The organism is Inquilinus limosus DSM 16000, from assembly GCF_000423185.1.
GTDB classification, from domain to species: domain Bacteria; phylum Pseudomonadota; class Alphaproteobacteria; order DSM-16000; family Inquilinaceae; genus Inquilinus; species Inquilinus limosus.
This window is the reverse complement of record NZ_AUHM01000002.1, coordinates 243320-300477: the sequence shown is the minus strand read 5'-3', so window position 1 is coordinate 300477 and position 57158 is coordinate 243320. Positions and strand designations below refer to the sequence as shown.

Annotated in this window: 46 protein-coding genes and 1 tRNA gene (1 of these 47 cut by a window edge); 26 read left to right on the top strand and 21 right to left on the bottom strand. The window is 69.8% G+C overall.

The window, feature by feature from the left end; genetic code table 11:
• From G537_RS0105325 to G537_RS0105310, 4 genes are all read right to left on the bottom strand, one after another.
• Positions 1 to 1811: the 5' portion of a bifunctional acetate--CoA ligase family protein/GNAT family N-acetyltransferase gene (locus G537_RS0105325; protein ID WP_026869219.1), read on the bottom strand. The gene continues 682 nt to the left of window position 1, outside the view; only the first 1811 of its 2493 coding nucleotides appear in the window; it begins with the start codon at positions 1809 to 1811; the stop codon falls past the left edge of the window.
• A 263-nt stretch (positions 1812 to 2074) separates the two neighbouring features.
• The gene (locus G537_RS0105320; RefSeq protein ID WP_026869218.1) at positions 2075 to 2584 is read right to left on the bottom strand and encodes an O-acetyl-ADP-ribose deacetylase; all 510 of its coding nucleotides are present in this window, start codon (positions 2582 to 2584) and stop codon (positions 2075 to 2077) included.
• 17 nt (positions 2585 to 2601) lie between these two features.
• Entirely contained in the window at positions 2602 to 3150 is a 549-nt protein-coding gene (gene ppa, locus G537_RS0105315) for an inorganic diphosphatase (protein WP_026869217.1), read from the bottom strand.
• 138 nt (positions 3151 to 3288) lie between these two features.
• The gene (locus tag G537_RS0105310) at positions 3289 to 5574 is read right to left on the bottom strand and encodes an NADP-dependent malic enzyme (protein ID WP_026869216.1); all 2286 of its coding nucleotides are present in this window, start codon (positions 5572 to 5574) and stop codon (positions 3289 to 3291) included.
• 492 nt (positions 5575 to 6066) lie between these two features.
• Here G537_RS0105310 and G537_RS43525 point away from each other — a divergent pair, with 492 nt between their 5' ends.
• The 6 genes from G537_RS43525 (at position 6067) to G537_RS0105280 (ending at position 15707) form a co-directional block, all read left to right on the top strand.
• The gene (locus tag G537_RS43525) at positions 6067 to 6228 is read left to right on the top strand and encodes a hypothetical protein (protein ID WP_155888511.1); all 162 of its coding nucleotides are present in this window, start codon (positions 6067 to 6069) and stop codon (positions 6226 to 6228) included.
• A gap of 145 nt (positions 6229 to 6373) precedes the next feature.
• Positions 6374 to 6874: a GNAT family N-acetyltransferase gene (locus tag G537_RS0105300; RefSeq protein WP_034850832.1), complete on the top strand. Its 501-nt coding sequence runs from the start codon at positions 6374 to 6376 to the stop codon at positions 6872 to 6874.
• Positions 6875 to 7338: 464 nt separating this feature from the next.
• The gene (gene mutS, locus G537_RS0105295) at positions 7339 to 9966 is read left to right on the top strand and encodes a DNA mismatch repair protein MutS (RefSeq protein WP_051248081.1); all 2628 of its coding nucleotides are present in this window, start codon (positions 7339 to 7341) and stop codon (positions 9964 to 9966) included.
• Positions 9967 to 10243: 277 nt separating this feature from the next.
• On the top strand, positions 10244 to 13162 hold the full coding sequence (locus G537_RS36570; RefSeq protein ID WP_081688597.1) for a [protein-PII] uridylyltransferase: 2919 nt from the start codon (positions 10244 to 10246) through the stop codon (positions 13160 to 13162).
• A 229-nt stretch (positions 13163 to 13391) separates the two neighbouring features.
• Positions 13392 to 14675 carry a nucleotide sugar dehydrogenase gene (locus G537_RS0105285; protein WP_026869213.1) on the top strand — a complete coding sequence of 428 codons (1284 nt, stop codon included), beginning with the start codon at positions 13392 to 13394 and terminating at the stop codon, positions 14673 to 14675.
• Positions 14676 to 15707 carry an NAD-dependent epimerase gene (locus tag G537_RS0105280; RefSeq protein ID WP_026869212.1) on the top strand — a complete coding sequence of 344 codons (1032 nt, stop codon included), beginning with the start codon at positions 14676 to 14678 and terminating at the stop codon, positions 15705 to 15707.
• On the opposite strand, the gene G537_RS44215 is transcribed toward G537_RS0105280, so the two are convergent.
• Together G537_RS44215 and G537_RS0105270 are read right to left on the bottom strand one after the other, a co-directional pair.
• Positions 15708 to 17216, bottom strand: a complete 1509-nt coding sequence (locus G537_RS44215; protein ID WP_026869211.1) for a hypothetical protein — start codon at positions 17214 to 17216, stop codon at positions 15708 to 15710.
• A 59-nt stretch (positions 17217 to 17275) separates the two neighbouring features.
• On the bottom strand, positions 17276 to 18187 hold the full coding sequence (locus G537_RS0105270) for a helix-turn-helix domain-containing protein (RefSeq protein ID WP_051247925.1): 912 nt from the start codon (positions 18185 to 18187) through the stop codon (positions 17276 to 17278).
• A gap of 130 nt (positions 18188 to 18317) precedes the next feature.
• Here G537_RS0105270 and G537_RS0105265 point away from each other — a divergent pair, with 130 nt between their 5' ends.
• Positions 18318 to 19214, top strand: a complete 897-nt coding sequence (locus G537_RS0105265; protein ID WP_026869209.1) for a DMT family transporter — start codon at positions 18318 to 18320, stop codon at positions 19212 to 19214.
• Positions 19215 to 19217: 3 nt separating this feature from the next.
• Here G537_RS0105265 and G537_RS0105260 read toward each other — a convergent pair whose 3' ends face one another.
• On the bottom strand, positions 19218 to 19643 hold the full coding sequence (locus G537_RS0105260) for a GFA family protein (protein WP_026869208.1): 426 nt from the start codon (positions 19641 to 19643) through the stop codon (positions 19218 to 19220).
• Entirely contained in the window at positions 19640 to 19810 is a 171-nt protein-coding gene (locus tag G537_RS43515) for a hypothetical protein (protein ID WP_155888509.1), read from the bottom strand. Before G537_RS43515 ends, G537_RS0105260 begins: the two co-directional genes overlap by 4 nt.
• A gap of 99 nt (positions 19811 to 19909) precedes the next feature.
• Between G537_RS43515 and gcvA the strand changes: the two genes are divergently transcribed.
• Together gcvA and G537_RS0105245 are read left to right on the top strand one after the other, a co-directional pair.
• Positions 19910 to 20791: a transcriptional regulator GcvA gene (gcvA, locus tag G537_RS0105250; RefSeq protein ID WP_026869207.1), complete on the top strand. Its 882-nt coding sequence runs from the start codon at positions 19910 to 19912 to the stop codon at positions 20789 to 20791.
• A 178-nt stretch (positions 20792 to 20969) separates the two neighbouring features.
• Positions 20970 to 21764: a DUF899 domain-containing protein gene (locus G537_RS0105245; protein WP_034850670.1), complete on the top strand. Its 795-nt coding sequence runs from the start codon at positions 20970 to 20972 to the stop codon at positions 21762 to 21764.
• Between the two features lie 80 nt (positions 21765 to 21844).
• Here the strand turns inward: G537_RS0105245 and G537_RS0105240 are convergent, their stop codons facing one another.
• The 4 genes from G537_RS0105240 to G537_RS0105225 form a co-directional block, all read right to left on the bottom strand.
• Positions 21845 to 23857, bottom strand: a complete 2013-nt coding sequence (locus G537_RS0105240) for a class I tRNA ligase family protein (RefSeq protein WP_026869205.1) — start codon at positions 23855 to 23857, stop codon at positions 21845 to 21847.
• A gap of 270 nt (positions 23858 to 24127) precedes the next feature.
• Positions 24128 to 25078 (bottom strand): DMT family transporter, encoded by a 951-nt coding sequence (locus G537_RS36565; protein ID WP_064742085.1) that lies wholly within the window; start codon positions 25076 to 25078, stop codon positions 24128 to 24130.
• Positions 25079 to 25342: 264 nt separating this feature from the next.
• Positions 25343 to 26467, bottom strand: coding sequence for a murein transglycosylase A (gene mltA, locus G537_RS36560; protein WP_034850668.1), 1125 nt, complete (start codon positions 26465 to 26467; stop codon positions 25343 to 25345).
• Complete coding sequence (locus G537_RS0105225; protein ID WP_026869204.1) at positions 26468 to 26671, bottom strand: DUF4169 family protein; 204 nt, start codon at positions 26669 to 26671, stop codon at positions 26468 to 26470.
• 134 nt (positions 26672 to 26805) lie between these two features.
• Between G537_RS0105225 and G537_RS41920 the strand changes: the two genes are divergently transcribed.
• On the top strand, positions 26806 to 29997 hold the full coding sequence (locus G537_RS41920) for an AsmA family protein (protein WP_081688596.1): 3192 nt from the start codon (positions 26806 to 26808) through the stop codon (positions 29995 to 29997).
• Between the two features lie 63 nt (positions 29998 to 30060).
• On the opposite strand, the gene G537_RS45370 is transcribed toward G537_RS41920, so the two are convergent.
• A complete protein-coding gene (locus tag G537_RS45370) occupies positions 30061 to 33747 on the bottom strand; it encodes a beta strand repeat-containing protein (protein WP_026869202.1) in 3687 nt (1228 codons plus the stop codon).
• A gap of 305 nt (positions 33748 to 34052) precedes the next feature.
• Here G537_RS45370 and G537_RS0105210 point away from each other — a divergent pair, with 305 nt between their 5' ends.
• Positions 34053 to 34928: a hypothetical protein gene (locus G537_RS0105210; RefSeq protein ID WP_026869201.1), complete on the top strand. Its 876-nt coding sequence runs from the start codon at positions 34053 to 34055 to the stop codon at positions 34926 to 34928.
• A 132-nt stretch (positions 34929 to 35060) separates the two neighbouring features.
• Here G537_RS0105210 and G537_RS0105205 read toward each other — a convergent pair whose 3' ends face one another.
• Positions 35061 to 35624, bottom strand: coding sequence for a cupin domain-containing protein (locus G537_RS0105205; protein WP_081688595.1), 564 nt, complete (start codon positions 35622 to 35624; stop codon positions 35061 to 35063).
• Between the two features lie 139 nt (positions 35625 to 35763).
• Here G537_RS0105205 and G537_RS0105200 point away from each other — a divergent pair, with 139 nt between their 5' ends.
• From G537_RS0105200 to G537_RS0105185, 4 genes are read left to right on the top strand one after another with little or no spacing between them, the layout of a single operon-like run.
• Complete coding sequence (locus G537_RS0105200; RefSeq protein ID WP_155888507.1) at positions 35764 to 36531, top strand: ABC transporter substrate-binding protein; 768 nt, start codon at positions 35764 to 35766, stop codon at positions 36529 to 36531.
• 8 nt (positions 36532 to 36539) lie between these two features.
• Positions 36540 to 37193, top strand: coding sequence for an amino acid ABC transporter permease (locus G537_RS0105195; protein ID WP_026869198.1), 654 nt, complete (start codon positions 36540 to 36542; stop codon positions 37191 to 37193).
• On the top strand, positions 37190 to 37921 hold the full coding sequence (locus tag G537_RS0105190; RefSeq protein ID WP_026869197.1) for an amino acid ABC transporter ATP-binding protein: 732 nt from the start codon (positions 37190 to 37192) through the stop codon (positions 37919 to 37921). Before G537_RS0105195 ends, G537_RS0105190 begins: the two co-directional genes overlap by 4 nt.
• Before the next feature lie 14 nt (positions 37922 to 37935).
• Positions 37936 to 39222 (top strand): NAD(P)/FAD-dependent oxidoreductase, encoded by a 1287-nt coding sequence (locus G537_RS0105185; protein WP_026869196.1) that lies wholly within the window; start codon positions 37936 to 37938, stop codon positions 39220 to 39222.
• Positions 39223 to 39366: 144 nt separating this feature from the next.
• On the opposite strand, the gene G537_RS0105180 is transcribed toward G537_RS0105185, so the two are convergent.
• Positions 39367 to 40242 (bottom strand): SMP-30/gluconolactonase/LRE family protein, encoded by an 876-nt coding sequence (locus tag G537_RS0105180; RefSeq protein WP_051247921.1) that lies wholly within the window; start codon positions 40240 to 40242, stop codon positions 39367 to 39369.
• Between the two features lie 62 nt (positions 40243 to 40304).
• Complete coding sequence (locus G537_RS41915) at positions 40305 to 42728, bottom strand: SEL1-like repeat protein (protein ID WP_026869194.1); 2424 nt, start codon at positions 42726 to 42728, stop codon at positions 40305 to 40307.
• A gap of 132 nt (positions 42729 to 42860) precedes the next feature.
• Here G537_RS41915 and G537_RS0105170 point away from each other — a divergent pair.
• The 5 genes from G537_RS0105170 to G537_RS36535 all read left to right on the top strand — a co-directional run bounded on the left by G537_RS0105170 (position 42861) and on the right by G537_RS36535 (position 46602).
• Positions 42861 to 42935 (top strand) — tRNA-Gln (locus G537_RS0105170).
• Between the two features lie 759 nt (positions 42936 to 43694).
• Complete coding sequence (locus tag G537_RS0105165; protein WP_155888506.1) at positions 43695 to 44057, top strand: helix-turn-helix domain-containing protein; 363 nt, start codon at positions 43695 to 43697, stop codon at positions 44055 to 44057.
• Positions 44058 to 44147: 90 nt separating this feature from the next.
• Complete coding sequence (locus G537_RS0105160; RefSeq protein WP_026869192.1) at positions 44148 to 44408, top strand: hypothetical protein; 261 nt, start codon at positions 44148 to 44150, stop codon at positions 44406 to 44408.
• 86 nt (positions 44409 to 44494) lie between these two features.
• Positions 44495 to 44998 carry a thermonuclease family protein gene (locus G537_RS36540; protein WP_051247919.1) on the top strand — a complete coding sequence of 168 codons (504 nt, stop codon included), beginning with the start codon at positions 44495 to 44497 and terminating at the stop codon, positions 44996 to 44998.
• Positions 44999 to 45111: 113 nt separating this feature from the next.
• Positions 45112 to 46602, top strand: coding sequence for a serine protease (locus tag G537_RS36535; protein WP_081688594.1), 1491 nt, complete (start codon positions 45112 to 45114; stop codon positions 46600 to 46602).
• Positions 46603 to 47557: 955 nt separating this feature from the next.
• On the opposite strand, the gene G537_RS0105140 is transcribed toward G537_RS36535, so the two are convergent.
• Entirely contained in the window at positions 47558 to 48010 is a 453-nt protein-coding gene (locus G537_RS0105140; protein ID WP_026869190.1) for a hypothetical protein, read from the bottom strand.
• 209 nt (positions 48011 to 48219) lie between these two features.
• On the opposite strand from G537_RS0105140, the gene G537_RS0105135 reads away from it, so the two are divergent.
• The 4 genes from G537_RS0105135 to G537_RS0105110 all read left to right on the top strand — a co-directional run bounded on the left by G537_RS0105135 (position 48220) and on the right by G537_RS0105110 (position 52284).
• On the top strand, positions 48220 to 48771 hold the full coding sequence (locus tag G537_RS0105135; RefSeq protein WP_026869189.1) for a recombinase family protein: 552 nt from the start codon (positions 48220 to 48222) through the stop codon (positions 48769 to 48771).
• 64 nt (positions 48772 to 48835) lie between these two features.
• Positions 48836 to 49495, top strand: a complete 660-nt coding sequence (locus G537_RS36530) for a hypothetical protein (RefSeq protein ID WP_155888505.1) — start codon at positions 48836 to 48838, stop codon at positions 49493 to 49495.
• Positions 49492 to 50817 (top strand): hypothetical protein, encoded by a 1326-nt coding sequence (locus G537_RS36525; protein WP_051247915.1) that lies wholly within the window; start codon positions 49492 to 49494, stop codon positions 50815 to 50817. The genes G537_RS36530 and G537_RS36525 overlap by 4 nt, the downstream gene beginning before the upstream one ends.
• A gap of 1242 nt (positions 50818 to 52059) precedes the next feature.
• Positions 52060 to 52284 (top strand): hypothetical protein, encoded by a 225-nt coding sequence (locus tag G537_RS0105110; RefSeq protein ID WP_026869187.1) that lies wholly within the window; start codon positions 52060 to 52062, stop codon positions 52282 to 52284.
• Positions 52285 to 52586: 302 nt separating this feature from the next.
• Here G537_RS0105110 and G537_RS43510 read toward each other — a convergent pair whose 3' ends face one another.
• Entirely contained in the window at positions 52587 to 52892 is a 306-nt protein-coding gene (locus G537_RS43510) for a hypothetical protein (RefSeq protein ID WP_155888504.1), read from the bottom strand.
• A gap of 75 nt (positions 52893 to 52967) precedes the next feature.
• Between G537_RS43510 and G537_RS45585 the strand changes: the two genes are divergently transcribed.
• Together G537_RS45585 and G537_RS43505 are read left to right on the top strand one after the other, a co-directional pair.
• Positions 52968 to 53783 (top strand): excalibur calcium-binding domain-containing protein, encoded by an 816-nt coding sequence (locus tag G537_RS45585; RefSeq protein ID WP_425402274.1) that lies wholly within the window; start codon positions 52968 to 52970, stop codon positions 53781 to 53783.
• A gap of 11 nt (positions 53784 to 53794) precedes the next feature.
• Entirely contained in the window at positions 53795 to 54115 is a 321-nt protein-coding gene (locus tag G537_RS43505; protein ID WP_155888503.1) for a hypothetical protein, read from the top strand.
• A gap of 120 nt (positions 54116 to 54235) precedes the next feature.
• Here G537_RS43505 and G537_RS0105090 read toward each other — a convergent pair whose 3' ends face one another.
• The 3 genes from G537_RS0105090 to G537_RS0105080 all read right to left on the bottom strand — a co-directional run bounded on the left by G537_RS0105090 (position 54236) and on the right by G537_RS0105080 (position 56945).
• Positions 54236 to 54571, bottom strand: coding sequence for an NTF2 fold immunity protein (locus tag G537_RS0105090; RefSeq protein ID WP_162146082.1), 336 nt, complete (start codon positions 54569 to 54571; stop codon positions 54236 to 54238).
• A gap of 62 nt (positions 54572 to 54633) precedes the next feature.
• Positions 54634 to 55203 (bottom strand): hypothetical protein, encoded by a 570-nt coding sequence (locus G537_RS0105085; RefSeq protein ID WP_026869183.1) that lies wholly within the window; start codon positions 55201 to 55203, stop codon positions 54634 to 54636.
• A 194-nt stretch (positions 55204 to 55397) separates the two neighbouring features.
• Positions 55398 to 56945: a DUF6538 domain-containing protein gene (locus G537_RS0105080; protein WP_026869182.1), complete on the bottom strand. Its 1548-nt coding sequence runs from the start codon at positions 56943 to 56945 to the stop codon at positions 55398 to 55400.
• Positions 56946 to 57158 lie beyond the last annotated feature (213 nt).

The window sequence follows — 57158 nt, the reverse complement described above, 5'->3', positions numbered from 1 at the left end:
TCGGCGGCGAGCTGCGACAGCTTCACCAGGGTCAGGGCGACGGCGTCCAGATCGGCCTTCGGCCGGCCGCGATAGCCCTGCAGCAGCCGCCAGACCCGGGCGCGCATCATCAGCTCGCGCGCCAGCGGGGCGTTGAGCGGCGGCAGGGCGACGACGCCGTCGCGCAGCACCTCGGCCGCGGCGCCGCCCTGGCCGAACAGCAGCACCGGGCCGAACACGGGATCCTCGTCGATGCCCAGCACCAGCGGGTGCGCCTCGGCCGGGGCGGCGGCCCCCTCCGGTTCCAGCGGGATCCGGTAGGCGTCCAGCACCGACCGCGACTCGGCCCCGGTCAGCTCGGCCCGGCCCTCCGCCAGCGCCGCCGCGATCACCGCCCGGGCGGCGTCGACGTCCGGCTGAAACTCCTCCGGCAGGGCCGGTGGCGTCTGCATCAGCATCGTCTGGTTGCGCCGGTGCCGGGCCAGATGCATGAAGGCGCGCGCCGCCTGGCCGGGCGTGGCATAGGCGGGGATGCGGGCCTCGGCGAACAGGCGCCGGGCCTCGCCGGCGGCGCCCAGCCAGCTCGCCAGCACCGGCGGGCGCCGCCCGTCGCGCCGCGCCGCCTCGGCCACCGTGCAGGCCACCGCCCGGGCCGCCTCGACCGGGTCGGCGATCGCGCTCGGGCCGTTCACCACCAGCACCGCATCCTTGCCGGGGTCGGGCAGCAGCGCCTCGAGCGCGTGGGCGTAGCGATCGCCCGGCGCCGCGTCGCCGAGATCGACCAGGCCGGCGGCGCCGGCATCGGCGCGCCCGGCGCCCGGCGGCAGCATCGTCCGCAGCCGCGCCTGCGTCGGCGGCGCCGGCTCGGCCACGGCGCCGCCGACATCGGTCAGCGCCTCGGCGGCCAGCAGGCCGAGCCCGGCGCCGTTGGTCAGGATCGCCAGCCGCTCGCCCTCGACCCTGAGGCCGCTGGCCAGGGTCTCGACCGCGTCGAACAGCTCGATCAGATCGAACACCCGCAGCATGCCGGCGCGGCGGAAGGCGGCGTCGTAGACCGCGTCCGGGCCGGCCAAGCCGTCGACATCGCCCGCCGGGCTCTCGTCGAGGCCGGGCCGGATCACCACCACCGGCTTGGTGCGGGCGGCGATGCGGGCCGCCGACATGAACTTGCGGGCGTGGCTGATCGTCTCGATGTGCAGCAGCACGGCGCGGGTGCGGCCGTCCGCGGCCAGCCAGTCCAGCATGTCGCCGAAATCGACATCCGCCATGCCGCCCAGCGACACCACATGGCTGAAGCCGATGCCGTGCTGGGTGGCCCAGTCCAGCACCGCGGCGGCGACGGTGCCGGACTGGCTGACGAAGGCCAGGTCGCCGGGCCGGGGCGCGACATGGCCCAGGCTGGCATTGACGCCGTGATGCGGCGCCAGCAGGCCGAAGCCGTCGGGGCCGAGGATGCGCAGGAGGTGCGGCCGGGCCGCGTCCAGCATCGCCTGGCGCAGCCGGGCGCCGTCCGGCCCGTCCGCCGCCGCCGGCCGGTCGGTGCCGACGATCGCGGCGGCGCGGGTGCCGCGGCGGCCCAGCTCGGCGATCAGGCCGGGCAGGGCCTCGGGCGGCGCCGCGATCACCGCCAGGTCCGGCGCCATCGGCAGGGCCGCGACCGAGGGGTAGGCGAGGGCGCTGCCGACCGACCGCGCCCCGGGGGCGACCGGCATCACCGGGCCGTCGAAGCCGCCGGCGAACAGGTTGCGGCCCAGCACGGCGCCGATCGGGCCGGCGGCGATCAGGGCGATCGAGGCCGGGCGGAACAGGGCGTCCAGGTTGCGGACCGACATGTGAGGCTCCCGCCGGAAACCGTCGCCCCAGGGTGGCCGAGCGGGGCTCCGGGCTCAAGCGGGGATGTTCGTCAATCGATGGCCGGGAGAGGTCGCGGGCAGAGAGGCGCGCAGCCTCTTCCCAACACCGTCATTGCGAGCGCAGCGAAGCAATCCATGCAGCAGCTCGTGCGGGACGATGGATTGCTTCGTCGGCTTCGCCTCCTCGCAATGACGGAGAGGGGTGGGCGGTGTGAGGCAGGAACCGGATCAGTCCTGGCGCTCTACGCTCCCAGCACCGCCCGATACCGCTCGGCCGTCGCCTCGTCGAAGCAGCAGAAGATCACGCGTCGCACCGCAGGCGTGTCCGGCAGCGTGGCGCGCACCGTGGCGACGGCGATGCCGGCGGCGCGGTCGGGCGGGAAGCGGTAGACGCCGGTGCTGATGGCGGGAAAGGCGATGCTGGCGCAGCCGTTCTCCTGCGCCAGCCGAAGCGCGGCGCGGTAGCAGCCGGCCAGCAGGTCGTCCTCGCCCCGGCCGCCGCCGTGCCAGACCGGGCCGACGCAGTGGATCACGTGCCGCGCCGGCAGCCGATAGCCTTTGGTGATGCGGGCCTCGCCGGTCGGGCAGCCGCCCAGGGTGCGGCATTCGGCGAGAAGCTCGGGACCGGCGGCGCGGTGGATGGCGCCGTCGACGCCGCCACCGCCCAGTAAACTCTCATTCGCCGCGTTGACGATCGCGTCGACCTCGAGCCGGGTGATGTCCCCGACCGTGATCTCCAGCGATGCCGTCATGGCGCGGCCTCCATGGGTTACTCGGCGGCGCTCTTCTTGTCGGTCTTGGCGCGCTCGATGCCGTCGACGATCATCTCGGCCGCCCGCTGCGGGCCTTCCCAGCCGAGGATGCGGACCCACTTGCCCTTCTCCAGATCCTTGTAGTGGGCGAAGAAATGGGCGATCTGGTCGCGCAGGATCTCCTGCAGGTCCTCGTAGCTCTGCACCTTGTTGTAGTAGGGGTGCAGCTTCGACACCGGCACCGCCAGGATCTTCTCGTCCTGGCCGGCCTCGTCCTCCATCAGCAGCACGCCGACCGGGCGGGCGCGCAGCACGGCGCCGGGCATCACCGGCTCGCGGCCGACGACGATGACGTCGACCGGGTCGCCGTCGCCCGACAGGGTGTGCGGGATGAAGCCGTAATTGCCCGGATAGGCCATCGCGGTGTGCAGGAAGCGGTCGACGAACATCGCCCCCGACTCCTTGTCGAGCTCGTACTTCACCGGAACGCCGCCCATCGGGTTCTCGATGATGACGTTGACGTCGAAGGGCGGGTTCACCCCGACCGCGATCTTGCTGATATCCATGACGGCCCTTGGTCAGTTCCTGAGGGTTCCGGGCGCGGACCATAATGCGGACCGCGCCCGACGGCTAGTGCCGAGCCATTCCCTCCCCGCGGGTCGCCCTGGCTTTTTTGTGCGGCGCAGCGAACCGGCCGGGCCGGGTCAGCGCCGCTGCGCCAGGGCGTCGTAGGCGGCCAGCGCCGCCGCGGTCACGATCTCGTTCACCGTCGCGCCCATCTGCACCACCTGCGCCGGCTTCTCCAGGCCGCACATCAGGGGGCCGATCAGCGAGGCGCCCGCCAGCTTCTGCAGCATCTTGGCGCCGATATTGGCCGCGTTCAACGCCGGCATGATCAGCAGGTTGGCCGGGCCGGACAGGCGGGCGAAGGGGTAGAGGCGCTTCATCAGCGCGTAGTCCAGCGCCACCTCGGCGGTCATCTCGCCGTCATACTCGAAATCGACCCCGCCGGCCTTGGCGCGGGCGTCCATGATCGTCACCGCGTCGCGGATGCGCTGGGTGAACTCGCGCATCGGCTGGCCGAAATTGGAGGAGGAGACGAAGGCCAGGCGCGGCTCGTGCCCCAGCGCCCGGGCCTTGGCCGCGGCCTGCAGGGCGATGTCGACCAGCAGCTCCGGATCCGGCCGCTCATGCACCGTGGTGTCGGCGATCAGCACGGTGCCGCCGCGCACGGTCAGCATCGACAGGCCGAAGGGCACATGGTCCGGCGCCGGATCGATCACCCGGGTGATCTCCTCGAAGCAGGTGGTGAAGTTGCGGGTCAGGCCGGTGACCATGGCGTCGGCGTCGCCATGCGCGACCATGCAGGCGGCGAAGATGTTGCGGCCCTGGTTGACCATGCGGGCCACGTCCCGCTGCAGCAGGCCCTGGCGCTGCAGCCGGCCGTAGACGAAGTCGATGTAGCGCTCGTTGTGCTTCGACAGCCGGGCGTTGTGGATCTCGAGCTCGGCGGCGGTCGCCTCCGGGAGGCCGATCCGGGCCATGGTCTCGCGCACCCGCTCCTCGCGGCCGATCAGGATCGGCGTGCCGTATCCCTGGGCGCGGAAGGCGATGGCGGCGCGGATCGTGCGCTCCTCCTCGCCCTCGGCGAAGACCACGCGGGTGCCGTTCTCCGCCACCTTGTCGAAGATCAGCTGCAGCTTGTCCGCGGTCGGGTCCAGGCGGCGGCGCAGGCTCTGGCGGTAGGCGGCGATGTCGGTGATCGGCTTGCGGGCGACGCCCGACTCCATCGCCGCCTGGGCGACGGCCAGCGGCACCTCCTCGATCAGGCGCGGGTCGAAGGGCACCGGGATGATGTAGTCGGGGCCGTAGCGCAGCCGGCGGCCGGAATAGGCGCTGTCGACCTCGTCCGGCACGTCCTGCCGAGCGAGGCGGGCCAAAGCGTGGGCCGCGGCCAGCTTCATCGCGTCGTTGATGGTGCGGGCTCGGACGTCGAGCGCGCCGCGGAAGATGTAGGGGAAGCCGAGGACGTTGTTGATCTGGTTCGGATAGTCCGACCGCCCGGTGGCGATGATCGCGTCCTTCCGCACCGCGCGGACCTCGTCCGGCGTGATCTCGGGGTCGGGGTTGGCCAGGGCGAAGACGATCGGCCGGTCGGCCATCGACTTCACCATGTCCTGGGTCATCGCGCCCTTGACCGACAGGCCGATGAAGACGTCGGCGCCCCTGACCGCCTCGGCCAAAGTCCGGTGCGGCGTGTCGACGGCATGCGCCGCCTTCCACTGGTTCATGCCCTCGGTGCGGCCCTGCCAGACCACGCCCTTGCTGTCGCACAGGATGATGTTCTGCGCCGGCACGCCCAGCGACTTGAACAGCTCGACGCAGGCGATGGCGGCGGCGCCGGCGCCGTTCAGCACCATGCGGACGTCGCCGATGGCGCGGCCGGTCAGCTCCAGCGCGTTGATCAGCCCGGCGGCGGCGATGATCGCGGTGCCGTGCTGGTCGTCGTGGAACACCGGGATGTCCAGCAGCTCGCGCAGCCGCGCCTCGATCACGAAGCAGTCCGGCGCCTTGATGTCCTCGAGGTTGATGCCGCCGAAGGAGGGGCCGAGGAAGCGCACGCAGTTGACGAATTCGTCGACGTCGCGGGTGTCGACCTCGAGGTCGATGCCGTCGACATCGGCGAAGCGCTTGAACAGGACGGCCTTGCCCTCCATCACCGGCTTGCTGGCCAGCGCGCCGAGGTCGCCGAGGCCCAGCACCGCGGTGCCGTTCGAGATCACGGCGACGACGTTGCCCTTGGCCGTGTAGTCGTAGGCCGTGGCCGGATCGGCATGGATCCGGAGGCACGGCGCCGCGACGCCCGGGGAATAGGCCAGCGACAGGTCGCGCTGGGTGGTCAGCGGCTTGGTCGCGCTGATCTCCAGCTTGCCGGGGCGGCCCTGGGCGTGCAGGGCGAGGGCATCGTCGTCGAGCGAGGTCTTGGTCATGTTGTCCGCGGGCGCAGCGTGACGGGCCGAGTAATGGACCCTTCGGCGGGACGGACCGTCAAGCCCAATGCGGGCCGGCCCTTCCGAGTGTGGCTTCGATGCAACGCTGCGCCATCTTCGCGCGACCCCTTGAAAAGTCGCTTGCGGACCGCAGCGGCGATCCCGTATCTCTCGTTCCCACTCCGAACTCCAGGGAGGATCGTGCAATGACCATCGTTCTCGCTTACCGCGGCCAGGCCGCCTGAACGTCTGCACGATCAGTTCTCGTCGACTCGACCGACCTGACATTTTCCCTGCGCTGACCTGATCGTTGCCGACACGCCGGACGGACCCTTGCGGGCCGCTTCCGACGACTCCGCATCCGATCGTCCACCCTAACCGTCACCCCATTCCGCCCGGCGCCCGCCGTGCGGATTCGCCCCGTCCGACCCCATCGGCTTGCCCCGTGGCGGCCGGACGGTTTTCCCACCTCCAGACCTGTTGGAGACCATCATGCATATCTCGACCGAGAAGCGTGCCTTCCGTCCGTCCCTGTCGCTCGTCGTCGTCGCCTTTGCGGAGCTGGGCCGCGTCCTCGTGACGCCGCGCCGAAAACCCCGCGACACCGACTCGCTGAGCGAGCATCTGAAACGCGACGTCGGGTTACGATCTTGATACGGCAGCGGGGCGGGGTCTTCGGACGCCGTCCCGCCGCTTCCCATCCATAGATCGACCGCCGTTCCACCGGCCTCGGGCCGGGCGCGCGACCGCATGTCGCCGCCCGAACGCCGGGGCTTCGACGCTGGATAGGACTATGATCATGTACGCATATCGTGCGCCGCCCCAGCCGGCCGCGCCGGCGGTGCGGCTCGTCCCCCTGGTCACGGCGCAGGACCGGGCGGTGTTCGCCTCGCTCCGGGTGGCGCCGGGGCAGGAGGGCTTCGTCGCCGACAACGCGGAGTCCATCGCCGAGGCGGACGCCTCGCCCTGGTGCGCGGCCCTCGGGGTCTGCGACGCCAGCCATGGCGGCCCGGTCGGCTTCGTCATGCACGCGCTGGATCCGGATGACGGCCATCGCTGGATCTACCGGCTGATGATCGACGCCCGGTTCCAGGGCCGCGGCTTCGGCCGCGCCGCCCTGCGGGCGACGCTCGCCATCCTGGCGCGGCTGCCCCGCGGCGAGCGGGTGCTGCTGGGCGTGGTGCCGGCCAACGCCGCCGCCCGCCGGCTCTACGCCTCCGAAGGCTTCGTCGAGACCGGCGAGACCCTGGGCGACGAGCTGGTGATGCAGCGGATGCTGCACCAAGTCGAGGCCGCCTGAACGGCGGCCTCGACCTTCCTTTTCGAATGAGCCCTTCTGGAACGTCGGCACCGTCGATGTTGCGAGCGACCGCGGGCTTTGGAGCGCGTGACCTCTCCCGCTTGCGGGAGAGGTCGGACATCCGAAGGATGTCCGGGTGAGGGGGGGATAGCGGCCTCGTCGCGATCACGCATTTCGCAGTGAGCGAGCGCATGCTCCGCCCGATTCGGAAGCGATGCTCCGGGCATCGCGGCCGGAAGGCCCTCACCCGGAGCCGCTTCGCGTCTCCGACCTCTCCCGCAAGCGGGAGAGGCAATCAGAAAGGGCGCTGCCCGCGGCCTGAAGCCGGGTGTCGGCGCAACCGCGTTCCGGCACCTGCATGCACGTGCTACGGTCCGCGCTTCGCCGATCCGATCCCGCAGTTTGTGCCGACAGCCTTGCCCGACAGCAGCATCCCCGCGACGACCGATTCGTCCGTCACGCCGATGATGGCGCAGTATCTGGAAGCCAAGGCGGCCCATCCGGACTGCCTGCTGTTCTTCCGGATGGGCGATTTCTACGAGATGTTCTTCGACGACGCGGTCAAGGCCGCGGCGGCGCTCGACATCGCCCTGACCAAGCGCGGCCAGCACCAGGGCGAGGACATCCCGATGGCCGGGGTGCCCGCCCACAGCCACGAGGCCTATCTGGCTCGGCTGATCCGCCAGGGCTTCCGCGTCGCGCTGTGCGACCAGACCGAGAGTCCGGAGGAGGCGAAGAAGCGCTCCGGCAAGACCCTGGTGCGGCGCGAGGTGGTGCGCATCGTCACCCCCGGCACGGTGACCGAGGACGGGCTCCTCGAACCGCGCGCGGCGAATCACCTGGTGGCGCTGGCCGATGTCGCCGGCACGCTCGCCATCGCCGCGGTCGACATCTCCTCCGGCGATCTCGTCACCGAGCCGACCGCGCCCGACCGGCTGGGCGCGGCGCTGGCGCGCTTCGACCCGAGCGAGATCCTGCTGCCCGAGCGGGTGCTGCAGAACCCGGAGCTGTTCGAGCTGCTCGGCGAATGGAAGATGCGGCTGACGCCGCAGCCCGGCGCCCGCTTCGACAGCGAGAACGGGCGGCGGCGCCTGCAGGAGCTGTTCCGGGTCGGCACGCTCGACGCCTTCGGCAGCTTCGAGCGGGCGGAGGTCGCGGCGGCCGGCGCCCTGGTCGACTACATCCAGCTGACCCAGAAGGCGCTGCCGCGCCTGTCGCCGCCGCGCCGCCTGCCGCGCGGCGCGGTGATGGAGATCGACGTCGCCACCCGCCGCAACCTGGAGCTGACCCGGACCCTGTCGGGCGAGCGCCGCGGCAGCCTCCTGGCCGCGATCGACCGCACCGTCACCGGCCCGGGCGCCCGGATGCTGGCGGCCCATCTCGCGGCGCCGCTGACCGACCCGGAGGCCATCGCCGAGCGGCTCGACGCCGTCCAGGCGCTGGTCGAGGACGGCAGGCTGCGCGAGGACCTGCGCGCCCTGCTGCGCGCCTGCCCGGATGCGGAGCGGGCTTTGACCCGGCTCGGCCTCGGCCGCGGCGGGCCGCGCGACCTGGCGGCGATCCGCGACGCGCTGCGCCAGGGCGGGCGCTTACGCGAACAGCTCGGCGCGCCGCGCTTCCTCGACCTGCCGCCGCTGCTGTCCCGCGCCGCGGCCGAGCTCGGCGAGCATGACGGGCTGGTCGACCGGCTGGCCCGGGCCTTGGCCGAGGACCTGCCGCTGCTGATCCGCGACGGCGGCTTCATCGCGCCGGGCTACCTGCCGGAGCTGGACGAGGTCCGCACCCTGCGCGACGAATCCCGCCGGCTGATCGCGGCGCTGCAGCAGCGCTATGCCGACGAGACGAAGATCCAGAACCTCAGGATCCGCCACAACAACGTCATCGGCTACCACATCGAGGTCTCGGCCAACCAGGCGGAGAAGCTGCTGCAGCCGCCGCATGCCGGCACCTTCATCCATCGCCAGACCATGGCCTCGGCGATGCGCTTCACCACGGTCGAGCTGAGCACGCTGGAGCGGTCGATCGCCGAGGCGGCGGACAAGGCGCTGGCGATCGAGCTCAGGCTGTTCGCCGATCTGGTGGCCGAGGTGGCCGGCCGGGCCGAGGCGATCTCCGGCGCCATCCGCGCGCTCGCCTGCTTCGACGTCGCCGCCTCGCAGGCCGAGCTGGCGGTGGAGCGGCGCTATTGCCGGCCGAAGGTGACCGGCGGCACCGAGTTCCGGATCAGGGGCGGCCGCCACCCGGTGGTCGAGATCGCCCTGGCGGAGGCCCAGGCCGGCCCCTTCGTCGGCAATGACTGCGACCTGTCGGAGGACCGCCGTCTGTGGCTGCTGACCGGCCCGAACATGGCCGGTAAGTCGACCTTCCTGCGCCAGAACGCGCTGATCGCGGTGCTGGCCCAGATGGGCGGCTTCGTGCCGGCGGAGGAGGCCGAGATCGGCGTCGTCGACCGGCTGTTCAGCCGGGTCGGCGCCGCCGACGACCTGGCGCGCGGCCATTCCACCTTCATGGTCGAGATGGTGGAGACGGCGGCGATCCTGAACCAGGCGGGCCCGAAGGCGCTGGTCATCCTCGACGAGATCGGCCGCGGCACCGCCACCTTCGACGGGCTGTCGATCGCCTGGGCCTGCGTCGAGCACCTGCACGAGACGACGCGCTGCCGGGCCCTGTTCGCCACCCATTACCACGAGCTGACGGCGCTGCAGACGCGGCTGCCGCGCCTGGCCTGCCACACCATGCGGGTCAAGGAATGGCAGGGCGACATCGTCTTCCTGCACGAGGTGGCGCCGGGCACCGCCGACCGTTCCTACGGCATCCACGTCGCCCGGCTGGCCGGGCTGCCGGCCGCCGTGGTCGGCCGGGCGCAGGAGGTATTGGAGGCGCTGGAGCAGGGCAAGGAGGGCCGCAGCGTCGCCAAGCTGGTCGACGACCTGCCGCTGTTCTCGGCCGCGGCCGCCCGCACCGCGGCCCCGGCCGCGGCGCCGACCGGCCCGTCCGAGCTGGAGACGGCGATCGCGGCGCTCGACCCCGATGCGATGACGCCGCGCGAAGCGCTGGAACGGTTGTATGCTCTGAAGGCGCTGCTCACATAACCCGCAACTCTCGCACTGTGTACGGCCTGCGCCGGTTCAAGACGCCGGCAGGGCAGGAGCCGCGCGCGGCGCGATGCGGCACATCGGGCAAGCGCGGCGACGCACCCTGCCGGCGTCTTCAACCGGCCCGAAGGGTTGCCTTGCGGCGGGCGCCTGCGGCCCCGGGCGGCTCGACCGTATATCCCGATACGCTCTTCGCCGCCCGGAGCCGCATTCACCTCGCCGCAAGGCAACGCAGGTCGTATACAGTGCGAGAGTTGCGGGTTAAGACCTGATCATGCCCGACGAGACCGCAATCCGCCCTGGCGCCCGTCCCGGCCTTCGGGGCCGCCTCCGCCGCTTCCTGCCGCGCGGCGCCGCGACCGCCGCACCGGCCGTCCCGTCCCCTGCCTCGGCCGCGGGGCGCGGCGAACGGATCGAGGCGCCGCTCGAGATCGTCGACCCCGCGGCGCTGGAGCGGCGGCTGCACGAGGCGCTGACGACGGGCGACGCGCAGGCCCAGCGCGGCGCGATCCTGGCGGCGCTGCGCGAGACGCTGGCGGCCGGCCGCGCGGTGATCCGCCGCCGCTTCGTCGAGGAGGCGGGGACAGCCGACGCCTGCGTCGCCGAATCCGCTTATCTGATGGACGAGCTGATCGGGGCGCTGGCCTCGCTCACCGTGTCGCGGCTGTTCCCGGTGTCGAATCCGACGGTGGGCGAGCGCTTCGCCATCGCCGCGGTCGGCGGCTATGGCCGCGGCGAGCTGGCGCCCTTCTCCGACATCGATCTCCTGTTCCTCCTGCCCTACAAGCGCAACCCGCGGGTCGAGCAGGTGGTGGAGTACATGCTCTACCTCTTGTGGGATCTCGGGCTGAAGGTCGGCCACTCCGTGCGCTCGGTCGACGACAGCCTGCGCCTGGCCCGCAGCGACGTCACCATCTGCACCAGCCTGATGGAGACGCGCCTCCTGTGGGGCGAGCCGTCGCTCTACGACACGCTGCGTCGCCGCTTCGTCGAGGAGGTCGCGGCCGGCACCGGCGCCGCCTTCACCGAGGCCAAGCTGTCCGAGCGCGACACCCGCCACCGCCGCATGGGCGACAGCCGCTACGTGCTGGAGCCGAACGTCAAGGAGGGCAAGGGCGGCCTGCGCGACCTGCAGACCCTGTTCTGGATCGGCAAGTACCTGTACCAGGTCGACGACGTCGACGGCCTCGTCGCCAAGGGCGTGCTGACGGCGGAGGAGGCGCGGCGCTTCCGCCGCTCGGAAAGCTTCCTCCTGGCCCTGCGCTGCCATCTGCACTACCTGACCAACCGGGCCGAGGACCGGCTGACCTTCGACCTGCAGCCGGAGCTGGCGCGCGTCGCCGGCTACACCGACCATGCCGGCGCCAAGGGCGTCGAGCGGCTGATGAAGCACTACTTCCTGGTCGCCAAGGAGGTCGGCAGCCTGACCCGGATCTTCTGCGCGGCGCTGGAGGCGGAAAGCCAGCGCCGGCCGAAGCGGGGCCTGGCCTTCCTCGGATTCTCGGCGCCGATGGTCGACGGCCTGCCGCTGGACGGCGACCGCATCAGCCTGGCCGGCGAGAAGCAGCTGCGCGAGCATCCGGTCGACATCATCCGGCTGTTCCGGGTGGCCCAGGCGCGCGACCTCGACATCCACCCGGCGGCGCTGAAGCTGATCACCCGCAACATCGACCTGATCAACGGGCTGCGCGAGGATCCGGAGGCGAACCGCATCTTCCTCGAGATCCTGACCGCGGAGCAGGACCCCGAGATCCCGCTGCGGCGGATGAACGAGGCCGGCGTGCTGGGCCGCTTCATCCCGGATTTCGGCCGGGTCGTGGCGCAGATGCAGTACGACATGTACCACACCTACACGGTGGACGAGCACACGCTGTTCGCGCTCGGCATCCTGCACCGGATCGAGACCGGCGAGGCGGCGGAGACGCTGCCGCTGGCCACCCAGGTGATGCGCAAGACCGGGTCGCGCCGGGCGCTCTACGTCGCCCTCCTGTGCCACGACATCGCCAAGGGCCGCGGCGGCGACCATTCGATCCTGGGCGCGCGGGTGGTGCGCAAGCTGGGCCCCCGCTTCGGCCTGACGCCGGAGGAGATCGAGACCGCGCAGTGGCTGGTGCGCTGGCACCTCCTGCTCAGCGACACCGCCTTCAAGCGCGACATCGAGGACGACAAGACGGTGCAGGACTTCGTCGCCGCGGTGGAGAGCCCGGAGCGGCTGCGCCTGCTGCTGGTCCTGACCGCGGCCGACATCAGCGCCGTCGGCCCCGGCCGCTGGACCGCCTGGAAGGCGACGCTGATGGCCGAGCTGTACCACCGGGCCGAGGAGCGGCTGTCCGGCGCCGACGAAGCGGTCGGCGTCGAGCACCGCGTCGACCAGGCCAAGGAGCAACTGCGCCAGGCGCTGGCGGACTGGCCGCGCGAGGCGGTCGAGGCCTATGTCGGCAAGGCCAGCCGCGCCTACTGGCTGGCCTTCGACGGCGCCACCCAGGCGCGCCACGCCCGGCTGGTGCGCGCCGCCGAGGAGGAGGGCGAAGCTCTGGCGATCGACATCCGGGTCGACCAGGAACGCACGGTGGCCGAGCTGACCATCCACACCGCCGACCATCCCGGCCTGTTCTCGCGCCTGGCCGGCGCCATCGCCGTCTCCGGCGGCACCATCGTCGAGGCCAAGATCTTCACCTTCGCCGACGGCATGGCGCTCGACACCTTCCTGGTGCAGGACGCGGTCGAAGGGGGCGCCTTCGACGCGCCGGAGAAGCTGGCCCGGGTGCGGGTGTCGATCGAGCGCAGCCTGTCCGGCGAGATGAAGATGTCGGCGGAGCTCGAGCGGCGGCACCGCAGCTATCCGCGCCTGCATTCGGTCTCGATCGCGCCGCGCGTGCTGATCGACAACGAGGCCAGCCGCACCCATACGGTGATCGAGCTGAACGGCCGCGACCGGCCGGGCCTGCTGCACGCGGTCGGGCGGGCGCTGACCGGGCTCGGCCTGCAGATCTCCTCGGCCAAGATCTCCACCTTCGGCGCCCGCGCCGTCGACGTGTTCTACGTCAAGGACGTGTTCGGGCTGAAGGTGGAGCACGAGGCGAAGCTGGCGCAGATCCGCAGCACGCTGGGCGAGGTGCTGGCCGATCCGGTGGCCCGGCCGCTGCCCGCCGCCCCGAAGCGCCGCCCCCGCGCCCGCCGGTCGGCGGCATGACCGGGCGCACTCTGCCGAGGCGCAGGTGCTCGGGTACCCGCACAGCCCTGCCGACCGGCACCACGCGTGGCCTCTCCCGCGGGGCGGGAGAGGCCGGACGTCCGCCAGGACGTCCGGGTGAGGGCTGGCACCGGCCTCGACAAAGGGCCCTCACCCGGAGCCGCTCCGCGTCTCCGATCTCTCCCGCAAGCGGGAGAGGCAACGCGAACGGGTCGGCGGAGATCGGACGATGACGACCGAACGCATCGCCGTGATCGGGCTCGGCTATGTCGGGCTGCCGGTGGCGCTGGCCTTCGCCCGGCGCTTTCCCGGCACGATCGGCTTCGACATCGACCCCGCCCGCGTCGCCGCCCTGCGCGACGGCCATGACGTCACCGGCGAGGTCGAGGCCGCGGAGCTGGCCGCAGCCGACCTCACCGTCACCGCCGATCCGGCGGACCTGGCCGGCGCCAGCTTCTTCGTCGCCACCGTGCCGACCCCGATCGATTCCGAGCGCCGGCCGGATTTCGGGCCGCTGCTGCGCGCCTGCGAGACCATCGGCCGGGCGCTCAGGCCCGGCGCCGTGGTGGTGTTCGAGTCCACGGTCTATCCCGGCGCCACCGAGGAGGTGTGCGGCCCGGCGCTGGCCCGCGCCTCCGGCCTCAGCGCCGGCACCGACTTCGCCCTGGCCTATTCGCCGGAGCGGATCAACCCCGGCGACCGCGAGCACCGGCTGGAGCGGATCGTCAAGGTCGTCGCCGGCCAGGACGCGGCGACGCTGGAGCGGGTGGCCGCCGCCTATGGCGCGATCGTCCCGGCCGGCATCCACCGGGCGCCGTCGATCCGCGTGGCCGAGGCGGCGAAGGTGATCGAGAACACCCAGCGCGACCTCAACATCGCCCTGATGAACGAGCTGGCGATGATCTTCGACCGGCTGGGCCTGCGCACCGCGGAGGTGCTGGAAGCGGCCGGCACCAAATGGAATTTCCTCAGGTTCCAGCCTGGCCTGGTCGGCGGCCATTGCATCGGCGTCGATCCGTACTACCTCACCGCCAAGGCCGAGGCGGTCGGCTACCGGCCGGAGATGATCCTGGCCGGCCGCCGCATCAATGACGGCATGGGCGCCTTCCTGGCCGGAAAGCTGGTCAAGGTGCTGGCGCGGCAGGGCTGCACCATCCTCGGCGCCAGGGCAGGCATCCTCGGCCTGACCTTCAAGGAGAACGTGTCCGACCTGCGCAACAGCCGGGTGCCGGACATCGTGGCCGAGCTGCGGTCCTACGGCATCGAGCCGCTGGTGCACGACCCGCTGGCCGATCCGGACCGGGCGCGGCGGGAATACGGGCTCGACCTCGCCGGCCTCGACGCGTTCCGCGACCTCGACGCGCTGGTGCTGGCGGTGCCGCACCGGGCCTATCTCGACCGGCCGCGCGAGGAATTCTGGGCTTGCCTCAAGGATGGCGGCCTGGTGATGGATGTGAAATCGGCGCTGGATCCGGCCAGGGTGCCGCCCCGCCTGGCCTATTGGAGTCTCTAGATGCCCGCCCCGGTCCCCACCGCCGAGCCTGTTCTGGTCACCGGGGCCGCCGGCTTCATCGGCTTCGCCTTGGCCCGGCGGCTGCTCGAGTCCGGGCGGCGGGTGGTCGGGATCGACAATCTCAGCCCCTATTACGACGTGCGGCTGAAGGAGGCACGGCTGGCGCAGCTGGCCGGGCACCCCGGCTTCGCCTTCCGCCGCCTCGACATCGCCGACCGGCCGGGCGTGGCCGGGCTGTTCGCCGAGGTGAAGCCGGCGCTGGTGGCGCATCTCGCGGCCCAGGCCGGGGTGCGGCATTCGCTGAGCCACCCCGAGACCTATGTCGACGCCAATGTCGTCGGCTTCCTCAACGTGCTGGAAGGCTGCCGCCACCACGGGGTGCGCCACCTGGTCTTCGCCTCCTCCAGCTCGGTCTACGGCGCCAACACGGCGATGCCGTTCTCGGTGCGCCAGAATGTCGACCATCCGCTCAGCCTCTACGCCGCGACCAAGAAGGCGAACGAGCTGATGGCCCATTCCTACAGCCATCTCTACCGCCTGCCGGTCACGGGCCTGCGCTTCTTCACCGCCTACGGCCCCTGGGGCCGGCCGGACATGGCGATGTTCCTGTTCACCCGCGCCATCCTGGAAGGCCGGCCGATCGAGGTGTTCAACCACGGCCGGATGCTGCGCGACTTCACCTATATCGACGACCTGGTCGAAGGCGTGGCCCGGGTGCTGGACCGGGTGCCGGCGCCCGACCCGGACTGGTCCGGCGACCGGCCGGACCCGGCCTCCAGCGCTGCGCCCTATCGGCTCTACAACATCGGCAACACCCAACCGGTGGCGCTGCTGGACATGATCGCGGTGCTGGAGCGGGCGCTGGGCCGCGAGGCGCAGAAGATCTTCCGCGACCTGCAGCCGGGCGACGTGCCCGAGACCTATGCCGATGTGGCGGAGCTGGAGGCGGCCGTGGGCTTCCACCCGACGACGCCGATCGAGGTCGGCATTCCCCGCTTCGTCGAGTGGTACCGCGGCTTCTACGGGGTGTGATCAGAGCGGCTTCGGGACCAGCGCCTGGACATCGGCGCCGTTGACCAGGACCTTGCCGGACGGGTCGATCACGATGTCGTAGTCGCGCGCCGACCGGCCGTCGGGCAGCGTGGTCTGCCGGCCCAGCACCTGCAGTACGCTCAAGCCCGCCGCGATCTGGCTGGCCTGCGGATCGGCCTGCAGCGCCTTGACCAGCCCGTCGATCCCGGTCAGGCGCATCTGGAGCTTGCCGGCCGAGCCCAGGACGGCATCGGGACTCATCACAATCTCGCCTTTGAGATCGAGCGCCCCGCCCGGCGCGGTGAGATGGACGCCGTCGACACGGAAGCGCGTGCGCGATTCAAGCATCCATTGCGCGTCGTCCTCGGGGGTGTGCTCGCCCGGGAGCATCTGCTTGGAGAGGATCGTCCAGAGCGGCGCATTGTCGATGGAGATCTGAGCGGTCGCTTCGACCGGAACCCAATCGGCATAGGCGGTCAGCGGCTCGACTGCCAGCCCCTTGCCGTCAAGCCGGGCGCTGATGCGCACACCATCCCGGCCGAAATCGCTAGCCGCGGCGCCGAAATCCAGCGATTCCGCCTTGACTCGGACCGTTGGCGTCGAGGCGGCCAGTCCCTGGACTCTGATCTCCTGGCGGCTATCGGGCCCTACGCTACCGAGGAGGCTCTCCAGTAAGGCTTGCACCGCCGGATCATCGTCGGGTGCCTGGCCGGTCACCCTCGCGTCTCCGGCAAGGCGCTTGGCCAGCGCGATGGCCGATGCGCTCAACGCCACCACATCGGTGCCCTGGCTCCCAGCCTCGTACACGATCCGGTCGGCGCTGACCATGCCGGTTCCGGCCGGCGACGGTCCCGCCAAGCCCTCCAGGACGATGCGGGACGTGAGGTCGGACCGCCTGTCCTCCGCAGCTCGCCGCGTGCCGGATACCGTCAGCCGCTTGATCGTCGGCTGCGGCGTAGGGGCATAGCCCTCGGCAGCGCTGGCATTGATGCCCTTCTCGAAAGTGACTTGGTTCAGGATGATTTCATGCGATGCGCTGGGCCGATCCCCCAGCTCGATGGTACCCGTCGTTTCCTGGCTCTTGGCGACCAGCCGCAGAGGCGGCTCATCGGTCCATTCCAACCGGCACGAGAGCGTATCCTCGGCGGTGAGGGAAAACGAGCCAGGCCGGATCGGGGCCGCGCGAAGCCGGCTGGTGGTGCAGAACAACACGGTCGGGCTGAACAGCCCCCCGAAGCCTCGGGACAGCAGGGCCCGGGTGCCGGGAGAGGAGATCCGATAGCCGGCACCGTCCGGTTCGACCCGCCAGCGGCCGATCGACAGGGTGGCGGGCAGGCGCCACACCAGATAATTCGCCTCTTCCGGACCCAGCGGCACCCCCGAGGCGACCCAGGCCTCCAGCACCGCCTTCAGCTTCGCCGCTTCCTCGGGCGTCGCCTGACCCAAAGCCGGGCCGGCCGCAGCCGCAAATGCCCCGAGACCCAAGGCCAGGTGCAGGATTCGCCGCATCGTATTGCTCCCCCGTTTCCGCCACTATGGCTCCGGCCCGGGGGCGGGTGAAGCCGGATTCAGCCGCGCACCGCGGCCCTCCACGCCCCGGGCGGACCGCCGAGGGCGGCGCGGAAATGCCGGGTCAGGTGACTCGGATGGGTGAAGCCGCAGGCGGCGGCGATCTCGGCCAGCGGCCGGTCGCTCTCGGCCAGCAGCCGGCGGGCGCGGTCGAGCCGCCGGGCCAGGACATAGGCGTGCGGCGGTAGCCCGACCGAGGCGCGGAACATCCGGGCGAAGTGGTACTCCGACTGGCCGGCCACCGCCGCCAGCCGGCCGAGCGTCAGCGGCTCGTCCAGCGCCGCCTCGACGAAATCCAGGACGCGGCGGCGGATATGCGGGGCCAGGCCGCCGTCGAGGGCGGGGGAGGGGCGGCGGCGCAGCCGGCGGCCGGCGAGATGGGCCAGCAGCTCGTGCCCGGTCTGGGTCGCGGCCAGCCGGGCGCCGGCGTCGCCCCAGTCCAGCCGGATCAGCCCGGCCATCAGCCGGGCCGCGTCCGGGTCGTCGAAGAAGGTGTCGTCCGGCAGCGTGGTCTCGCGGATGTCGGCATCGTGCGCGGCGGCGCCGGCCGCGGCCAGGGCGCCGGCATCGAAGTAGAAATGCAGGAAGCGCATCGGCCGGCTCAGGATCCAGTGCGATTCATGCTCGGCCGGCAGCAGGCAGAACCGGCCGGGGCCGCCGAAGCGGCCGGGGAAGCCGATGCGCTGGGTGCCTTCGCCGCCCTCCAGATACAGGCTCAGCGTGTGGTGGCCGGGGCTGCGGTAGCCGGTGGTGTCGTGGGCATTCCACCACTCCGCCAGGGTGAAGCCGTCGCCGATCTCGACCGTCCGCTCCAGCACCGCGCGCGACGAGGCCAGCGCCGCGACCACGCCGTAGCGCGCCGCCAGCCGCTGCAGCTGGGCGTTTCCGATCCTCGGGCTGTGCCGGTCCATGGTGCGGTCAGGTTAGACCCGCGCCGGGCCGCGGGCCAGGGGCGGCGCCGAAACTGCGCAAGGATGTGCAATCGCGGGCGGGGCCGGCGGGCGCAGGATCAGGGCCGAGACCCGGAACCCCGATGCCGCCATGACCGCCGCCCTGTACCTGCTCGTCGTCCTGATCTGGGGCACCACCTGGATCGCCATCCACTACCAGATCGGCCCGGTGCCGGTGGAGCTGTCGATCCTCTACCGCTTCGCGCTCGCCGCCCTCGTGATGTTCGCGCTGCTGCTGGTGACGCGCCGGCGCGAGAGGCTGCAGGCCCGCGACCATCTGGTCTGCCTCGGCCAGGGGCTGGCGCTGTTCAGCGGCAATTTCCTCTTGGTCTATCACGCCTCCGCCCACGTCCCGAGCGGCCTCGTCGCCGTCGCCTTCTCCACCGGCAGCGTCTGGACCGCGCTGTTCAGCCGGATCGCGCTGGGCCAGCCGCTGAAGCCGCGCGTCCTCGCCGGCGGCGCCGTCGGGCTCGCCGGCCTCTGGCTGCTGTTCGGCATCGATCCGGCGCAGCTGGATCTCGAGATGCTGTACGGCCTCGCCCTGGCGCTGGCCGGCACCATGGGTTTCGGCGTCGGCAACGTCCTCGCCGTGGTGCACCGCCGCCGCGGCCTGACGCCCTGGACCACCACCGCCTGGGGCATGCTGTACGGCACGCTGATCCTGCTGGCCGTGGCGCTGGCCCAGGGCCTGCCCTGGCGCTTCGACCCGTCGCCCGCCTATGTCGGGGCGCTGCTCTACCTCGCCGTGCCGGGCTCGGTGGTCGCCTTCCTGGCCTATCTGACGCTGGTCGGCCGCATCGGCGCCGACCGCGCGGCCTATTCCACCGTGCTGTTCCCGCTGGTGGCGCTGAACGTCTCGGCGCTGCTGGAAGGCTATGTCTGGACCGCGGCGGCGGTGGCCGGGGTGGCGCTGGTGCTGCTGGGCAATGTGCTGGTCTTCGCCAAGCTGCCGGGGCGCCGCAACGGCGCCGCGCCGGCCCGGGCGTAGGGGCTATAAGCCGCTCGGCGGCCCGTCATCCTCGTGGGCCGGCAGGCTCTCGTCGATCGCGTGCCAGGGCAGGCGCGTGCCGATCCAGGCGTGCTGGCGCGGCCGCAACGCCAAAGGGTCGTCCAGCGTCGCCAGGGTGACGCCCATGGTCTTGCCCTCGGGCTCGAAGCCCTCGAAGGCCAGCGGCGAGCCGCAATCGGCGCAGAACCAGCGCCGCCCCTTGGGCGAGGAGCGGAAGCCGCGCGGCTCGCCCTTCGTCCAGCGGAAGCCCTCATAGGCGCCGGTGGCCCAGGCCACGGCCGGGCTGCCGGTGCCTTTCTGGCACATCCGGCAGTGGCAGTAGTCGACCGAATGGACCGGCCCATCGTGACGATAGCGCACGGCGCCGCACAGGCAGCCGCCTTCGAGCGGCAGCGGGGCGGCGCTCACGGCCGGCCGATCACCATCGGCCGCCGCGACGGGCGGCTGCGGCGCCGGCCGATCGGCAGCGGCGGCAGGATCTCCGGCGCCGTGCGGCACTCCACCGGCCGCACCGGGGCGCGGCGCGGGGCCGGGGCGAAGACGGTGAGATAGGCGTCGAGCAGATGGTGGAACATGGTCGCCTCCTGGGCTCGATCCGACTCTGCCGCCTCGGCCGCCTGGGCGCAAACGCCGTTCCCTTGCGGCATCTGTAAGGAAAAGTTACAGATTGAGCCATGCGCCCGCTGCCGCCGCTGAACGCCGTCCGCGCCTTCGAGGCCGCCGCCCGCCGCGGCAGCTTCACCGCGGCCGCGGCCGAGCTCGGCGTCAGCCACGCCGCGATCAGCCGCCATGTCCGCGGGCTGGAGGCGCGGCTGGGCGTGCCGCTGCTGCTGCGCGACGGCCGCGGCCTAGCGCCGACCGAGGCCGGACGGGCCTTCGCCGCGGTGGTCGCCGACGCCTTCGACCGGCTGTCCCAGGGCATGGTCGCGATCGCGGCCGAGGCCGGGCGTGGCCGGCTGCGCCTGTCGGTCGAGCCCGCCTTCGCCGGGCGCTGGCTGGTGCCGCGGCTGGGCGAGTTCCGGAAGATCCACCCCGCGATCGACATCGAGCTCGACCCGACCAACCGGCTGGTCGACCTCCGGGCCGAGCAGACCGACCTCGCCATCCGCTACGGCCCCGGCGGCTGGACCGGCGTGGTGGCCGAGGCGCTGGTGCGGGTGATGGACTACCCGGTCTGCGCCCCGGCCCTGGCGGCATCGCTGCGGCGGCCGGAGGATCTGCGCGGCCAGACCCTGCTGCACGACGAGAGCGCCCAGACCTGGGCGCTGTGGCTGAAGGCGGCCGGCGTCGAGGGCATCGACGCCACCCGCGGCCCGCGCTTCCACGACGTGGCGCTGGCGCTCGACGCCGCCATGGCCGGCCAGGGGGTGGCGATGGGCGACGACGTGCTCTGCGCCCGCGACATCGCCGCCGGCCGGCTGGCGCGGCTGTTCGACGTGTCGGTGCCGCGCAGCTGGTACTGGCTGGTGATGCCGGAGGGCCGCCGCCTCTCCCCCGCCGCCGGCGCCTTCCGCGCCTGGCTGCTGGAGGGGTTCCCGCCGGTGGAGGAGGGGTAGGCGGGCACGCGCCGCGTCCGTGATCAGCGAGCCCGTCGGATTCCCGCCACGTTTGTCACTCCCCACTGTCCGATCTCCGGCACCAATCTACCTCACGACCAACACCGAGCGACGAGCGGCGAATGGCATCGCGCGTCAGCCGTGAGGCGCGGGAATTCGCCCAGATCAGGAGGGAGGCATGACGACATCAGCCGAGACCGGACGGACAGGCGGGCAGCCCGCCATGCGCACGCCACCGGTCGTTTCGCCGCAGGCGTGGGAGGAGGCCCGCCAGCAGCTGCTCGTGAAGGAAAAGGCCCTGACCCGCGCCCGTGACGCCCTGGCCGCCGAGCGCCGGCGAATGCCGTGGATGGCCGTCGACAAGGCCTATGAGTTCGAAGGGCCTGCGGGCAAGGTCAGCCTGCTCGACCTGTTCGACGGCCGCCGCCAGCTGATCGTCTACCGCGCCTTCTTCGAGCCGGGCGTCTTCGGCTGGCCCGACCATGCCTGCCGAGGCTGTTCGATGGTGGCCGACCAGGTCGCCCACCTCGCCCATCTGAACGCCCGGGACACCACCCTCGTCTTCGTCTCGCGCGCGCCTCAGGCGGACATCGCGCGGCTGAAGGCGCGGATGGGCTGGACGATGCCGTGGTTCACGATCACGGACAGCTTCGACGCCGATTTCGGCGTGGACGAATGGCACGGCACGAACGTGTTCTACCGCGACGGCGACCGCGTGTTCCGCACCTACTTCATCAACAACCGCGGCGACGAGCAGATGGGGGGCACCTGGAACTACCTCGACATCACGCCGCTGGGCCGGCAGGAGGTCTGGGAGGACTCGCCCGAGGGCTATCCCCAGACTCCGACCTACAAGTGGTGGAACTGGCACGACAGCTACGTCGAAGGCGCCGCGCCCGACAAGAAATGGGTCGAGGTGTCGGATGCCGGAGAGGCGGCCTTCCGGAACCAGCAGACGGACACGAAGCCGTGAGCCGGTGAGGGGCGCGCTCACCTCGGGCGACCCGTCATCGCGAGGCGCGGCCCCGGGCCTCGCCCTGACGACAACGCTGGTCAATTCGCTGATCCGACCGGCCGCGTCACGAAGTTCACCAGCCGGTCGGGCACCGCGATCTCGCGCAGCACCTCGCGGCGCTGCAGCAGCGCCGCCACCTTCGGATCGGCCCGGGCGGCGGCGATCAGGGCCGGGCCGTCCAGCCCGGCCGGGCCGCGGATGTGGTGTCGCACCTTTCCGTCCAGCTGCACCGCGTAGTCGCGGCTCTCCTCCCGTGCCAGCTCCGGGTCGAAGCCGGGCCAGGGGGCGTGGGCCAGGCTGTCCGGATGGCCCAGCGTCCGCCACAGCTCCTCGGCGATGTGCGGGGCGAAGGGGGCCAGCAGCAGCACGAAATCCTGCACCACCGCGCGCGGGCGCGGGTCGGCCGCGGCCAGGACCCGGGCCAGCTCCATCAGCCGGGCGATCGCGGTGTTGAAGCGCAGCGCCTCGATATCGGCGGTGACGGCGGCGACCGTGGCGTGGCGCAGCCGCAGCAGCCCGGCCGAAGGCTCCACATCCTGCACCGCCGGATCCAGCCGGTCGTCCTCGCCGCAGACGATGCGCCAGGCCCGGTCCAGGAAGCGGCGGATCCCGGCCACGCCGTCCGTCTGCCAGGGCTTCGCCGCCTCCAGCGGGCCCATGAACATCTCGTACAGGCGCAGCGCGTCGGCGCCGTGCTCGGCCACCACCGCGTCCGGATTGATCACGTTGAAGCGGGACTTCGACATCTTCTCGGCCTGCCGGATCAGCGGCACGGAGCCGGCATAGGGTTGGCCGTCCCGCTCCTCCACCGCCGCCGCTTCGTAGTAGCGGCCGGAAGCATCGCGGTAGGAGGGGGCCAGGATCATCCCCTGGTTGAACAGCCGCTGGAACGGCTCCGGCGTCGAGACCACGCCGATGTCGTACAGCACCTTGTGCCAGAACCGGGCGTACAGCAGGTGCAGCACGCCGTGCTCCGCCCCGCCGACGTACAGGTCGACCGGCAGCCAGTACCGCTCGGCCTCGCGGCTGACGATCTCGCGGTCGTTGCGCGGGTCCAGGAAGCGCAGATAGTACCAGCAGCTGCCGGCCCATTGCGGCATGGTGTTGGTCTCGCGGCGTGCCGGGATGCCGGTGCCGGGCACGGTGGTCTCGACCCAGCCGGTGGCGCGGGCCAAAGGCGGCTCGCCGCCCGGCGCCGGGGCATAGTCGTCCAGCTCCGGCGGCAGCAGCGGCAGGCTGTCCTCCGGCAGCGGCACCACCGATCCGTCGGCCAGGTGCAGCATCGGGATCGGCTCGCCCCAATAGCGCTGGCGCGAGAACAGCCAGTCGCGCAGCCGGTACGTGACCCGGCGTGTGCCGTCCTCTCCCACCTCCTCGGTCCGGCCGATCCAGTTCCGTTGCAGCGCCTTGATGCCCTCCGGCCAGTCCAGCCCGTCCAGATCGGCCAGCAGCCGGTCGGCATAGGCGGTGATGCGCAGCATCCATTGCCGCATCGGCCGCTGCACCACCGGGTCGCCGGTCTCGACATAGCGGCCGTCCTTCACCTCCTCATTCGCCAGCACCGTGTTCTGGGCCGGGCACCAGTTGACCGCGACCTCGGCCTGATAGGCCAGGCCGCGCTCGACCAGCTTCAGGAAGATCCATTGCGTCCAGCGCACGAAGCCGGGATCGGTGGTGGCCAGCTCGCGGTCCCAGTCGTAGGAGAAGCCCAGGCGCCGCACCTGGCGGCGGAAGGTCTCGATGTTGCGCCTTGTGGTGACCGCCGGGTGGATGCCGGTGCGCATGGCGTAGCGCTCGGCCGGCAGGCCGAAGGCGTCCCAGCCGATCGGGTGCAGCACGTTCCAGCCGGCCATGCGCTTGTACCGGCAGACGATGTCGGTGGCGGTGTAGCCCTCCGGATGGCCGACATGCAGCCCGGCGCCGGAGGGGTAGGGGAACATGTCCAGCGCGTAGAACTTGGGTTTCGCCGGGTCGATCTCCGCCCGGAAGGTGCGGTTCTCGTCCCAATAAGCCTGCCATTTCGGCTCGATCGCCTGCGGATCGTAGGCCATCCGTGCCTCCTTGCCCGTGGAGAGGGGAAGCTACGGCCGCCGGCGGACCTCCCGCCGACGGCCGTCGGGAAGTCGGGAATGGCTGGGGGCGGGCCGCGGTGCGGCCTGGATGGCGATGATCATGGGACGGATCGCAGCAAAGGGGGACGAATGCCGGACGCAAAGGTCCGGCCGGCTCAGAAAGCCGGAATGCTAAGTCGTCCCGAAACTGTGCGGTTGATCGTCATGGCTAGGCCAGCATGGCGGATTCCGGCCACGCCGCCAAGCCCGCTAGCTGGTCTTGATCGGCGAGGGGACCGAGGCCACGGCGGCGGCCGGGGTGGCGTTCTGGGCCACCGGCGCCCGGCGCACCGTCTCGCGGTGCAGGATGTAGAGGCCGCTGGCGACGACGATGGTGCAGCCGACCAGCATGGTCGGGTCCGGCACGTCCTGCCACAAGAGGTAGCCGGAGACGACGCCCCAGATCATCTGGCTGTACTGGAACGGCGCCACCACCGCGGCCGGCGCCTGGCGGTAGGCATTGGTGACGAAGAGATAGGCGGTGCCGCCCAGCACGCCGCCAATCGCGATCGCCAGCAGGTCGTGCAGCGCCGGCATCACCCCGCCGAAGGCCAGGATCATCAGCCCGGTGGCGGCCGCGGTGGTGGCGTTGGCGTAGAAGCCGAAGGAGATCCGGTTCTCGCTGGCGATGAAGCGGCGCAGCAGCAGGAAGCCCAGCGCGTTGACCACGGCGGAGAACAGCGCCCCCAGCACCGCCGGGTTGGCCATGCCGGCGCCCGGCCGCAGCATCACCATGACGCCGATGAAGCCGACCCCGACCGCGGTCCAGCGCCGCCAGCCGACGGATTCGCCGAGGATCGGCACCGACAGGGCGGTGATCAGCAGCGGAGCGCAGAACAGCACGGCGTAGACGTCGGCGATCGGCATCTCGGCATAGGCGTGGAAACAGGCGAAGGATCCCGCCAGCCCCATCGCCGACCGCGCCCCGTGCAGCCAGGGCCGGCGGGTGCGCAGCTGGCCGAGGCCGCCGGTCAGCTGGGCGTAGGCCAGCATCGGCAGCAGGCCGAAGACCGAGTTGAGGAAGATCACCTGATGCAGCGGAAAGCCGGCGGAGACCCACTTCACCGCGGTGTCCATGCAGGTGTAGAGGGCGAAGCCGAGACAGGCGAAACCGATGCCCGCGGCGACGGAGGCGCGGGGCTGGGCGAGCGTGAGCGTCATGGAGGCGGCGGCCGGCATAGGGCGGCCTCGAGGCCGCGACCCTCACATTACGGCCGGCGAATCGGCCGCGCCATTGCGCGCCGCGCATCGCCTGCCTTCGATTCGTGCAGGACTGGCCGCCTAAGTTTTGCCGTTATGGCTTGCGCGTCGGGCAATTGATTGCCGTCATTGCGAGAAGCGAAGCAATCCAGGGCAGCTTGCACAGGCCCCTGGATTGCTTCGTCGGCTTCGCCTCCTCGCAACGACGAGGAGAGAGGACCGCGCCTAAGACCCCGGCGTCGTCAGGCCGAGGGTGGCGCGGGGCACCAGCATATAGGCCCGGCCCTCGGCGTTCATGGCGCTGGACAGGGCGCCGGCTTCGTGCCCCTCGCCCCAGTACAGGTCGCCGCGGATCGGGCCGCGGATGGCGCCGCCGATGTCCTGGGCCAGCACCAGCCGGCGCAGCGTCCGGTTCGGCACCGTCGGGTCGTCCTCGATGTCGAGCCAGATCGGCGTGCCGAGCGAGATGTAGTCCTTGTCGACCGCCAGGCTGCGGCCCGGCGTCAGCGGCACGTCATGCGCCCCGATCACGTCCTCGGCCGGCTTCTCGCGGAAATAGACGTAGCTCGGGTTCTGGTTCATCAGCCACTGAGCCCGGTCGGGATTGGCCGTCATCCAGTTGCGGATGTAGCCCATCGACATCTCGTCCAGCGTGGCGATGCCGGCATCGACCAGCACCCGGCCGACCGCCTTGTAACGCTGGCCGTTCTGGCCGTCGAACTTCAGCCCGATGACGCTGCCGTCGGTCAGACGGACCTTGCCGGAGCCCTGGATCTCCAGGAAGAAGGCGTCGATCGGGTCGTCGACCCAGACGATCTCGTAGCCGCGGCCGTCCAGCACGCCGCGGGCGATCTCGGCCCGGCTTCGGCGCCGGTCGCGGTCGCTGGACGGGGTGCGGTAGAGGGGCGTCTGGAAGGCGCCGCCGCGCACCCGGCTGCCGTTCAGCTCGGGCGCGAAATAGCCGGTGAAGCGGCCGTACTGGCCGCCGTCGAAGCCGGTCAGGGCGACCGGGGTGAACCAGGTCTCGAAGAAGCGGCGGGCCTCGGCCTCGTCATGCGAGGTCAAGCGGTGGGCGGCGTCGCAGATCGGCTGCCAGTCCTCGACCGGCCCGTCGATGCCGTTGTAGTTCAGCCGGGTGCCCGGCGGCTTGGTCAGATAGATGCTGCAGGTGTTCCACAGCGCCGGCAGGGCCGCGGCGACGTCGTCCTGCTGCCAGCCCGGCAGGTGCTGGAAGTCGGTGGCCATGCCGCCGGTGCCGCCACCCTTCGGCGGCCGGGCGGAGCCGGCGCAGCCGGCCAGGATCAGCCCCAACACTGCGATCAGGGCCGCGACACGGATCGTCGGACGCATTTACGCGGCGCCTCCGTCCGGATTCTCGTCCTCTTCGATATGGTGGCCTTCGTGCTGCCGCGCGTCGCGCTCCGCCGCGTCGGCGTCACGCCGCTTCTCCGCCCCGGTGCGGCCGAAGCGGACGCGGTTCTCCTGCGCCTTCGCCTCTTTCCCGGCGCGGGCCTTGGCCTTGCGCGCCTGCCGCAGATTGATCACCTCGCCCATCGATCCGCCTCGCTCCCTCCATGGACCGACACTAGCCCAAACGGAGACGGGGGATAAGATCGCAGTCGCATGACGGTCCCGGCGTTTGGCTCAATCCTGATTTGTATTGTGATTCCCGTGGGCAATTTCCGATCATGCGCCGGAGTCGCAACCCCGACGACGCCTGCAGCGCCTTGAAGAAACTCGCCTTCGGTCTCCTCCTCGTCCTCGCCCTGCTGATCGCCGCGGTGCTGGTGGTGCCGGGGCAGATCGACTGGACGCCCTATCGCGGCCGGATCGCCGAGGAGATCGGCGTCCTGACCGATCGGGCGGTGACGATCGACGGGCCGGTCTCGTTCGAGATGCTGCCGATGCCGCGGCTGTCGGCCGGCGACGTCCGGGTCGCCAGCGTGCCGGGCGCCACCGTGCCGGACCTCCTGGCCGCGACCGGCGTCGACCTCCGGGTCTCGCTGCTGCCGCTACTGCTGGGCCGGATCGAGGTCGAGAGCGTCACCTTCGAGCAGCCGAGCGTGGCGCTGGAGACGCTGCCGGACGGCCGGCGGTCCTGGGACGGTCTGGGCGAGGGCATCGGCCGCCGGCTGGTCGCCGTGCGCGCCGCGATGCGCCAGGGGTCGATCCTGTGGCTCGACCGCCGCGCCGGCCGCCAGCTCGCCGTCCAGGCGGCGGACATCAGGCTGGCCGCGCCCGGCCAGGGCGGCCCGGTCTCGATCACCGGCACCGGCGTGGTCGCCGGCGTGCCGATGCGGCTCGACCTCGCGGTGCAGCCGCGCTCGCCGCTCGGCGCCCTGCCGGTGACGGCGACGGTCGGGCTCGACGCCGCCGAGGCGCGGTTCGGCGGCCTGCTGCGGCCGGATGGCGGCCTGCAGGGCGACCTCTCGGTGGTCGGCAAGGATCTCGACGCCAGCCTGGCGCGGATCGGCGTCAAGCTGCCCGCCTCCTCGTCCCGGCCCGGCGTCTTCGCCCTGCGCGCCACGGTGCAGGTGGCGGCGGATCCGGTGGGCGCCGAGCGGGTCGAGTTGACCGACCTGACCGCCGATCTCGGCGACATGCGCGCCGCCGGCGGCCTGGCCGTCACCTTCGCCGCGGTGCCGCGGGTCGAGGCGACGCTCGGCTTCAACCGGCTGGCCCTGGCCGACTGGGTCGGCGACGCCGATCCGGCGACGCTGGCCGGGCGCCTGGCCGGGGTGCTGTCGCGCAAGGCCACTCTGCCGGTCGCCGGCACGCTCGACCTCTCGGTCGCGGCGCTGGCGGTGCGCGACGGGCTGCTGCGCGACCTGCGGCTGCAGGCGACGCTGGACCCGCAGCGGATCGGCCTGACCCGCCTGGCCTTCGGCCTGCCGGGCGGCGCCTCGGCCGCGGTCTCCGGCGCCGTCCGGCTCGACGGCGACCGGCCGGCGGCGGACCAGCTCTCGGTGCAGGTCGCGGCGGAGGACCTGCGCGGCGCGCTCGACTGGGCCGGCATCGATCCCGGCGCGATCCCGTCGACGGCGCTGCGCCGCGGCCGGGTCGCCGCCACCCTGTCGGGCGACATCGCCAATCTGAAGGTCGCCGGCCTCGACGCCGATCTCGACGGCAACCGGCTGACCGGCGCCCTGACCTATGTCGGCGGCGACCGGCCCGGCATCGGCGCCCGGCTGAGGCTGAGCCGGCTCGACGTCGACGCCTATCGGCCGGCCGACGCGCCGCCGCTCTCCCGCCTGCTGTGGTCGGATGCCGGGCTGCGGGACCGCCTTCTGGCCGCGCTCGCCGGCCTCGACGTCAATCTCGACGCCACGGTCGACGCCGTCCAGATCGACGGCGCCGCCTTCGGCGGGCTGCGGCTCGAGGCGACGCTGGCCCAGGGCGCGCTGACCGTCCACAACGGCCGCATCGAGGGGCCGGGCGGGGCCGGGCTTGGCGTGACCGGCGCGATCGGCCGGCTCGCCGCCCTCGGCGACATCGACCTGCAGACCACGCTCGACGCTCCGGATCCGCCGGCGCTCCTCCGCGCGCTTCGCCTGCACGGGGTGGTGCCGACGCCGCCGGCGGGCCCGGTCAAGGCGTCGCTGCGGCTGCATGGCGACCCGGCGGCGCTGTCGGTCGACGGCTCGGTCGACGCGCTGGGCGGCACCCTGGCGCTCGGCGGCAGCATCGCCGACGCGGCGACGGCGCCGCATGTCGCGGTCAGCCTGCGCCTCAGCCATCCGGACCTGCCGGGGCTGCTGCAGCGCCTCGGCGAAAGCGGCGTCGCGGCGCCCGGCCTCGGCGGCGTCGACCTCTACGCCGATGCCGACTGGGCCGGCGGGCGGCTGCGCCTCGACAACCTGCAGGGCACGGCCGGCACGGTCTCGCTGGGCGGGACGGTCGAGCTCGATACCGGCGCGGCCCGGCCGCGCCTCGCGGTGTCGCTGCGCACCACGGCCCTGGCGCTCGACCGGCTGCTCGCCTGGGCCGGCCCGTCCGGCGATGCGCTCGGCCCGTGGCCGGCGCGGCCCTTCGATCTCGACGGCCTGGCCCGGATCGACGGCACCCTCGATCTCGACGCGGCGGCGATCTCGCTCGCCGGTTGGACGCTGGACCAGCCGGAGCTGCAGGTCCGGCTCGAGCAGGGGGGGCTGACGCTCGACCACCTCTCGGCCGGCGTCGCCGGCGGGCGGCTCGGCGCCAACGGCCGGATCGACTGGCCCCAGGGCGACGTGCAGACGCCGCGCTGGACCGCCCATGCCGATCTGGTCGATGCCGATCTCGCCACGATCCTGTGGCAGGCGGCCGGGCCGCAGGGCCTCTCCGGCCGGCTCGACCTCGGCCTCGACGTCGGCTCGGCCGGCAACAGCGTCGCCGGGCTGGTCTACGGGCTGGGCGGCAAGGGGCTGGTGGCGGTGCGCGACGCCTCGCTGGCCGGCATCGACCTGGCCGCGGTCGAGCGGCTCCTGGCCGACCCCGGGCTGCCGGGCGCCTTCCTGGAAGGGCTGCGTGCCGCCTTCGCTAGCGGCAGCACGGCGGTCCCGGCGATCAACGCCACCTTCGCCATCGCCGACGGGGTGGCGACGTCGACCGATCTGCGCCTCGCCACCAATTCGGCCGTGGGGACGGGCGGCTTCACCCTCGACCTGCCGCGCTGGCGGCTGGACCTCGGCGTCGATATCGGCTTCCGCGCCCATCCGGACGTGCCGGCGGTGGGGTTGCGCTTCGACGGCACCCCCTCGGCCCCGGTGCGGCGGCTGGAAACCCGGGCGCTGGAGGACTGGGCCGCCGCCCGCGCCGCCGCCCGGCCGACCGAGCCGACGCCGGAGGCTCCGGCCGGACCGGCCCCGGACGCGCCGGCGGAGCCGCCCCCAGAGCGCTGACCGGAGAGTCGCTCCGCCAACCGGGAAGGGCTCGGGCCACGGATGGCCCGAGCCGGCCCCGGGCTACAGCACGAAATCCGCCGCCGTCAGGGCGTGGTCGGAGGTGACGTTGATGGCCAGGTCGGGCGCCTTATCGCCGTCGACGTCGACATAGACCACCTGGAACGAGCCGGCCGTCACCACCCGCAGCTCGCCGCCCGTGCCGGTGAAGGCGCCGGTGCCGAAGATGAAGGCGGTGTCGCCGTTCGATGAATTGCCGTCCACATCGATCGCCGACAGGTCGATCCTGTCGCCGGTCGAGAAGTCGGTGATCCCGTCCTTGCCGAGGCCGGAGACCGCGCTGTCGGACAGGGCGGTGTAGACGAACCGGTCGTTGCCGGCGCCGCCCTTGAGCGCGTCGCCGCCCCCGCCGCCGGTGAGGACGTCGTCGCCGGCCATGCCCCACAGCGTGTTGGCATCGGCGTCGCCGGTCAGGGTGTCGACGAAGCCCGAGCCCATCACCTGCTCGATGCCCGAGAGCGTGTCGCCCGCGGCACCGCCGCCGGAGACGGCGCCGGTGGCCAGATTCACCGACACCCCGGCGGCCGAGCCGGCATAGCTGGCCGTGTCGATGCCGGCCCCGCCGATGATCGTGTCGGCCCCGTCGCCGCCCTCGATCGTGTCGTTGCCGTCGCCGCCGTCGATCTGGTCGTCGCCGGCGCCGCCATAGATGTTGTCATGGCTGGCCTCGCCGAAGACCCGGTCGTTGCCGGCGCCAACGTCCACCGAGTCATTGCCGGCGCCACCACGGATGGTGTCGAGGCCGTCGCCGCCGACCAGGCGGTCGGCGCCGTCGCCGCCGCTGAGATCGTCATCGCCGCCTTCGCCGGAGAGCGAGTCGTCGCCGCCATTGCCGACGATCATGTCATTGCCCAGCTCGCCGCCGATAACGTTGCGGGCATTGTCACCGGCCAGTTGGTCGTCGTGGCTCGACCCGTACAGGTTCTCGATGCCGGTCAGCGTGTCCCCCGCGGCGTCGCCGCCCGAGGTGGCGCCGGTCAGCAGGTTGACCGACACTCCCGCAGCCGAGCCCTGGTAATTGGTGGTGTCCAGGCCGGCGCCGCCGACCAGGGCATCGGCGCCCGCGCCGCCGCGGAGGAAGTCGTCGCCGTTGCCGCCGGTCAGCGTATTGGCCGCGGCGGAGCCGTACAGCCGGTCGCTGAAGGCCGAGCCGAGGACGATCTCGATGTCCCGCAGCGTGTCGCCCTGGGCATCGCCGCCCGTGGCGGTGCCGGCTGCGAGGTTGATCGTGACGCCGGCGGCGGACCCTACATAGCTTGCCGTGTCGGCGCCGGTGCCGCCGTTCAGCACGTCGGCCCCGGCGCCGCCTTCGAGCACGTCGTTCCCGGCGACTCCGCTGAGGGTGTTGGCCCCGGCATTGCCGGTCAGGGTGTCGGCCTGGTTCGAGCCGCTGACGCCCTCGACGGCGTTGAAGGTGTCGCCCTGGGCATCGCCGCCCGTCGCGGTGCCGGTCGCGAGGTTGACCGTGACGGCCGCGGCGGAGGCGATGTAGTCGGCCGTGTCGGTGCCGGTCCCGCCCTGCAGCACGTCCGCGCCGCCGCGGCCCGACAACACGTCGTCACCGGCGCCGCCGTTCAGGATATTGACTCCGGCATCGCCATTGAGCAGGTCGGCGAAGGCCGAGCCGGTGAGGTTCTCGATGCTGCTGAAGCTGTCGCCCGCGGCATCGCCGCCGGTCGCGTTGAAGGTCGAGAGGCTGACCGTGACGCCCGCGGCCGAGGCGGCATAGCTCGCCGTGTCGGTGCCCGCGCCGCCGATCAGCGCATCGCCCCCCGCGCCGCCCTGGAGCACGTCGTTGCCGTCGGCGCCGTCCAGGATGTTGGCTCCGGCATTGCCGGTCAGGCTGTCGGCCTGGTTCGAGCCGGTGAGATTCTCGATGCTGTCAAAGTTGTCGCCGGTGGCATCGCCGCCATTGGCGGTGTTGGTGGCGAGATTGATCGTGACGGGCCCGGAAGCGGCAAAGTTGGCCGTGTCGCTGCCGGCACCGCCGCGCAGGGTGTCCGCGCCGCCGCGGCCCGCGAGCACGTCGTCGCCGGCGCCGCCATCCAGGATGTTCGCCCCGGCCTGGCCGTTGATCGTGTCGGCGAAGGCCGAGCCGATGACGTTCTCGATGCTGCTGAAGCTGTCGCCCGCGGCATCGCCGCCCGACGCTGTGTTGCTCGAAAGGCTGAGCGTGACGCCCGCGCTAGAGGCGGCGTAGGAGGCGGCGTCGGTGCCGTTGCCGCCCTGCAGCGCATCGGCGCCACCGCGGCCCTGGAGCGTGTCGTTGCCGTCGCCGCCGGCCAGGACATTCGCCCCGGCATCCCCGGTCAGCGTGTCGTTGAAGGTCGAGCCGGTCAGGTTCTCGATGCCGGACAAGGTGTCGCCCGCGGCATCGCCGCCCGAGCCGGCACCATTGACCGAGACCACGACCGCGGCGGCCGAGGCGGTGTAGCTCGCCCTGTCGATCCCGGCGCCGCCGTCCAGCGTGTCGGCCCCGGCGGCGCCCTGGAGCGCGTCGTCGCCGTTGCCGCCGGTCAGCACATTGGCCACGGCGCTGCCATTGAGCGTGTCGGCGAAGGCCGAGCCGGTGACGTTCTCGATCGAGATCAGCGAATCGCCCTGGGCGAAACCGCCGGTGTTGACGTTGGCCAGCAGGTTGATGCTCACCGCCGCGGTGGACGCGGCATAGGTCGCCGTGTCGGCGCTGAAGCTGCCGTTCAGCACGTCGGCCCCGGCGCCACCATCGAGCAGGTCGCTGCCCCCGCCGCCCGCCAGGACGTTGACGCCGGCGCTGCCGGTCAGCACGTCATCAAAGTTGGAGCCGGTGACGTTCTCGATGCTGTTGAAGGTATCGCCCTGGGCATGGCCGCCGGATGCGGTCGAGGTGGCCAGGTTGACGGTCACCCCGACGCTGGAATCGGCATAGCCGATGGTGTCGGTGCCGGCGCCGCCGTTCAGCGCGTCGCCGAGCCTGCCGCCCTCGAGATAGTCGTTGCCGTTCCCGCCGTTCAGCGTATCGGTGCCGTTGCCGCCGATGCCGCTGAAATTGTCGCCGTAGAGCTGGTCGTTGGCATCGAGGCCGTTGAGCGTGTCGTTGCCGCTGCCCCCGGCCAGGATGGTGTTGACGGCCTGGTTGGCGGTCTGGATGTCGTTGAAGCCCGAGCCCAGGACCCATTCGAAACCGGAGAGGGTGGCGCCCCCGGTCAGGGTCCCGGTCAGGGTTCCGGCGGCCAAGTTGATGGTGAGGGCGGCGCCCCAGGAGCGGCCGTCGAGGATGTCGGCGCTCCCGGTGCCGCCGTCCAGCGTGTCGCCGCCGCCGCTGAGCTGGATGTAGTCGTTGCCGCCGCCGCCGCTGATCACGTTCTTCCCGTTGTCGCCGGCGAGCTGGTCGATGAAATTGCTGCCGATCAGGTTCTCGAACCCGCTCGCGGTATCGCCCTGGGCATCGCCCCCTTGGGCGAAGGCGTTCAGGGCCACCCCGACGCCCGCGGTGGCGTTGGCGTAGGAGAGCGTGTCGATGCCGGCGCCGCCGCTCATGACATCGGCGCCCGCGCCACCCGAGATGGTGTCGTTCCCGCCCAGGCCGCTGAGCGTGTCGTTGCCGGCGCCGCCATTGATGATGTCGATGCCGTCCGGATTGGCCGCGTCGGCTGGATCGGTCCCGGTCAGGGTGTCGGCGCCGGCGGTGCCGTTGAGGGTCTGGGTCACCGCATGTCCTCCTGCTGTCGCGTTGTCGCCGCCGGCTTCTGGGGGGAGCGGCCGGGCTGTGAAATGCACCCAGCTGGCCGGGACTCAGAATGAGACAGATTTAGCAGACGTTTTGCATATTATGTTAGGCAAAAAGTCATCTCGATCGATGGGTTTGGATGCTGTGAACGGCGGATACCCGGCAGTTGATGTCCGCTCCGCAGCAGGGTCAAAAAAAGCCAGGAGGAGATGCGCAGCGGCAGTGCAGAACGTGGTTGACACAATGTTCATTGCGCGGCCGCTGCAATTCGTTCATGATATGTTCTATGAACGTGGCCGCATCAGATCTCGACGTCCAGGGCTATTGCCGCAGCCTCGCGCTGCAGCAGATCCAGATGCTCACCCGCCTGGCCGAGATCGCCATGCAGTTGGCCGAGGCCGAAGGCATCCGCGCCATTGAAGCGCAGGCCAGGGCCGCCCAGGCCCGCGCCGCCGAGCCCAAATCCGACGAGACCGCGGTGCAGGCGGCCAGGGCCGAGGCGCAGGAGGCGGGTCTGGCCTTCAGCCGCTTCTCCCGCTCGGTGCAGCGCTCGCTGGATCTCCGCGCCCGCGCCGCCGACCGGCTCTGCGCCCGCGACAAGGCCGAGGCTCCCGACCGCGAGGCCGCCCGCAAGGCTCGCCGCGACCGCCACCGTGGGGAGGTCCGGGGCGTCATGCGCCACATGATCTGGGACGAATTCCAGGATCAGGGTCGCATCGACGCCCTCCACGCCGAGCTCGAGGAGCGGATCGAGGAGCTTTACGAGGACGAGGCGGTCCGGGTCGAGGACCGGCCGGTCGGCTCGGTGATGGCCGGGCTGGCCTGCGGCCTGGGCATCGCCGAGGAGTGGCGGCTCTGGGCGCCCGGCTGGCCGAGAACGCCGCACCCGGCCCGGCCGGCCGGCGGCGAGGCCGAGATCGAGGCAGAGCGGGCCCGGCGCCGGGCGGCCGCCGTCGCCGCCGTCGAGCGCGCCTTCACCGAGATCGACCCAGCCCGGATCGACGGGATCAGGGCCGGGCTGGCGGTCCGGCTGCAGGAGGCCGACGTGATCGAGTGGCTCGACACCGAAAGCACCTTCACCGTCGCCGACCGCCTCGCCCGTTCCCTCGGCATCGACCGCTTCCTCTGCCTCGAAGACCCAAACGCCCCCGACACCGGATGACGGGCGAGCCTTTGCTTGCCCAAAAAAACGTCGTCATCCCCGCGAAAGCGGGGATCTCGTCACGCCTCAACCGGAGGGAGATTCCCGCTTGCGCGGGAATGACGACCGAAGGAGGGCGGCCGTGCCGGCCGCTTACCGCCCGACCACGCAGTTGACCCACAGCACCACGGCCTGGGCCTCGGCCGAGGGGTTGGCGAAGCGGTGCGGCCGGCGGCTGGCGAAGCGGAAGCCGTCGCCGGCCGCGAGCGTCCAACTCTCCGCATCCACCGTCAGCGCCATCTCGCCTTCCAGCACCGTGCCGGCCTCCTCGCCGGCATGGGTGTAGAACTCGTCGCCGGTGCTGGCGCCCGGCTCCATCGTCACCAGGAACAGGCTCAAGCCCCCGTCGCCGGCCGGGCTCAGCAGCTGCTTGGTGATGCCCGACCGCCACAGGTTCAGCCCCGGCCGCTCCGCCCGGCGCATCACCACCGGGTCGGCGCCCTCCGCCGGCGCCGGGCCGAACAGCCCGGCCAGCCCGACGCCCAGGACGTCGCCGATCGTGGTCAGCACCTTCAGCGAGGGCGAGGACAGGCCGCGTTCGACCTGGCTGACGAAGCCGATCGACAGGCCGGACCGGGCGGCGACCGTCTCCAGCGACAGGCCCTGGGCATGGCGCAGCGCGCGGATGCGGGCGCCCACGGTCAGGTCGATGCTCATGCGTGATCCGGTTTCATATAGGTGAAAATCGCTTGCCAAACGCGCCCGAGTATGCCGATTTCACATAGATGAAACCACTCCGGCGTTGCGGGCCGAACCGCCCATGGAAGCCGGATCATTCCAGGACAGGGGGCAGGCGATGCGGATCGGGAGAATCATCCAGGCTGCGGCGGCCGTGCTGGCGGTCGCGACGGCGACACCGGCGGCGGCGGAGGTGCTGAAGGTCGGGTCGACCCCGACCGGCGTGCCCTTCACCTTCCTCGACACCCAGTCGAACACCATCCAGGGCATCATGGTCGACCTGGTCGGCGCGGTCGGCAAGGAGGCCGGCTTCGAAGTGCAGATCGAGCCGATGGCGTTCTCGACCCTGATCGCCTCGCTGACCTCGGGCAAGATCGACCTGATCGCGGCGGCGATGTTCATCACCCCGAAGCGGCAGGATGTGATCGACTTCTCCGCCCCGATCTACACCTATGGCGAAGGGCTGATCGTCCCCAAAGACGACACCAGGGACTACACGACCCTGGCCGACCTCAAGGGCATGACGGCCGGGGCACAGGTCGGCACCACCTTCGTCGACGCGCTGCAGGCCAGCGGCCTGTTCGCCGAGGTCAAGGCCTACGACACCATCCCCGACATCCTGCGAGACGTGAATGCCGGGCGGCTGGCCGCCGGCTTCGCCGACTATCCGATCCTGGCCTACAATCTGAAGGACGGCGCCATCCCCGGCGTGCGGCTGGTCGAAAGCTACAAGCCGACGTCGATCGGCTCGGTCGGCATCGGCCTGCGCAAGGGCGACCAGGCGCTGCGCGACAAGGTCGACGCGGCGCTGGCCAAGCTCAAGGCCGACGGCACCATCGACCGCATCCTCGGCAAATGGGGTGTGAAGCCGCAGGGCGCCTCCTGAGCCCGGCGATGCAGAGCTTCCTTCGAGACGCGGCCGAGTTCCTGCCGATCCTGCTGCAGGGCGTCGGGCTGACCCTGCTGGTCACCTTCGGCGCGCTGGTGCTGTCGACCCTGCTGGGCCTGGTCTGGGCCGTGCTGCGGGTCTCCGGCATCGGCGTGCTGTCGGGGCTCAGCGCCACCGCGGTCAACGTGATCCGCGGCATCCCGATCATCGTGCAGCTGTTCTACCTCTATTTCGTGATGCCCGATCTCGGCCTGTCGCTGACCGCGCTGCAGGCCGCCATCATCGGCCTCGGCGTCGCCTATTCGGCCTATCAGGCGGAGAATTTCCGCGCCGGCATCCAGGCGATCGACCGCGGCCAGATCGAGGCGGCGCAGTCGATCGGCATGGGCTGGGGGCTGACCATGCGCCGGGTGATCCTGCCGCAGGCGGTGCGGATCGTGCTGCCGCCCTACGGCAACATCATGATCATGCTGCTGAAGGACAGCTCGCAGGCCTCGACCATCACGGTGGCGGAGCTGGCGCTGCAGGGCAAGCTGATCGCCTCGGCCTCGTTCAAGAACACCAGCGTCTTCACCCTGGTGGCGCTGATGTATCTGGCGATGAGCATCCCGCTGATCCTGCTGGTCCGGCATTTCGAGAAGAAGGCGGGCAAGCCGTGATCGAGCTCAAGGGCGTGCGCAAGCGGTTCGGCGCGGTCGAGGTGCTGAAGGGCATCGACGCCTCCGTGGCCAAGGGCGAGGTGGTCTGCATCATCGGCCCCTCCGGTTCCGGCAAATCGACCATCCTGCGCTGCATCAACGGCCTTGAGACCTATGAGGACGGCGAGATCCTGGTCGAGGGCCGGCGGGTCGACCGCGCCGCGCGGTCGATCGTCGAGATCCGCACCCGCGTCTCCATGGTGTTCCAGCGCTTCAACCTGTTCCCGCACCGCACCGCGCTGGAGAACGTGATCGAAGGCCCGGTCTTCGTGAAGAAGCAGCCGCGGGCCGAGGCGGCGGAGCGCGGCCGGGCGCTGCTGGCCCGGGTCGGCCTCGCCGACAAGGCCGAGGCGCGGCCGGCCCAGCTCTCCGGCGGGCAGCAGCAGCGCGTCGCCATCGCCCGGGCGCTGGCGATGCAGCCGCAGGCGATCCTGTTCGATGAGCCGACCTCGGCCCTCGACCCCGAGCTGGTGGGTGAGGTGCTGGCGGTGATGCGCGGCCTGGCCGAGGACGGCATGACCATGGTCGTGGTCACCCACGAGATGGGCTTCGCCCGCGAGGTCGCCGACCGGGTTCTGTTCATCGACGGCGGCGTGATCGTCGAGCAGGGGCCGGCCAAGTCCGTGCTCACCCAGCCGAGTCATCCGCGCACGCAGGACTTCCTGCGCCGGGTGCTCCACCCGCTCTGACATCGAGGCGAGACGTGGCCGACTACTTTCCGCTCGAACCCTCGCTCTGGGCCGCCACCGCGGCGCCCGCGCCCGAGACGCCGCCGCTCGGCGATGCGACGGCTGCGGATGTCGCGATCATCGGCGGCGGCTATGCCGGGCTGTCGGCGGCGCTGCACCTGGCCGAGCGCGGCGTGCGGCCGGTGCTGCTGGAGGCGAGGCAGATCGGCTTCGGCGGCTCCGGCCGCAACGGCGGCCAGGTGATCCCGGGGCTTAAGCACGATCCGGACGCACTGGTCGCGATGTTCGGGGCGGAGCGGGGCGGCCGGCTGATCGACTTCGCCGGCGGCACCGCCGATCTGGTCTTCGACCTGATCGAGCGCCACGGCATGGATGTGCCGTACCGGCGCGAAGGCTGGATCCAGGGCGCGCATTCGCCGGAGGGGCTGGCGGAGGCCGAGGCGCGGGCCACGCAATGGGCGAAGCGCGGCGCGCCGGTGCAGCCGCTGGATAAGGCCGCGATCGGGCGGCTGCTCGGCACCGACCGCTATCTCGGCGGCTGGCTCGACCGGCGCGGCGGCGGCATCCAGCCGCTCGACTATGCCCGCGGCCTGGCCCGGGCGGCGCTCAAGGCCGGCGCCGCGATCCACACCGGCACGCCGGTCACCGCGCTCGACCGGGCGGAAGGGCGCTGGCGGCTGCGCACGGCCGGCGGCGCCGCGGTGACGGCGGACCGCGTCCTGCTCTGCACCAACGGCTATTCGAAGGGGCTGTGGCCGCGGCTGGAGCAGACGATCATCGCCGCCAACTCCTTCCAGGTGGCAACGCGGCCGCTGACCGATCGCGAGCGTGAGACGGTGCTGCCCGGCGGTCATGTCAGCTCCGACACCCGCAAGCTGCTGCTCTATTTCCGGCTGGACCACCAGGGCCGGCTGCTGATGGGCGGCCGCGGCCCGTTCCGCGAGCCGAAGGGCGCCTCTGACTGGGCGCATCTCGAGCGCGTCGTCGGCAAGCTGTTCCCGCAACTCTCCGGTATCGCGATCGAGCATCGCTGGTGCGGCCGGGTGGCGGTGACGCGGGACTACCTGCCGCATCTGCACGAGCCTGCGCCGGGCCTGCTGGTCGACATCGGCTGCCAGGGCCGCGGCGTCGGGCTGCAGACCGCGATGGGCCGGGCGATGGCCGAATACGTCGCCACCGGCGATGCCGGCGCCCTGCCGCTGCCGCCGGCGCCGATCCAACCCCTGCCGCTGCACGCCCTGCACCGGCTCTACGTCTCCGCCGTCATCACCTGGTACCGGATGAACGACGGAGGGCTTTAAGAAGGGCGTGGCCTCCCCTCACCGTCATGGCGAGCCCCGCAGGGGCGTGGCCATTCAGAAATCGAGCCGCTGATGGCCGTGTCGGCTTCGCCTCCTCGCCATGACGGTGTGGGAGGGGCATCAGCGGTTCGGTTGAGAACTCCGCTACCCCGCGAAGTGGCTGCCCGGCAGGCCGCGGCCGGCGTCCTTGATCGCGAACAGTCCGCCGGACAGAGGGTGCTGCTTCAGCGCCGCCTCCGACATTCCGGCCCGGGCGGTGGTGACGTAGAGCGTGGTCAGGCCGGGGCCGCCGAAGGCGCAGCTGGTGACATGCGGCGCCGGGATCGCGATCGCGCGGTCCAGCGTGCCGTCGGGGCGGAAGCGGCTGACCCGCGACCCGCCCCAATGCGCCACCCACAGATGGCCGTCGCGGTCAACCGTCATGCCGTCCGGAACGCCGTCATCCTCGGCGAAGATCACGAAGGGGCGCCGGTTGGAGATGGCGCCCGTCGCCAGGTCCAGGTCGTAGGCATGGATCACCCGCCGCTCCGAATCCGCCTCGTAGAGGATGCGGCCGTCGGGCGAGAAGGCGGGACCGTTGGTGACGATGTAACCGTCATCCATGCGGTGCCAGCGGTGGTCCGGGTCCAGGCGGTAGAAGGCGCCGGTCGGCTCGGTGCAGCCGAAATCCACGGTCCCGGCCCACAGCCGGCCCATCGGGTCGACCTTGCCGTCGTTGAAGCGGTTGCCCGGCCGGTCCGGCTCCGGGTTGCCGATCGGCGTGACCCGGCCCTCGGGCAGGTCGATCAGGTGGAAGCCGCTGCGCAGCCCGGCCACCAGCCCGCCGCGCCGGCGCGCCGCGATGAAGCCGATCGGCTCCGGCATCGGCCATTCCGCCTGCGCCCCGGTCGTCGGGTCGAGGCGCAGAATCCGCGGCCGCAGGATGTCGACCCAGTAGAGCGCCTGCTCCTCGGCTAGCCACAGCGCCCCTTCGCCCAGCGTCGTCTCGGCCGCCCAGATGCAGACCGCGTCCTGACCCATCGCCGTTCCTTCCCGCGTTCGCGCCGGCCGAATCGCCCGGCCGGTTCCGACGGCGATTGTGGTCAGAAATGCCCCGGGGTCCAGTCCGGCGTCTCGGCGCCGGCCGCGCGGCGCAGGGCCTCCAGCAGCTCGGCCGAGGGGCGGCGGGTGACCGGCAGCTTCTGCCGGCGCTGGAAGGCGCCGATGGCGTTGCGGGTCTTGCTGCCGAGCTGACCGTCCGCCGGGCCGGCGTCGTAGTTCATCATCGTCAGCAGCTGCTGGATCTCCCTGACCTGGGCGTCGCCGGCCGGTTGGCCCGGCCCGGCGGGCGGGGCCGCGGCGGGAGCGGCCGTCGCCGGAGCCGCTGCGGCCTGCTGCGGCGGCTCCGGCGACGGCTCGGCCGCGCCGCGCCGGGGCGGAGAGGCCGGGGCCCGGCCTTCCGGCACCGCCGGCTGCTCCGCAGTGGCGGTCTCGGTGGCTGGGCGCTCGGCCGGCGGCGCCGGGCGGCGGCCCGGCACCGGGGTGGTGGGCGCGGTCGCTGCCGCGGCGGGGGCTTCGGCGGTCTCGGCCGCCGGGGCGGCCGGTTGCGCCGTGGCCGGAGCGGCGGGCGGCGGTGCTGCGGCCGCGGACTGCTCGGGAGCCGCTGGAGCCGGGGCGGCTGCCGGTCCGGCCGCTGCGGTCGCCGGCTCCGCCGGCGGCTCCGGCCGCCGGCTCGGAGCGGGGGGCTGGATCGGCGCCTCGGCCTGCTCCGCCGGCGCCGCCGTCGAGGTCGGGGCGGCGGCTTGGTCGGCCGGGTTCGGCGGGGCGAGCTGGGAGGCGAGCGCGCCGAGGGCCTGCTCCGCGCGGGCGTCGTCGGGGGAAGGGGCGGCTGGCACCGCCGGCGTCGCGGCCGCGTCCGGGGCCAGGGTGACGAAGCCGCTGCGCGGGGTCGTGTCCTGCAGCCGGGCCAGCGCCGCCTTGGCGTCGGCGCTGCCGGCATCGGCGGCGACCCGGTACCAGCCGGCCGCGGCCCGCGGATCGGGGGCGCCGACCGCGCCGGTCTCGTACAGCCGGCCCATGTTGAAGGCGCCGCGGGGATTGCCGTTGGCGCTGGCCTGGCGGAACCATTTCAGCGCCTCGGACGCGTCGCGGGTGACGCCCGTGCCGTTCAGATAGGCGAGGCCGAGTGCGTTCTGCGCGTCGGGGTGGCCGGCATCCGCCGCCTTGCGGAAATACGCGGTCGCCGTCACCGAATCCCGCGGCACGCCGAGGCCCCGCTCCAGCAGCACGCCGAGATTGTAGGCGGCGTTGGAGACGCCCTGGTCGGCCGCCTTGCGGTACCAGTAGGCGGCCCGCTCGAAGCTGCGCGGCACGTCAAGGCCGAGGGCGTAGAAGGTGCCGAGATCGTGCTCGGCATCGGGCGCGCCGGCGATCGCGCGGCGGACCAGGGCGCGCATCTCGGCCGAGGCGCCGTCCGGCAGCGGCGCCTGCGCCGCCGGGTCGTCGGATGTGGCGGCCTGCTCCGAGGGCGCCGCGGGCGCGGCCGGGGCCGCAGTCTGGCTCTGCGCAGCCGGCGGCGGCGCGGCGGCCTCCGGCTGCGGCGCGGGGGCGGTGTCCCCGTCCGGCGCGGCCGGCGGGGTCGATGCCGCGGGCGCCAGGGCCGCCGGCTCCGAGGGCGCAGCCGCGGCGGCTGCGGCAGAGTCGGGCGCCGGCTCGGGGGCCGGTGCGGTGTCCGCCTGCGGGGCGGCCGTCTCGGCCGGCGATGACGGTCCCGCCGCCAGCGGTTCCGCCGCGGCAGACGGGGCCTGCGGAGCCTCTGCGACCACGGGAATGGCCGGTTCGGCGGCCGGGGTCTCGCCGGCCTGCGTCATGGTCGCCGGCTCGACCGGCGACGACGATGCCGTCGCCTGCGTGTCCGCAGCGGGCGCGGCAGCCGGAGCTTCGGCGACCACGGAGATGGCCGGTTCGGCGGCAGGGGCCTCGCTCGCCGGCGTCGATGATGCCGTCGCCGCGGAATCCGTCGCAGCGGCTGCGGCCAGTGGGGGCTCGGCGACCACGGAGGTGGCGGGCGGCGGCTCGGCGGCGGAGGCGCTGCCCGCCTGCGCCGTGGTCACCGGTTCGGCCGCCGGCGCCGCAGGGGCCGGAGCGGGCGCTGCCGTCGCGGCCGGGGCGGCCGCCGGAGCCGGGCTCGGGATGGAGACGGCTGCGGCCGGCTTCTCCGCCGGCGGGGCGGGGGGCGCGGGCGGCCGTTCGCCTGCGCCGAAGCCGACCAGGGCGATTCCGCCGATGCCGAGGACGGCGATCACCGCCGCCGCCAGCCAGCCCAGCACGCCGCCGCGGCGCGGCGCTGCCGCCGCCTCCGCCAGGCGGTCGTTGAGGGTATCGATCTCGCCGCGGGCGCTGCGCAGCTCGTGCTGCAGCTGCATCACGGTGTCGCTCAGGGATTTGAGCCGGGCCTCCTCCGGAGTCTCGGGCGCCTGCTGCGCCGGGAAATGGAGGGAGTCCTCAAGGGGCTGCTCGCCGCTCATGCCGTGATCCGCCTCGACCTTTGCAGGGAACTCGATGCCCCGCATACGCGATTAATCTTCTATTATGCCGAAATCCGGGCGGCAACGCGCGGTTGCGATGCCGCGCCGCCTGGGCTATCTATCCCGGCCGATTGGGGCGTAGCCAAGCGGTAAGGCAGCGGGTTTTGGTCCCGCCATTCCTAGGTTCGAATCCTAGCGCCCCAGCCAGCTCCCGAAAACTCAATCCCTTCAATGAGTTACGGGACGGCTCCCGGCAGTGATGATACAGGTTGATGATACAGGTCAACCATACATCCTGACCAGAGCCTCCTCGTAGCTCTCCGAAATCAGCCTCGCCACCGAGATGGCGATGGCCCAGCGGATTGAGCGAAACGATGCTGAACACCCACATTTCCTCCACCACCGCCCCGGCCGTCTCCCCCTGCACCGTCACCGGAGGGGACCGGATCTTCTCCGGGGCGTGCAGAACCTGCCCCGCGTTCGCTATCGGCTGCTTCCCCGCCCACCCGGCTGGGGCCGCGGGTGAATCGGGCGCGGCGCCCACCATCCCGGCTGATGAGCTGGAGGTGATTCAACGGGCCTGTGCAGCTTCCCCTTGCCTCGCCACTGGAGGGGATCGGGCGTTCTCTGGCGCCTGCCGTGACTGCCCTGCCTTCGCACTGTGGTGCTTCCCCGCACGGCCAGCCGGTTCGCTTCCCGAGGTCGCCCCCTCCGGGTCTCTCGCGTGAAGCGTCGGGGGCGGGCCGATATGGTGAACCTCTATATCCTCGCCGGGAGCATCCTCTTGGCATTCAACGGCGGCTTCGTTGCCGGAGCATGGTGGGCCACTCGGGGGCGTCCGTGAGCCTCACCAACGACGCCTGAACACCAATCACCAGCACTGCCATAGCGGCGTCCCTTCGGGGGCGCCGTTTCGCATTTCCAACTTGGCTCGCAGCCATGCAGCGGGCGGGCCGGCACGGGGTGATGATGAGCGACGGATTGTCGAGAGCGATTAAGATCGTGCGAGAGCTTCACCGGCTCCAGCCGAGCATGACCTTGACCTGCGCCCTTACGCTGTTGATCGCGGCCCGGTACGAAGGGTGCACCATAGGTTTTCTCCTGCGGCAGACGGGGGCGACGAAATCCTCCCTGTCCCGCTATGTGCAGGAACTTTCAGAGGTGCGCGGCTTCGGGGTCGGCAAGGATGGAAGGGCCGCGCCGATCCTCGGCCACGGTTTACTCCTCACGCGGAGCCGACCGGAGAACCGCACGGAGAAGGAGGTCTTTCTGACAATGCGTGGAAGGGAGTTGGTGGCGGTGATCGAGGAGATTATGCGGCAGCCTTGACGGTCGGCAGCGCCGTCCGGGTGCGGTCTCGTTCACACACGGCCCGGAGCGCCGTCCTTGAAGGTGATGGCCTGCATTCAAGGAGGCACCATGACTGCCGTCACCAATATCCGTATCTCCGATCAGAAAGCGAAGCGACTGGTCGCCACCGCCCCGACAGGCGAATACCTGTCTAGCCCTGGCCACGACAGTCAACTCCTGGTCAATGGGCTCAGGTTGGAGTCGGGCCAGAGCTTGCAGGAGAACAAGCTTTACGCAGTGGCAGGAACCGGCATGCCGACCTCCCTTAACTTCCAATACCTTCACAAGTCCGGAAACGATGTGTGGGTATTCGAGGAGATCAGATCCTAATCGGCGGAGGGGCACGCGGGGACCTGCCCTAGGTTCCCGCACCGCTCCGATATGGCGTGGCAGTGGGGAGGCGGTATAAGGCGCCCATGATGAACGCTTCGTTTCGGTTCGCCGCCATCCTTTCCCTTCTCCTCCTGGTCCTCCTCACGATCCCCTCTCAGGCCCCCGCGCGGGAAACCATCACGGGCCGCGCTTCGGTGATCGATGGCGATACGCTGGAGATCCACGGCCAGCGCATCCGGCTCTTCGGCGTTGATGCCCCGGAGTCGCGCCAGCTCTGCCGGGACGAGGACGGGGGTCGCTACAGGTGCGGGCAGCGGGCGGCCCTGGCCCTCTCCGACTTCATCGGACAGGCGACCGTTAGGTGTGCCGAACGGGACCGCGATAGGTGGCGCCGGATCGTGGCCGTTTGCCGGGCCAGGGGCGAGGATCTGAGCGGGTGGATGGCTGCCCAGGGCTGGGCCGTGGCGTTCACCCGGTACAGCCGGGATTATGTGGGGCAGGAGGCGCAGGCGAAGGGGGCAAGGAGGGGGATCTGGAGGGGGCGCTTTGAGGTGCCCTGGGAGTGGCGTAAGGGGCACGGCCACTAGGGCGAGCCGACCAAGCCGGGGCAGCGGCGCCACCTAGCGGAACGGCTCCAATACATGCAAAATGCCGGCATTGGTCCGAGGATAGTTCCCCGGTCGGTCCTGAGGGGCAGGCCATGCGTTTTCGATCAGGCATTCTCATGGCTCTCGGCGGGGCTCTGCTCTGTGCGATGGGCACACTTCCGCTTGCTGCTCAACAGCCTCCGACGCCGACAGCGGCCACCGACCCGCTCCAGGCTGAGAAGGATCTAGAGGCCCGCCTCAACTTCCACGAAAGAAGGCTGGTCCAAGAAGGCTTGATCTGGGCCGGGACCTACAACGGCTTCACCGATGGCGCGTTCGGCAAGCGCACCCGAGAGGCCATCTCGGCATGGCAGACGCGGAACGGATATCAGGCCACGGGTTACCTCACCGAAGCGGAGTTGCTCCCCCTTGTCGGGACGGGCATAGACGCGAGAAGGCGGTACGGATGGAAGCGCCTGTATGATCCACGTAGCCAGATACTTCTTAGCTACCCGAGTAGTGTTCTAACCAAAATAGAAAACAACTCGGTCAATGGGCTCGATGCAACGAATCCAGACGATGGGTCGTATTTGAGGACGGCGAGATTTGAGAATATGGGGCCAGATTTTATTGACCTCCTATTCAAGTGGGTGCCGACGGATCAGCCTCAGAAGGTCACTTACGAGTTCAGAAGGGGCGACCTGTTCATTCGAAGCGGCGCTCGCGGGTCATGGATGTTCTATGAGCGCGCTGAACAAAGGGGCAGCCAAGTCCGGGCATACCAACTTCACTGGCCGGCTTACCGGGCTGATGTGATGGGACCGATCGTCGTTGCAATATCGGACAGCTTCTATCCCTTCGGCTACGACACACCGCAGGAGAAGCCGACCTATCCAACTCTACTGGCCATTGCCGACAAGCTCGATCCGCCGGCTCCGGAATCCAGCACGGTCGCCGCAGCCGCGCCCGCTCAGCCCACCGAGCCCCCCAAGACCACCAGCAGCGGAACCGGTTTCGTCATCAGCAGGGACGGCTACATCGTGACCAATCGGCACGTGGTCGAGGGCTGCAAATCGTTCACGTTCGATGGGAAGCCCGCGGACCTGGTGACAGCCGACCCCAAGCGGGATCTGGCCTTGCTCCGGACCTCGGATAGATTTCCCACCAGCATTCCCCTTAGGGAAACCGTGAAGGTCGACCTTGGGGAAGCCGTGATCGTCCTGGGCTACCCGTACCGCACCATCCTATCCACAGGCCTGAACGTCACGGACGGGATCGTGACATCCTTGAGCGGTCCCGCAGATGCTCCCTACCTCTTCCAACTCAATGCTCAGGTGCAACCTGGAAGCAGCGGGGGGCCAATCGTCGATGACCGCGCGCAGCTCATTGGAGTGGTAGTCTCGCGCGCTCCAGATTTGGCCGTGGTCAGCGCCACGGGAACAGTGCCTCAAAACATGAACTTCGGTATCCGCGGGGAACTTCTCAGCTCCTTCCTCCTGGAGAACGGGGTCATAGCGGAGACCGCTAACAGGCCCGAGAAGGTGCCCACGAAGGATATCGCGGCCAAGCTGGCGCCTCTGGTGAAGCCAGTGGCCTGCAACTGAAAGGCCTCACAGACTGGTGGGCTGGGGCTGGACGGCGGAGGCGTCGGCCACCCATGGAGAGGCGCCCCGTTCACGACGCTGAGAGGTGCCAAACTGCAACCCTCTCGCGGTCCCCAGCGGAGCCCATAAAGGTGAGCCTGGACGCCCCCCCCCCGAGCAGGACCGCAGTGAGCCCTAAAAGACAGGGCCGGCGAAATAGCGGGCGCCTCTGTTATCGTGCAGCGGGAGTTAGTCCACCTACAACAGAAGCAGCAGCAGGACCGCCGCCACGACCACCGCAAAGCGGGCAACAGGGTCAGAAAGGTTCAGGGTGAAGGTCATGTGAAGAACTCCTCTATGGCCTCTCAAGCTGGCCGGGGTGGAGATCGTCCTATCGCTGGATACACATTATCTTTGCACATCATTTCTCTGATCTCAAGGAGGTGAAAGTAAATGTGGGTTCCGTCCCACACACGGGCATCCATGTAGGCAATAGCGTCAGATTGTAGTCTTTAGATGTCGATGTGTGGGTTAAAGCCCACACGGGAAGATCGCAAATGAGTTCTTGTCACGCCGCTGTCTAGTCTCGGTTCCTGCCCGGAATGCGAGACGGTTCGGCCGAAAATTCGCGAAGCATTTCGAGCCCATCGCGATGGCAGACTGTTGGCGATCTCTCCGCCTGCTCACGTGGCCCGCCGGGGTGCTCCTATCAATTTCGATGGAGGGCGACTGTCCTTCTGGGCGACTTGCGGGAGCCCCTGAAATGGAACCGGACAGGGCCTTGATGGAGGCGGCTTAAAATGCCGGAAATTTTCGTTCGTCCAATCAGATGTATAGCTCGCGGCGCGTTCCCCCCGTACCCCCTCGCGCGACCTTTGCCGGGCGCGGGCAGGCGGCTCGGGACCGCGCATGTCGCACGGGATAGCTCCCGCGGCATCCTTACCACGGGGCAAGCACAGTCGAGCCATGGGGCCGGTCAAGTCGGCTTGACGGACGCTGGACGGCCTCGCTCCTCGAACTCATCCACCAGTCGCCAGAGCTGGGCGCGCTCCTCCTCGGATATGGCACCGTCCGCCATGTCCTTGAGCGCATAGTACTCCACCTCCGTGCGGATGCTGCCCCGCTTGAGAACCGCCTTGAGGTGCCGGTTGCGCTTCAGCCGCAGGGCCGAGAGCGTCGGCAAGCCCATGCCCGCCAACTCCTCGTCCGCCGCCCTCCTCTGATCGGGCCTGAAGCCCTCCGCCATCTCAACGCAATCGTTGATCGCCATGTCGAGCCCCTTCCGAGCCTTGCTCGGGGCTGTCGCCTCGAACCTCGCGAGAACCTTCAGGGGATGGTCCGGAGCATCGGGGCTGACGTTCATGAAGCGCTCAGCGAACCAACCCATGAACCGCTTGCGGGCTTCGTAGTCGTCTTTGGCGGATGTCATGGTCTCCCCCTTTTGATCGCCAGGATGGAGCAAGCCACTGGCCCTGTCACGTTGCGCTGAGCCGCCGCGCGGCCTCACCGTCTCACGGGTATACTCCAGAGAGACACCCGGGCGAGACGCGAAATCCGTCTCAATAGGGTTGACATTCATTTTCTGAGACGGCATATGTCCAGGGTCTAAACCCAAACGAGACGGAGCCGGCGGGGATCATGACCACGTATGGATATGCCAGGGTGTCATCTACCGACCAGGACCACGCGCTACAGGTCGCGGCCCTGAAGGCGGCTGGGTGCGAGGTAGTCCGGGCGGAGAAGGCCAGCGGCACCAGCCGCACGGGACGGGAGGAGCTAGATACGCTCCTCGCCTTCCTGCGCCCCGGAGACACCCTCATGGTGACCCGGATCGACCGCCTAGCGCGCAGCATCCGGGATCTTCAGAACATCGTCCACGAGTTGCGGGAGAAGGGCGTGTCACTGAAGGCCACGGAACAGCCGGTCGATACCAGCACCGCCGCCGGCAAGGCGTTCCTCGACATGCTGGGGGTCTTCGCTGAATTCGAGACCAATCTCCGTAAGGAGCGACAGATGGAGGGCATCGCCAAGGCGAAGGCCGAGGGCGTCTATAAGGGCCGGCCAGCATCCATCGACGCGGCCCAGGTCGCCGCGCTGAAGGCCGAAGGGTTAGGGCCGGCGGCCATCGCGAAGCGGCTGGGCATCGGCCGGGCGTCAGTCTATCGCGTCCTCGGGAAGGCGAGGGCGTGACCGTGCAATTTTCAGATCTGTCTGTCTCCCACGGGATGGTGGCAACTATTTTGAGGTCGGAACGATGAAGCCCTGCCGCGTATCGTGGTGCCGGGAGGAAGCCGCAGGTTGGGGCCGCCTCTGCGCCCGCCACAAGAGCCACGACAAGCGCCACGGACACCCCGAACAGACCACCATCACGAAGACGATGCTGGCCCCCTACGAGAAACTTGTGGAGGGCGTGAAGACACGCAACGCGGCGTCTCCTGCCTGGGGGCAGCTAGAGGCCATATGGTCGGAGGTCGTGGGTGATGCCAAGGCCGAGGTCGATCAGTTCCGCCGGGGTGGGGCCATGAACAAGATCGCGGTCATGGCGTCGAAGGAGATCGTCAGGATTGCCGAAGGGGCGGAGCCATGGGAAGCCGTCCGGGCCGCCCTTGCCACTGCCTGGATGGCGGCCGATCAGCCACGCTTGTTTCGGTCGGACGACGCCTATTGGGTTCAGATGTGCCGGCGTGTTCGGGCGCTGGTCGAACGCGACGCGGGGGTCTGGTACGACGCCAACGGTAAGCGGCGCAGGCACTACAGAGAATTGCCGCGGCAGGTGGCCGTGGCGATCGGCCATCGCCTTGGGGTCGCGTTCGGGCCGTCTGGTGTGGCCCTGTGGCAGAAGGAAGTAGACAAGGCCGAGCGCAGGAAGGCCGAGCGGGCGGCCCTGGCAGAGGCCCTGGAGGAACTCAAATGACCAGCCCGACCGATGCCGTTCAGGCCGCGCCGGAACGGGCGCAGGAGCCCGCTGCGATCATAGAGGCCCGTCCCCTCGCCCGTCGCTTCCAGCCCTTCAGGGAGCCCCTGAGCGCGGCTGCGGAGGCCCTGGTGGCAGATGTGCTGAACCAGCTTCAGAATTGCGAGAAATACCTGAAGCTCCGGAAGCGGGCGCGGCGGGGGACCGATCAGGCCAACTTCAAGGCCCTGGTCTCTGCCCTGGTCTGCGATCTTGCCTACCAGCACCTCGAAGACCCGGACGGCTCTATTATGGTGGATCGGAACCGGGACGTCCTGACCCGCCGAAAGACCCGCTACGATGCGCCGTTCGTGGGGAAGACCTTCCCCGATGTCCTCGACCTTATGTCGCGGCCCGAGATGGAATTCGCGGTGCAGCGGCCCGGCCACTGGGGTGGGGACAACGGCGTCAGTTGGAAGACCACGGCTGTCGCTGGGCCGCGCCTCGTCCGGCGCCTTGACGGGCTCTCTACGGTGGACTTCGGGATTGGCGTAGGGGCGGAGTTCATCAAGCTCCGGAAGCCGAAGACCAACCCCGACGAGCTGGGCGAGTTGGTCGACTATGAGGACGACGAGACCACCCGGCGCCTGCGCGCGGAAATGCAGACCATCAACGCGTGGATCGGAGCGGCAGACCTGTCGTTCGATACTGACCCGGCAGCGGCGAAGAAGATCAACACGTCGAAGCGCACCCTGGAGCGCAACTTCACGGAGGGCCGGTTCGACCGCGGGGGACGACTGTTCGGCGGGTGGTGGATGCCGCTCTCGAAGGAAGTCCGGCGGGGCATCCGGATCAACGGTGAGGAGACCACAGCCCTCGACTACGGCGGGATGGGCTTGCGCGTCCTCTACGGGAGGGCTGGGGCGCCGCTTCCCGATGGCGACCCCTACGCCCGTGGTCTGCTGGAGCGGTACCCCAGGGAGGCCATCAAGAAGCTCTTCAGCGCCATGACATTCGCCAGGAGCAGGCTAAAGCAGTGGCCGAAGGAGACCAGGGAGAAGTTCGATCAACCTCCGCCGCTGAAGGAGGTCAGGGCGGCAATCGAGATCGAGCATCGGCCCATCGTGGGGCTGCTGTACACTGGCATCGGCCACGAGATCCAGTTCACCGAAAGCAACCTAATGGTGGATCTTCTGCTTACCCTGAAGGGGCTCGGTATCGTGGCTCTTCCGGTCCATGACTGTGTGGTCGTCCAACGCAGTCATGCTGCCGAGGTCAAGGCCCTGATGCTCAAGCTCTTTCAACAATATGTCAGCGTGGAGGGGGCTGTAGAGGAGGAATGACTACCACCACTCTCCCTACCATCATCCTAGGTCTATCCCTTATAGGGAAGGACTATGATGACTATCACCCTCAGTACAACCTAGGGGAACCTTGTTAATAGGTCCCGTAAGCATTCAGCGGAGTATGGCGAGCTTGGAGGCCGTAGCCCATGGCGTTGATCCTGAGGAGGCACGGAAGGAGGTCCGCCACGAGGAGATCATGGCGGACCTGATGGGGGCCCGCCTTCTATAAGGCGAGTGAGGATATTGTTACCGGGCCTCCTTGGGGCGCGCTATAACCGCTTAGGCTGAGGTGCTAGTTCACATTGTGAACGAAGAAATGATGTAGGCCGCCTCCAGGCCACCTCGGAGGGCGCTTTTGTAGAAAGGAAATAGCATCTTCGCCTCCGACGCGCTCTAGCATTAGTAGATCATCTGTGGGCCTGCGGCCGTTTGCCTGCGGCAACGTCGAGTGCACTTTCACACAGCGATCAGCCCCAAACACCGCAGCAAACACAGGGGTGACGACAAGCAACAGGGCAAGCTCCGCTAGGCTCGCGTCTCCTTTTGCCCACTTCCGATCCTCTCCGGTCTCCTGCAATAAGCCGCAGACTGCTCCCCAGCAATACGATGCGGTCATCATGGATAACCAGTCGTTATTATGAAGAGACCATCCCGGTTTTGTTTCGGTAAAGGCGGAGATTTGTGCGTTTACTAGCTCGGCCGCCAGAGTTGAACAGCGAGTCAATTCGGCTGAAAGCGGAGGAGGGGTTTTCTCCTTCCTACGAAATATTCCAAACATGAGTGCATCCATATCGAGCCAATATAACAACCTCAACATACCATGCCGCATTGCTCGCAGGCCAGCGCCGGTCAAGCCAACTTGACGCTATGCCATTCCGGATCGAGCCAGACTCGATAGGGGTAGCCACTGGCCAACCATCGAGCCCCAGGAGGTGCCGGGTCTCGGCCTAAACAACCTTCCGGTTGCAAGGCGTAAATCGACTCGACTCCCGCCGGCCCTGAGATGTAGAACATTTGGGGAACATTCGATTGACCGGGAGTCGCACCGATGCCGCTCGGCGACCACGATGCTATGAGCCCAGCCGAGATTGAGGAGGCCATTCGCCGCGCCGAAGTGCAATGGCGCGCATGGGAGTTGGGGCTTCGGTCGGATGAAGTGGCCGCGCTCCTGGCCCAGGGGTTGGAGCATGCGGAGGAACACCTTCGAGCCATCGGGTTCACCCGGTAGAGGGCGCCGCCATGAAGCACCGCAGAGGCCCCTTCAGCGAGGACCTTCGGGCAGCCTTTCGCCCCGACTCGGCCAACCCGCATTTCCTCATCAACGCCCTGAAGGCCCGCCGTGAGGAGGTCATATGGGGCGCGCGGGAACTGGGCATGAGCGATGAGGAGATTACCGCGCTCCTCAAGGATGGGATCGAGGCCGCGGAAAGGCGCATCGTCGGTGATACGGGAAAGGGGCGCTGACGCCCCAGGTGCGCGACCGTGTACAGAACAACTGGGATATCGGGATGCGGCTTTCCGATGTCTCGTCCCTTGCCGGTATCGTGGCGAAGTGTGGGAGGTGCAACCGGCGGAGGGAGCTGGACAGGCGGCAGCTCATGAAGCGGTTCGGAAGCGATGCCCGGCTGTTGAAGGTCGAGATGGCGTTGAGGTGTACCGGATGCGGGTCTGAGGTGGCCTGTAGGATCGAGCTGAGGGCGCCTAGGAGGGACTAGTGACGTGTCGTTGAGGCGCCTACTCCCGCCCGCTTCCGTCCTACTTGGCAATCATCTCTTAGCTATGATCTGCTGCAAAGTCGACAAGTTGGAAAACTTGCCGCGAGTCTCATACAGATTGAAGGACAGATTCAGGACGAACAGTGAGTCTCGTTTTGAATCAAATTTCGTGAGGTATGCTATTTCATTGGCGATAGAATCGGCAGTTTTGGTCGATTCAAAAACGTACTGAGCAGTCATCTCTGACCAAGACTTGCCATTTGTCGCGATTGCTTTGATTTTGTCTGCGATGCTGTCCCAGCGCGCCGAGTAGTTGTTGTCATATTCCAGTCTGAAAGAGACCGAGAAGACCGACATAATTATCTCCGAAATTACTCCAACTATATACGGCGAACATAGACCAGGACGACCGGATAATCAACCGGGCAGGGGATGCTGGAGCACCTTGAGCTGCCCATCTTCCGCCGCCGAGCCGGGCGATGTATCCTTCTCACAGATTTTCTGAGCCCTATTCGGATCACCTCATTGGCAAAGGCCACCCCCGGAGCCCTCATTCTCGGGCTCATCGTTCTCGTCGCCCTGGGCAAATGCATGGGGGAGGATCGGCCCTCCACGCCCCGTTACGCGACCTATTCGCCGCCCGCCCCGGCCGCCTCTACGGCCCCCGCGCCGGTTGAGCTGCCGAGGCCGAGCGCGCGCCCTTCAACGCCCACCGTCGCGGCCCCTTCCGCGCCCTCTACGGCACCTGTCAAGTCCAACTTGACACGAAACCTCTCCCCTACGCCCAGGAAGGTCACGGCCCAATCCCTGAACATGCGGAAGGGGCCTGGCACAGGCTATGACCGCTACGGCGACCCGCTCCCTCGGGGCACTATCGTGATGCACACGGGGGACGCTCAGGAAGTCGATGGGGAGACGTGGATGGAGGTCTCGTATCAGGGCCGCTTAGGGTGGGTGAGCGGGCGCTTCCTGGGGCCGGTGGATACGGTGGGGGCGCCGCCCGCCACGGCTACCGACACGACCAGGGCAGCCCCAGCGGCCCGCCCAGCGACGCTGTTCGAGGCGCCGCAGCAGGAGGCCCCGGTAAGGCAGACCAGAAGGGCCGGCTCAGGGTTCACCTGTGGGGGCAAACGGACGTGCGGCCAGATGAACTCGTGCGCGGAGGCGAACTTCTACCTGAACCAATGCGGGCTCTACAGGCTCGACAGGGATGGCGATGGGTATCCCTGCGAGAGCGGGCCTTGTTGACGGGACCGAAGATGCAGGAGGAATTCAGCTACACTGTCGGAGAGACGACCCACCGCTGTCGTTTTACGCGAGCTGATCGACCGTGGGGCCATGCCATCGAAGTGCAACTCCTCGGTGATAACGGCGAGCCACTGAACCGCGTTGTCTTCGCCTGTCATCCGGAACACCCGGCATATGACGAACTACAGGCAAAGAGCACCGCTGAGCTTGCCCAGCTAGCAGCGCAACAGATGGGCACGGGCCGCTACGAGGAGGCTCTTGCCCAAGCTCGACAAGCCGGCGCCGTCCTCTTCTTCCGGTTCTCCATCCCAGAACACTCCACGTCCGGCTAGCGGGGCGTCCTACTGCCGGCCGCCTTCCTCCCGCAACAGCTCCTCGCACTTAGAGGCCGCCGCAAGCCACACCAAGCGGCCCTCTTCCGCGAACCTCTCGCGTCCCCGATGCCTGCTGCCCTACTTGAACTCCGGCGCCTTGGGATAGGCGGGGTGATCCTTCACGAACGAGAACTCCAGAACGCGCCCGTCCGCCTTCGACAGCTCGACCAGCATTGGGGCCTTAGGGGGCAGGGCCAGAACGTCAACGGGACCGGACAGCGACCCGGAGATGCGCCACCGGTCACCAAGGTCCTCAGCCATAACCGGCTCTTGCTCCTTAGCGGCCTCCTCTCCGTACATGCCGCGCCAGAGCGTCAGCGCCAATGCCTTAGCCGTGTCCGCGTTCCGGACCAGACCGGCGCCGCTCTTCCAAAGCGGAGTATCACCGGCGGCGGATGTCTTGGGATCGGTCATCACTCCCACCATAGCCGTGAGCACCATGACCGCAGTCAGGGCGGCATGGGAACGCCGAACCATCATAGCGCGGGCGGGGCGAAGAACTCGGGAACAATTGGCTGGCCCGGCCCTCTGTTGCTGAGCACCATGAGCCCGAGCGGCGGAAGCGGAACATAGGGTTCAAGGCCAACAGCGGTTACGCGCGTGCTCATGGCCCGCACGTGGTACCCCACAGGAACGAGCGGATAGACTGCTTCCTGGCCCTGGGTCGCGCCCGGATCGCTGCCGGTCTTTATCTCGACGACGATAGCGTAGGAGGAGCCGGGCGGCCGGGCGATGATGTCGGCCTGTGCTCGTGCACCTGCCACAGAGACGAGCGGGATTTCGGTGACCACCTGCGCGCCCCGGCTGCGGTAGTCGTTGGCGATCCAGTCGCGGAGGTAGTCGTGATAGGCCCTGTCATCCCTCAGGGCGACATCCTGGAGGAGTGCCGAATTCGGGACGGGCAAAGGGAATTGCCACGCGAATGCGAGTCTCGGCACCCCGAACCGGGCGGCGGTGAGAAACGCGGCCGGATTGGCCACAAGTACGGTGGGGCGCTTAGTCCTGGGGATCGCCCCCGGCCGGACCAGTCCAGCGGCTAAGGCCATGGTTCCCCTCCTCGTAAGCCTCTGATGTCGCTGAAGTCTGCCTCGGACGCCACTCCGAAGCCAAGCCAAATAATCCTAGCTTTGAGAGGAGGTTGTGAAGAGGTCCATGACCAAGCGCCCCTTCGCCGTACTGCTTCACGAGCACCTGAGCGGTGCGCCATAGGTCCAGATCGGAGGGGAGGGCGGGCATCGATTCACTCGCCCTTCTCGCGGCCCTTACGGAACACTTCAAGGTCCAGCTTTGGATACCCGATCTTCTCCACCACGCGATCCCGGAGTTGGGGCAGGGTCAAGCCTAGGCTGTACACGCTGTAGCTCATTGACAGCTTCTCATGGCCGAGAGCCTGGACCGCATCACTCTCGGCCACCTGAGCGCGCTCTAACGCCGTTCCGACACACTTCCGAAAGCTGTGGAAGGCCAGGCGGTCCTTACCCGTAGCGGGATCAATCATGCTGATCCCGAGTCGGTGGGTGAGGGCGGAGAACCGCTTGACGTAGTAGTGGCTGCGCTTCCCGTCCGGCCCGCCCGGCTTCAGCTCGGGGAAGATCGGCCCGGCCTTCGGCAGATCGTCCAGCAGGCCGAGCCCGATGAGAGTGGAGTGGATCGGCACCTTCCGGATACCCGCAACCGTCTTCGCTGCGGTGATGTCGAAGAACGGTACCCCGTCCTCCTCCAAGACCTCCTCCCGATCCAGAGCGCATATCTCCTCCACCCGCATACCCGAGAAGAGGGCGATACGGGGCACCCACCAGAAGGCCCTTCGGTATGGCGTCCGGCGCAGCTCATTGGTCCCCTTGAAGATCGCGTTGAGCTGATCGACCGAGAACGGCAGATACCCCGTCTGCCGGCTGCTAGCCGTCTTCTTCCACAGGCCATCGAAGGGGTTCTTCCCTTTCACCCCGCCGCGCTTCTCTGCCCACTCCCATGCGGCCGAGAGGTCGCCGATGTAGCGGTTGAGGGTGCGGTTGGAGAGGCCCCGTTCCTGGCTCCCGAAGAGCTTCCTCAGTTCCTCGAAGGTGCGCTTCTTGGTTTCCGGAGAGCGGCCCCAGGTGGGCGAGAAGCTTCCGATGATATCCAGGAACTCGGCGGCGTCCGCGCCCCTGAGGTCCCCGAAGGGCTTCTCTCCCCACCACCCGCCGAAGAGCCGGTAAACAGCTTCCGCCTGGGCGAGGGTTTGTTCCGTGGGCCGCTCGGCAGGGTCGCGCTTTCGGTCCCTGAGGTAGCCCTTGGCCGCCTCCTGGAAGCTCATGCGGTACTCTCGCGGGGTCTCCGGCCGGCGCCCGGAAAGCTCGCTCATGCGGGCGGTGAGGGCTACTAGTTGGGCGCTCTCCTGGGGCGTGAGGTTGGCGGGGACGCCTTCGAACTCCTCCCGGTCCAGCCGTTCCCGAAGCTTCTCAGCCTCTAGCTCCAGGCCCAAGGCGCTCGGATCGTCCTCGTCCGGGCCGCCCGTGAAGTCGGGTGACTCGGGGAACGTCTCCCGTGCCCATTCGAGGGTCTGGCGGTAGACCTCGCGGGGATCGCGCCCGTCTGGCTTGCCCCCGGCTTCGGCCCGGAGCTGCTGGAATCTGGCCGTCCACGCGGTAACCATCGCCCACCGCTCGGATTTCGCGCGGGTGAGGTCTCGGGTGTTCATCGCCTGGACGATGGTGGGCCGCTTCAGGATGGCCCGAAGGTCCCTCGGAACGGCCATGCGGAAGTACCACGAGTGGCCCCGCTTCAGGAGGTATCGGAGGTCGCTCATGCCGCTTCGCTTCGGTGGGCTGATGATACAGGTTGATGTTACAGGTTGCTATTGCATAGCTCTTTGAAATGCAATAAGAAATAGGATATTGAAGGGGTTGAGAACAGGCTGTCTGCGTATCCTAGCGCCCCAGCCAGCTCCCGAAAACTCAATCCCTTCAATGAGTTACGGGACGGCTCCCGGCAGTGATGATACAGGTTGATGATACAGGTC

What these genes read in the sequence shown, in the direction of transcription:
- ppa (WP_026869217.1), bottom strand. Translation starts at nt 3,150, where the DNA reads ATGGATATCAGCAAGATCGCGGTCGGGGTGAACCCGCCCTTCGACGTC.
- G537_RS36525 (WP_051247915.1), top strand. Translation starts at nt 49,492, where the DNA reads ATGACCAGCCCGACCGATGCCGTTCAGGCCGCGCCGGAACGGGCGCAG.
- G537_RS36535 (WP_081688594.1), top strand. Translation starts at nt 45,112, where the DNA reads ATGCGTTTTCGATCAGGCATTCTCATGGCTCTCGGCGGGGCTCTGCTC.
- G537_RS43525 (WP_155888511.1), top strand. Translation starts at nt 6,067, where the DNA reads ATGCATATCTCGACCGAGAAGCGTGCCTTCCGTCCGTCCCTGTCGCTC.
- G537_RS0105210 (WP_026869201.1), top strand. Translation starts at nt 34,053, where the DNA reads ATGAACGTGGCCGCATCAGATCTCGACGTCCAGGGCTATTGCCGCAGC.
- G537_RS0105225 (WP_026869204.1), bottom strand. Translation starts at nt 26,671, where the DNA reads ATGGGCGAGGTGATCAATCTGCGGCAGGCGCGCAAGGCCAAGGCCCGC.
- G537_RS36540 (WP_051247919.1), top strand. Translation starts at nt 44,495, where the DNA reads ATGATGAACGCTTCGTTTCGGTTCGCCGCCATCCTTTCCCTTCTCCTC.
- G537_RS0105160 (WP_026869192.1), top strand. Translation starts at nt 44,148, where the DNA reads ATGACTGCCGTCACCAATATCCGTATCTCCGATCAGAAAGCGAAGCGA.
- G537_RS0105300 (WP_034850832.1), top strand. Translation starts at nt 6,374, where the DNA reads ATGTACGCATATCGTGCGCCGCCCCAGCCGGCCGCGCCGGCGGTGCGG.
- G537_RS0105200 (WP_155888507.1), top strand. Translation starts at nt 35,764, where the DNA reads ATGCGGATCGGGAGAATCATCCAGGCTGCGGCGGCCGTGCTGGCGGTC.
- G537_RS0105265 (WP_026869209.1), top strand. Translation starts at nt 18,318, where the DNA reads ATGACCGCCGCCCTGTACCTGCTCGTCGTCCTGATCTGGGGCACCACC.
- G537_RS43510 (WP_155888504.1), bottom strand. Translation starts at nt 52,892, where the DNA reads ATGTCGGTCTTCTCGGTCTCTTTCAGACTGGAATATGACAACAACTAC.
- G537_RS36570 (WP_081688597.1), top strand. Translation starts at nt 10,244, where the DNA reads ATGCCCGACGAGACCGCAATCCGCCCTGGCGCCCGTCCCGGCCTTCGG.
- gcvA (WP_026869207.1), top strand. Translation starts at nt 19,910, where the DNA reads ATGCGCCCGCTGCCGCCGCTGAACGCCGTCCGCGCCTTCGAGGCCGCC.
- mutS (WP_051248081.1), top strand. Translation starts at nt 7,339, where the DNA reads ATGATGGCGCAGTATCTGGAAGCCAAGGCGGCCCATCCGGACTGCCTG.
- G537_RS0105085 (WP_026869183.1), bottom strand. Translation starts at nt 55,203, where the DNA reads ATGGCCTTAGCCGCTGGACTGGTCCGGCCGGGGGCGATCCCCAGGACT.
- G537_RS0105270 (WP_051247925.1), bottom strand. Translation starts at nt 18,187, where the DNA reads ATGGACCGGCACAGCCCGAGGATCGGAAACGCCCAGCTGCAGCGGCTG.
- G537_RS36530 (WP_155888505.1), top strand. Translation starts at nt 48,836, where the DNA reads ATGAAGCCCTGCCGCGTATCGTGGTGCCGGGAGGAAGCCGCAGGTTGG.
- G537_RS0105280 (WP_026869212.1), top strand. Translation starts at nt 14,676, where the DNA reads ATGCCCGCCCCGGTCCCCACCGCCGAGCCTGTTCTGGTCACCGGGGCC.
- G537_RS41920 (WP_081688596.1), top strand. Translation starts at nt 26,806, where the DNA reads ATGCGCCGGAGTCGCAACCCCGACGACGCCTGCAGCGCCTTGAAGAAA.
- G537_RS43505 (WP_155888503.1), top strand. Translation starts at nt 53,795, where the DNA reads ATGCAGGAGGAATTCAGCTACACTGTCGGAGAGACGACCCACCGCTGT.
- G537_RS0105320 (WP_026869218.1), bottom strand. Translation starts at nt 2,584, where the DNA reads ATGACGGCATCGCTGGAGATCACGGTCGGGGACATCACCCGGCTCGAG.
- G537_RS36565 (WP_064742085.1), bottom strand. Translation starts at nt 25,078, where the DNA reads ATGACGCTCACGCTCGCCCAGCCCCGCGCCTCCGTCGCCGCGGGCATC.
- G537_RS0105205 (WP_081688595.1), bottom strand. Translation starts at nt 35,624, where the DNA reads ATGAGCATCGACCTGACCGTGGGCGCCCGCATCCGCGCGCTGCGCCAT.
- G537_RS0105080 (WP_026869182.1), bottom strand. Translation starts at nt 56,945, where the DNA reads ATGAGCGACCTCCGATACCTCCTGAAGCGGGGCCACTCGTGGTACTTC.
- G537_RS41915 (WP_026869194.1), bottom strand. Translation starts at nt 42,728, where the DNA reads ATGAGCGGCGAGCAGCCCCTTGAGGACTCCCTCCATTTCCCGGCGCAG.
- G537_RS0105240 (WP_026869205.1), bottom strand. Translation starts at nt 23,857, where the DNA reads ATGGCCTACGATCCGCAGGCGATCGAGCCGAAATGGCAGGCTTATTGG.
- mltA (WP_034850668.1), bottom strand. Translation starts at nt 26,467, where the DNA reads ATGCGTCCGACGATCCGTGTCGCGGCCCTGATCGCAGTGTTGGGGCTG.
- G537_RS0105140 (WP_026869190.1), bottom strand. Translation starts at nt 48,010, where the DNA reads ATGACATCCGCCAAAGACGACTACGAAGCCCGCAAGCGGTTCATGGGT.
- G537_RS0105285 (WP_026869213.1), top strand. Translation starts at nt 13,392, where the DNA reads ATGACGACCGAACGCATCGCCGTGATCGGGCTCGGCTATGTCGGGCTG.
- G537_RS0105195 (WP_026869198.1), top strand. Translation starts at nt 36,540, where the DNA reads ATGCAGAGCTTCCTTCGAGACGCGGCCGAGTTCCTGCCGATCCTGCTG.
- G537_RS0105245 (WP_034850670.1), top strand. Translation starts at nt 20,970, where the DNA reads ATGACGACATCAGCCGAGACCGGACGGACAGGCGGGCAGCCCGCCATG.
- G537_RS0105110 (WP_026869187.1), top strand. Translation starts at nt 52,060, where the DNA reads ATGAAGCACCGCAGAGGCCCCTTCAGCGAGGACCTTCGGGCAGCCTTT.
- G537_RS44215 (WP_026869211.1), bottom strand. Translation starts at nt 17,216, where the DNA reads ATGCGGCGAATCCTGCACCTGGCCTTGGGTCTCGGGGCATTTGCGGCT.
- G537_RS0105310 (WP_026869216.1), bottom strand. Translation starts at nt 5,574, where the DNA reads ATGACCAAGACCTCGCTCGACGACGATGCCCTCGCCCTGCACGCCCAG.
- G537_RS0105090 (WP_162146082.1), bottom strand. Translation starts at nt 54,571, where the DNA reads ATGACCGATCCCAAGACATCCGCCGCCGGTGATACTCCGCTTTGGAAG.
- G537_RS0105135 (WP_026869189.1), top strand. Translation starts at nt 48,220, where the DNA reads ATGACCACGTATGGATATGCCAGGGTGTCATCTACCGACCAGGACCAC.
- G537_RS45585 (WP_425402274.1), top strand. Translation starts at nt 52,968, where the DNA reads ATGCTGGAGCACCTTGAGCTGCCCATCTTCCGCCGCCGAGCCGGGCGA.
- G537_RS0105180 (WP_051247921.1), bottom strand. Translation starts at nt 40,242, where the DNA reads ATGGGTCAGGACGCGGTCTGCATCTGGGCGGCCGAGACGACGCTGGGC.
- G537_RS0105165 (WP_155888506.1), top strand. Translation starts at nt 43,695, where the DNA reads ATGATGAGCGACGGATTGTCGAGAGCGATTAAGATCGTGCGAGAGCTT.
- G537_RS43515 (WP_155888509.1), bottom strand. Translation starts at nt 19,810, where the DNA reads ATGTTCCACCATCTGCTCGACGCCTATCTCACCGTCTTCGCCCCGGCC.